46 protein-coding genes and 1 tRNA gene are annotated in these 57,340 nt (G+C 72.5%); 23 read left to right on the plus strand and 24 right to left on the minus strand.

The window, feature by feature from the left end:
- Positions 1–602: 602 nt before the first annotated feature.
- The 4 genes from IPZ69_RS27305 to IPZ69_RS27320 all read right to left on the minus strand — a co-directional run bounded on the left by IPZ69_RS27305 (position 603) and on the right by IPZ69_RS27320 (position 3,180).
- Positions 603–947, minus strand: coding sequence for an antibiotic biosynthesis monooxygenase family protein (locus tag IPZ69_RS27305; protein ID WP_235457195.1), 345 nt, complete (start codon positions 945–947; stop codon positions 603–605).
- Between the two features lie 31 nt (positions 948–978).
- A complete protein-coding gene (locus IPZ69_RS27310) occupies positions 979–1,995 on the minus strand; it encodes a hypothetical protein (protein WP_235457197.1) in 1,017 nt (338 codons plus the stop codon).
- A 36-nt stretch (positions 1,996–2,031) separates the two neighbouring features.
- On the minus strand, positions 2,032–2,646 hold the full coding sequence (locus IPZ69_RS27315; RefSeq protein WP_235457198.1) for a helix-turn-helix domain-containing protein: 615 nt from the start codon (positions 2,644–2,646) through the stop codon (positions 2,032–2,034).
- A 345-nt stretch (positions 2,647–2,991) separates the two neighbouring features.
- Positions 2,992–3,180 carry a hypothetical protein gene (locus IPZ69_RS27320; protein ID WP_235457199.1) on the minus strand — a complete coding sequence of 63 codons (189 nt, stop codon included), beginning with the start codon at positions 3,178–3,180 and terminating at the stop codon, positions 2,992–2,994.
- 2 nt (positions 3,181–3,182) lie between these two features.
- On the opposite strand from IPZ69_RS27320, the gene IPZ69_RS27325 reads away from it, so the two are divergent.
- The 5 genes from IPZ69_RS27325 to IPZ69_RS27345 all read left to right on the plus strand — a co-directional run bounded on the left by IPZ69_RS27325 (position 3,183) and on the right by IPZ69_RS27345 (position 7,735).
- Positions 3,183–3,329, plus strand: a complete 147-nt coding sequence (locus IPZ69_RS27325) for a hypothetical protein (protein WP_235457200.1) — start codon at positions 3,183–3,185, stop codon at positions 3,327–3,329.
- Positions 3,326–3,580, plus strand: a complete 255-nt coding sequence (locus IPZ69_RS27330) for a hypothetical protein (RefSeq protein WP_235457201.1) — start codon at positions 3,326–3,328, stop codon at positions 3,578–3,580. The genes IPZ69_RS27325 and IPZ69_RS27330 overlap by 4 nt, the downstream gene beginning before the upstream one ends.
- Positions 3,581–3,685: 105 nt before the next feature.
- Positions 3,686–4,993, plus strand: coding sequence for an FG-GAP repeat domain-containing protein (locus IPZ69_RS27335; protein WP_374293992.1), 1,308 nt, complete (start codon positions 3,686–3,688; stop codon positions 4,991–4,993).
- 180 nt (positions 4,994–5,173) lie between these two features.
- Positions 5,174–6,658, plus strand: coding sequence for an FG-GAP and VCBS repeat-containing protein (locus IPZ69_RS27340; RefSeq protein WP_235457203.1), 1,485 nt, complete (start codon positions 5,174–5,176; stop codon positions 6,656–6,658).
- A 39-nt stretch (positions 6,659–6,697) separates the two neighbouring features.
- A complete protein-coding gene (locus IPZ69_RS27345; RefSeq protein WP_235457204.1) occupies positions 6,698–7,735 on the plus strand; it encodes a Yip1 family protein in 1,038 nt (345 codons plus the stop codon).
- Positions 7,736–7,832: 97 nt separating this feature from the next.
- Here the strand turns inward: IPZ69_RS27345 and IPZ69_RS27350 are convergent, their stop codons facing one another.
- The 3 genes from IPZ69_RS27350 to dcd form a co-directional block, all read right to left on the minus strand.
- Entirely contained in the window at positions 7,833–9,395 is a 1,563-nt protein-coding gene (locus tag IPZ69_RS27350; RefSeq protein WP_235457205.1) for a protein kinase domain-containing protein, read from the minus strand.
- A gap of 113 nt (positions 9,396–9,508) precedes the next feature.
- Positions 9,509–10,018 (minus strand): phosphoribosyltransferase, encoded by a 510-nt coding sequence (locus tag IPZ69_RS27355; protein ID WP_235457207.1) that lies wholly within the window; start codon positions 10,016–10,018, stop codon positions 9,509–9,511.
- A 7-nt stretch (positions 10,019–10,025) separates the two neighbouring features.
- On the minus strand, positions 10,026–10,601 hold the full coding sequence (gene dcd, locus IPZ69_RS27360) for a dCTP deaminase (RefSeq protein WP_235457208.1): 576 nt from the start codon (positions 10,599–10,601) through the stop codon (positions 10,026–10,028).
- A gap of 523 nt (positions 10,602–11,124) precedes the next feature.
- Between dcd and IPZ69_RS27365 the strand changes: the two genes are divergently transcribed.
- Positions 11,125–11,198: transfer RNA gene (locus tag IPZ69_RS27365), tRNA-Gly, on the plus strand.
- 220 nt (positions 11,199–11,418) lie between these two features.
- Here IPZ69_RS27365 and IPZ69_RS27370 read toward each other — a convergent pair.
- Positions 11,419–13,716, minus strand: coding sequence for a hypothetical protein (locus IPZ69_RS27370; RefSeq protein ID WP_235457209.1), 2,298 nt, complete (start codon positions 13,714–13,716; stop codon positions 11,419–11,421).
- Between the two features lie 94 nt (positions 13,717–13,810).
- Here IPZ69_RS27370 and IPZ69_RS27375 point away from each other — a divergent pair, with 94 nt between their 5' ends.
- A complete protein-coding gene (locus tag IPZ69_RS27375; protein WP_235457210.1) occupies positions 13,811–14,203 on the plus strand; it encodes a DUF3883 domain-containing protein in 393 nt (130 codons plus the stop codon).
- Between the two features lie 101 nt (positions 14,204–14,304).
- On the opposite strand, the gene IPZ69_RS27380 is transcribed toward IPZ69_RS27375, so the two are convergent.
- The gene (locus IPZ69_RS27380; RefSeq protein ID WP_235457211.1) at positions 14,305–14,577 is read right to left on the minus strand and encodes a hypothetical protein; all 273 of its coding nucleotides are present in this window, start codon (positions 14,575–14,577) and stop codon (positions 14,305–14,307) included.
- A 617-nt stretch (positions 14,578–15,194) separates the two neighbouring features.
- Between IPZ69_RS27380 and IPZ69_RS27385 the strand changes: the two genes are divergently transcribed.
- Complete coding sequence (locus tag IPZ69_RS27385) at positions 15,195–15,404, plus strand: hypothetical protein (protein WP_235457212.1); 210 nt, start codon at positions 15,195–15,197, stop codon at positions 15,402–15,404.
- A 126-nt stretch (positions 15,405–15,530) separates the two neighbouring features.
- Here IPZ69_RS27385 and IPZ69_RS27390 read toward each other — a convergent pair whose 3' ends face one another.
- Positions 15,531–16,568, minus strand: a complete 1,038-nt coding sequence (locus IPZ69_RS27390) for an endonuclease/exonuclease/phosphatase family protein (RefSeq protein ID WP_235457213.1) — start codon at positions 16,566–16,568, stop codon at positions 15,531–15,533.
- A gap of 238 nt (positions 16,569–16,806) precedes the next feature.
- A complete protein-coding gene (locus IPZ69_RS27395) occupies positions 16,807–17,355 on the minus strand; it encodes a DUF4232 domain-containing protein (protein WP_235457214.1) in 549 nt (182 codons plus the stop codon).
- Between the two features lie 349 nt (positions 17,356–17,704).
- Between IPZ69_RS27395 and IPZ69_RS27400 the strand changes: the two genes are divergently transcribed.
- On the plus strand, positions 17,705–19,870 hold the full coding sequence (locus IPZ69_RS27400; RefSeq protein ID WP_235457216.1) for a protein kinase domain-containing protein: 2,166 nt from the start codon (positions 17,705–17,707) through the stop codon (positions 19,868–19,870).
- Here the strand turns inward: IPZ69_RS27400 and IPZ69_RS27405 are convergent.
- The 3 genes from IPZ69_RS27405 to IPZ69_RS27415 form a co-directional block, all read right to left on the minus strand.
- Positions 19,863–21,017 carry a hypothetical protein gene (locus IPZ69_RS27405; protein WP_235457218.1) on the minus strand — a complete coding sequence of 385 codons (1,155 nt, stop codon included), beginning with the start codon at positions 21,015–21,017 and terminating at the stop codon, positions 19,863–19,865. The two genes, IPZ69_RS27400 and IPZ69_RS27405, sit on opposite strands and share 8 nt — an antisense overlap.
- Before the next feature lie 254 nt (positions 21,018–21,271).
- Complete coding sequence (locus tag IPZ69_RS27410) at positions 21,272–23,227, minus strand: YncE family protein (RefSeq protein ID WP_235457219.1); 1,956 nt, start codon at positions 23,225–23,227, stop codon at positions 21,272–21,274.
- 214 nt (positions 23,228–23,441) lie between these two features.
- Positions 23,442–24,467: an FUSC family protein gene (locus IPZ69_RS27415; RefSeq protein ID WP_235457220.1), complete on the minus strand. Its 1,026-nt coding sequence runs from the start codon at positions 24,465–24,467 to the stop codon at positions 23,442–23,444.
- Positions 24,468–24,698: 231 nt separating this feature from the next.
- Here IPZ69_RS27415 and IPZ69_RS27420 point away from each other — a divergent pair, with 231 nt between their 5' ends.
- A complete protein-coding gene (locus IPZ69_RS27420) occupies positions 24,699–25,193 on the plus strand; it encodes a hypothetical protein (protein WP_235457221.1) in 495 nt (164 codons plus the stop codon).
- Here IPZ69_RS27420 and IPZ69_RS27425 read toward each other — a convergent pair.
- Positions 25,186–27,468, minus strand: a complete 2,283-nt coding sequence (locus tag IPZ69_RS27425) for an N-acetylmuramoyl-L-alanine amidase (protein WP_374293998.1) — start codon at positions 27,466–27,468, stop codon at positions 25,186–25,188. The genes IPZ69_RS27420 and IPZ69_RS27425 overlap by 8 nt on opposite strands.
- Before the next feature lie 261 nt (positions 27,469–27,729).
- The gene (locus IPZ69_RS27430) at positions 27,730–28,503 is read right to left on the minus strand and encodes a VOC family protein (protein WP_235457222.1); all 774 of its coding nucleotides are present in this window, start codon (positions 28,501–28,503) and stop codon (positions 27,730–27,732) included.
- Positions 28,504–28,766: 263 nt separating this feature from the next.
- Between IPZ69_RS27430 and IPZ69_RS27435 the strand changes: the two genes are divergently transcribed.
- Entirely contained in the window at positions 28,767–30,407 is a 1,641-nt protein-coding gene (locus IPZ69_RS27435; RefSeq protein ID WP_235457223.1) for an MFS transporter, read from the plus strand.
- 108 nt (positions 30,408–30,515) lie between these two features.
- Here the strand turns inward: IPZ69_RS27435 and IPZ69_RS47505 are convergent, their stop codons facing one another.
- Positions 30,516–31,376 (minus strand): chaplin, encoded by an 861-nt coding sequence (locus IPZ69_RS47505; protein WP_235457224.1) that lies wholly within the window; start codon positions 31,374–31,376, stop codon positions 30,516–30,518.
- A gap of 376 nt (positions 31,377–31,752) precedes the next feature.
- On the opposite strand from IPZ69_RS47505, the gene IPZ69_RS27445 reads away from it, so the two are divergent.
- Positions 31,753–32,790: an NAD-dependent epimerase/dehydratase family protein gene (locus tag IPZ69_RS27445; protein ID WP_235457225.1), complete on the plus strand. Its 1,038-nt coding sequence runs from the start codon at positions 31,753–31,755 to the stop codon at positions 32,788–32,790.
- A 292-nt stretch (positions 32,791–33,082) separates the two neighbouring features.
- Here the strand turns inward: IPZ69_RS27445 and IPZ69_RS27450 are convergent, their stop codons facing one another.
- Both IPZ69_RS27450 and IPZ69_RS27455 read right to left on the minus strand, forming a co-directional pair.
- Positions 33,083–34,192, minus strand: coding sequence for a sensor histidine kinase (locus IPZ69_RS27450; RefSeq protein ID WP_235457227.1), 1,110 nt, complete (start codon positions 34,190–34,192; stop codon positions 33,083–33,085).
- 2 nt (positions 34,193–34,194) lie between these two features.
- On the minus strand, positions 34,195–35,007 hold the full coding sequence (locus tag IPZ69_RS27455; protein WP_235457228.1) for a response regulator transcription factor: 813 nt from the start codon (positions 35,005–35,007) through the stop codon (positions 34,195–34,197).
- A gap of 115 nt (positions 35,008–35,122) precedes the next feature.
- Between IPZ69_RS27455 and IPZ69_RS27460 the strand changes: the two genes are divergently transcribed.
- The 3 genes from IPZ69_RS27460 to IPZ69_RS27470 are packed head-to-tail and all read left to right on the plus strand — an operon-like array spanning position 35,123 to position 37,241.
- Positions 35,123–35,857, plus strand: a complete 735-nt coding sequence (locus tag IPZ69_RS27460) for a glycosyltransferase family 2 protein (RefSeq protein ID WP_308407548.1) — start codon at positions 35,123–35,125, stop codon at positions 35,855–35,857.
- Complete coding sequence (locus IPZ69_RS27465; RefSeq protein ID WP_235457230.1) at positions 35,854–36,471, plus strand: TIGR04282 family arsenosugar biosynthesis glycosyltransferase; 618 nt, start codon at positions 35,854–35,856, stop codon at positions 36,469–36,471. Before IPZ69_RS27460 ends, IPZ69_RS27465 begins: the two co-directional genes overlap by 4 nt.
- A complete protein-coding gene (locus tag IPZ69_RS27470; protein ID WP_235457232.1) occupies positions 36,468–37,241 on the plus strand; it encodes a class I SAM-dependent methyltransferase in 774 nt (257 codons plus the stop codon). The genes IPZ69_RS27465 and IPZ69_RS27470 overlap by 4 nt, the downstream gene beginning before the upstream one ends.
- Positions 37,242–37,554: 313 nt before the next feature.
- Here IPZ69_RS27470 and IPZ69_RS27475 read toward each other — a convergent pair whose 3' ends face one another.
- Positions 37,555–38,781, minus strand: coding sequence for a molybdopterin-dependent oxidoreductase (locus tag IPZ69_RS27475; protein WP_235457233.1), 1,227 nt, complete (start codon positions 38,779–38,781; stop codon positions 37,555–37,557).
- Between the two features lie 124 nt (positions 38,782–38,905).
- Between IPZ69_RS27475 and IPZ69_RS27480 the strand changes: the two genes are divergently transcribed.
- Positions 38,906–40,246, plus strand: coding sequence for a hypothetical protein (locus IPZ69_RS27480; protein ID WP_235457234.1), 1,341 nt, complete (start codon positions 38,906–38,908; stop codon positions 40,244–40,246).
- Positions 40,247–40,298: 52 nt separating this feature from the next.
- On the opposite strand, the gene IPZ69_RS27485 is transcribed toward IPZ69_RS27480, so the two are convergent.
- A complete protein-coding gene (locus IPZ69_RS27485) occupies positions 40,299–43,115 on the minus strand; it encodes an AAA family ATPase (protein WP_235457235.1) in 2,817 nt (938 codons plus the stop codon).
- Positions 43,116–43,472: 357 nt separating this feature from the next.
- Here IPZ69_RS27485 and IPZ69_RS27490 point away from each other — a divergent pair, with 357 nt between their 5' ends.
- The 3 genes from IPZ69_RS27490 (at position 43,473) to IPZ69_RS27500 (ending at position 47,005) form a co-directional block, all read left to right on the plus strand.
- Positions 43,473–44,135, plus strand: coding sequence for a helix-turn-helix transcriptional regulator (locus IPZ69_RS27490; RefSeq protein ID WP_235457247.1), 663 nt, complete (start codon positions 43,473–43,475; stop codon positions 44,133–44,135).
- Positions 44,136–44,285: 150 nt separating this feature from the next.
- Positions 44,286–44,960 (plus strand): DUF4255 domain-containing protein, encoded by a 675-nt coding sequence (locus IPZ69_RS27495; RefSeq protein WP_235457236.1) that lies wholly within the window; start codon positions 44,286–44,288, stop codon positions 44,958–44,960.
- Positions 44,957–47,005, plus strand: coding sequence for an ATP-binding protein (locus IPZ69_RS27500; protein WP_235457237.1), 2,049 nt, complete (start codon positions 44,957–44,959; stop codon positions 47,003–47,005). Before IPZ69_RS27495 ends, IPZ69_RS27500 begins: the two co-directional genes overlap by 4 nt.
- A gap of 19 nt (positions 47,006–47,024) precedes the next feature.
- Here IPZ69_RS27500 and IPZ69_RS27505 read toward each other — a convergent pair whose 3' ends face one another.
- From IPZ69_RS27505 to IPZ69_RS27515, 3 genes are all read right to left on the minus strand, one after another.
- Positions 47,025–48,422, minus strand: a complete 1,398-nt coding sequence (locus IPZ69_RS27505) for a ricin-type beta-trefoil lectin domain protein (RefSeq protein WP_235457238.1) — start codon at positions 48,420–48,422, stop codon at positions 47,025–47,027.
- Between the two features lie 127 nt (positions 48,423–48,549).
- A complete protein-coding gene (locus IPZ69_RS27510; protein ID WP_235457239.1) occupies positions 48,550–49,947 on the minus strand; it encodes a hydrolase in 1,398 nt (465 codons plus the stop codon).
- An 81-nt stretch (positions 49,948–50,028) separates the two neighbouring features.
- The gene (locus IPZ69_RS27515) at positions 50,029–51,768 is read right to left on the minus strand and encodes an eCIS core domain-containing protein (RefSeq protein ID WP_235457240.1); all 1,740 of its coding nucleotides are present in this window, start codon (positions 51,766–51,768) and stop codon (positions 50,029–50,031) included.
- 225 nt (positions 51,769–51,993) lie between these two features.
- On the opposite strand from IPZ69_RS27515, the gene IPZ69_RS27520 reads away from it, so the two are divergent.
- The 4 genes from IPZ69_RS27520 to IPZ69_RS27535 are packed head-to-tail and all read left to right on the plus strand — an operon-like array spanning position 51,994 to position 54,738.
- Entirely contained in the window at positions 51,994–53,577 is a 1,584-nt protein-coding gene (locus IPZ69_RS27520; protein ID WP_235457241.1) for a phage tail sheath subtilisin-like domain-containing protein, read from the plus strand.
- A gap of 59 nt (positions 53,578–53,636) precedes the next feature.
- Entirely contained in the window at positions 53,637–54,080 is a 444-nt protein-coding gene (locus tag IPZ69_RS27525; protein ID WP_235457242.1) for a phage tail protein, read from the plus strand.
- Positions 54,080–54,583 (plus strand): hypothetical protein, encoded by a 504-nt coding sequence (locus IPZ69_RS27530; protein WP_235457243.1) that lies wholly within the window; start codon positions 54,080–54,082, stop codon positions 54,581–54,583. Before IPZ69_RS27525 ends, IPZ69_RS27530 begins: the two co-directional genes overlap by 1 nt.
- Complete coding sequence (locus IPZ69_RS27535) at positions 54,580–54,738, plus strand: DUF6760 family protein (RefSeq protein ID WP_235457244.1); 159 nt, start codon at positions 54,580–54,582, stop codon at positions 54,736–54,738. Before IPZ69_RS27530 ends, IPZ69_RS27535 begins: the two co-directional genes overlap by 4 nt.
- Positions 54,739–57,340 lie beyond the last annotated feature (2,602 nt).

Here is a 57,340-nt window from a genome sequence, read left to right on the forward strand (position 1 = left end):
GCCGACTGTTGGGCCGCTCGCTTCCTCTCAGTGTCGTGCTTCCGCGGCCCGCCTCAAGGGCGCTCCGCGTCGCCTACGGCGATGGCCCTACGGGCCACCCTTGACCCGGCCCACTCCAGCCCGGCCAAGAAGCGAGCGAGCGGCCCTGAGGAACGGTGGCCCAGCCCGGCGTCGGCCCTGGGGTGGACTGAGCGGCAACGTGGGTGGAGGGGGCGCGTGTGCACCTCGCATGCACGCCGGGTGGGCTTGGCGGCGACCGGTCGGGGTGGGGGCGCGTCACCACCCCCAACCGATCGCCGCCAAGCCAACCCGGCGTGCAGGCGAGGCGCGGCTGCGGCCCCTGGCGGACGGCGCGTTCGTAGTGTGGGCGAAGGGGTGTTACCGGCAAGGCGGCCAGTTTCCTCGGCTGTCCGTTCGCTTCTTCCCCGTGGTGGAGCGAGGGGTGTCAAGGGTGGCCCGTAGGGCCATCGGCGTCAGCCGACGCGGAGCGCCCTTGACTCGCCTCGCGGAGGCACGACACTGGCCGAGAAGCGGGCGGCCCCACGGCCACTGAACAGCTCCGCTCAGGTCAGCCACCTTCCCCGCCGACCTCGCCTCTTCGGCTACGCCCCCTTCGGCCCCGCCTGCTGCACCACCTCGAAGGACCACAGCGTGGACGCGGAGGCAGCCGGACGGGGCCGCTCACCGCCCCCGGCGCCCTCGCCGGCCCCGCCGGCACCCTGGTGCGCCGTCTTCATCGGGCCCTCCATCCACGCCTGGAACGACTCCTCGTCACGCCAGCGCGTGTACACGAGGTAGGTGTCCGTCCCCTCGACGGGGCGCAGCAGCTCGAACCACTCGAAGCCGTCGGAGTTCTCCACGGCGTGGGCCCGCGAAGCGAACCGCTTCTCCAGCGTCTCCCGCTGCTCGGCGGGAACGGTCAGCACGTTGATCTTCACTACGCTCATGGACCCATCCTGGCCCACACCACCGCCGTTCTCAGAAGCCGGTCGTGAAGGCGTACACCAACAGGATGAGTACGAAGCCGCCCCCGGCGAACAAGTACGACGCCACGCTCGCCTCCTGGCCGAGCAGGATCGGGCGCCAGGCCAGGTACAGCCCGACGACGAACAGGCCGCGGACCGTCTGTGCCGGCACCGACCAGGCCCGCTCCTGGAGGGAGTCCGCATCCGGGGCCAGGGAGAAGACCGAGGCCAGGACGGCGCCGAAGACTCCCGCGACGAGGACGAACGCCGTCAGCGCCGCCCCGCCCAACTCGTCGTCCGGGAACGCCTTCCAGCGGCCGGCGGCCAGGGTCGGCAGGTCCTTCGACTCGTTGACGTATCCGCCCAGTTCGGGTGCCGACCGGGCCCACAGCACCTCGACCCGGGTGCCCGCACGGGGCTTGTCGTAGGTGTAGGCCCCTTTCACCAGGAGGCGCTCGGGACCGCCGTCGACGGCGAGCGCCAGCCGTGAGGCGTAGCCCTTCGCCCGGTCCTCGTCGCCCAGTTCGGCCCGTATCCGCAGCGGCTTGCCCACCACGCGTGCCGTACCCACCTCGGCACCCGCGTCCCGCAGCCGCTCGACCCGATCGCTGGTCGACATGCTCATCAGGCAGGCGAACATGGCACCGGAGGTGAACGCCACCAGCAGCCAGACGACGGCGGTACGGCCCTTCACCCACAGCTCGGAGTCACTGAGGGCGAAGTCGTCGCTGAGGCGGCTCAGCGGCAGCCGACCGTCGCCCCGGCGCCGGCGCCTCCCCAGCGCCGCCCCACCCTTGCGCAGCGACACCCGTGGCACGGGCATCCGCTCCCGCCGGGTCACCAGTGCCAGCGCCCACAGCGCCACCACCCGCACCGCCACACCCCCGGCGGCCACGCCACCCCACACCAAGGGCCCGTCCCACGGATGCGACATCGGCGCGACCCCCAGCAGCCACGCACACGCGACCACCCCCGCGCCCCACCCCACCAGCCCACCCAGCCGCACGAGCCACGCCCGTACTGGCGTCATCAATCCCCCTTGACGCAGTTACGGCCCAGCACGGTGTCAGGACCGCGCCTGCTCGTCCACCCCTGTCTCGCCCGACACTCCCGGGGCCCCCCACCCGCAGTTGCTCGGTGATCTGGACGAACGCCGCCCGGAGGTGTTCCGGGATACCCAGGGCCGCCGCCGCCTGCTCGGCGGAAAGCGCGGAGCCCCCGGCGGCCGTCGGTACGGTCGCGGGGGCGCCGGCGCCTGGGGCAGGTCCTCCTCCGTCAGCTTGCCGGACCGTATGAGGACGTCCCGGACGGGAACGCCGAGGGCACGCGCGAGCCCCCGCATGGTGTCCAGGTCGGGCATGCTCTGCCGTTGCAACAGGCGGGTGATGGCCGCCCGGTGCACGCCCGCGTCCTCGGCCAGCTTGGTCTTGCCCCCCCCACGGGCTGTCGATGTCGTAGCCGCGCGCGCATCGCGTCCTCGACCCAGCCGGCGAATTCCTCGATGTGCTCGGCATCGCTCTTCATACGTGGGTGCTCCCCTGCTGTGTGCTTCCCCGCGACCACTGCAGCGCTCGGGCGCACGCGAAATATGTGGGTGCGCGCACGCACTCGTAAGGATTGAGTGAAGCCGGACAACCCCTGGAACGGCGTCCGACCCGGTCGACCGCCACGCACATGCCATTGCGTGGGCCCCGCCGGTAACCGTTGCCGGTCCGGAAAGGGAATGACGGCGCCACCGTCCAGCAGGGTCAGTGCCGACCGCCGCAGCTGCGGCGACCGGGAGGCGAGGGCGCCTTTCCAGCCATTGGCATACGCGGCGAACTCCCGTCGTTCTACCTCGACTTTTGTGTGCAGGGCGGCTCCGTGGTCACCCAACTCGCGCATCACGCGCTGCAGTTCGATCAGAAGCCCGGCAAGTTCGGCCTTACGACGGAGGTTTCCGCTCGTGTCCACCCTAGGCCCTCACCGGTCGACCGCACCCCGACGGCCGGCTTCGCAGCGCCGGCATCACGGCGAAGTCCGGGACTCAGCCGAGGAGGTCGATGACGACCGCCAGCACGCACAGGACAAACAGCACAGAGGACCCCATGGTGAGCGGCAGAGCCGTTCTGCCGGTCGTCATCTCATCGGGCGTCAGGACATTGCCCAGGTCCCGCGGGTCATAGATCACCTCGATGGTGCCGCCGAACCGACCGGAACGAGAACGGAGCTGCACAGATGAAGGACTCGACCCGCCGGGCCGTCCGTACGGCGTTCCAGACCCTGTTGGCGGTGGCGGCGGCGATCAGCCGCCTGATGTCGACGCCCGCCGTGGAGAACGCGCTTCCGGACTGGCTGCGCAAGGACAAGGAAGAGGCACCGTGACCACGCGGGAATCGGAGGGAGTCGCCGTGGAACTCGAACGCCTCCGCCGCTCGGTCGACGTCGGCTTCGCCACCACCCGCGGTGACCTGGCCCTCCTCCTCCAGCGCGCCGACCAGACCGACAAGACCCTGGGCGACCACGAGGAACGGCTCGACGCCCTCGAACGCACCCGCTGGCCCCTGCCGTCCCTGGCGGCACTGACCTCGTGCGCCGCGCTGGCGCTGACCCTGTGGGAGGCATCCCACCGCTGACGCGCCCGGGACGCCCCTGTGCCCCCACGTGCTCAGGGGTGTCGCCGTCTCTCGAACGCGTGCATCATTGCCGGGGCGTTGCCGAGGGGGTCTGTGGAAGGGACGGTGCGGGTGCGCAGGGGTGGAACAGCCGGGACGGTGGCGGCGGTGATCGGCGGTCTGGGGCTGTTGCTGGCCGCCTGCGGGCCCACGGCGGACACCGGAACCTCCGGGCGCACCCCCGTGAACATCGCGAACGCCCCCGCCATGCTCCCCGTCCCCCACGGCAAAGGCAGCGAGATCCCCGACGACTTCAACGGCGACGGTCACCGTGACCTGGTGCTCAACGATCTGGTGAAGGCGCAGAGTCATGCCGACGACGCCGGTGTCGGCATCGTGTACGGCAGTCCGCGCGGACTCGTGCCCGGCGCGCGGCAGTTGCTCAGTCCTCGGAAGCAGGCGGCGCGTACGAAGGGGCAACTCCCCGCCGTTTTCGACGCGGAGGAGAGCTGCGACCTGAACGGCGACGGCTTCACCGATCTCGTCGTGTCGTCGGATCCGCCGTACGACGGGCAGGGGCAGCCCCCGGTGCCCCTCCAGATCCTCTTCGGCTCCCCGTCCGGGCTGACCGGCCGGGCGGTGAAACTGGCCGTCCCGGCCCGCGCCCGCTTCGGCAACGACTGGCCGGACCAGCCGGTGTGCGGCGACTTCGACGGGGACGGCGCGAACGACCTGGTGGTGCACGCGTCGGCGGGCCATCTGTCCTATCTGCGCGGCCCGTTCAACCCGCGTACGGGCCTCCCGCACGCGGCCGGCGCCCCCGTACCGGCACCGGGCGAGGTGCCGTCCGGCCCGTCCGCCGACGTCGACCGGGACGGATACGACGACCTGGTGGTCCGTACGGCGCAAGGCTCGACCAAGTCCGCGGTGGTCCTCGGCGGCCCGAAGGGCCCGACCCGTACCGGCGCCGTCCTCCCGGCCGGCCTCGACGTCGCCCTCGGCCGCTTCGGCGGGGGCAAGGCGCTGGACGCGGCGGTCGGCGGCATGGACGAAACGTCCCTGCGCTATGACCTGCCGACGGCGCGGCGGGGCACGCTCGACTCCCCCGGTTCCCTGCTGGACGCCGGCGACTTCGACGGGGACGGCCGCGACGAACTGGTCTCCAGCGGCTCCCGGTTGCGGATCTTCCGTGCCGGTACGGCGGCAGCGGGCCCGTCGGCGTCGGGCATGGTCACGATCGAACCGCCGGCCCACGGTACGACCCGCGTCCTGGCGGTCGCCGACTTCGACGGCGACGGCAAGGCGGACCTGGCGGTGCGCACGTACCGGGGTGAGACGAAGGACACCGTGGCCGTGTACCGGGGGGCAGGGAAGGGGCTCCTCGCGCGGAAACCGGCGGTGGTCTTCTCCAGTTCGGAGTTCCTCGCGTCGTAGCGTGTCCCAACAACCTTCAAAATTCCCTCACTTCACATACAACCCTCGTGCCTCACCGCGGGTCTTCTGTGAGCCGGCCTTCGCGCGCGCCCGAGGACAACCCAGGGCGAACACGGACGGTCGGCACACCACCGACTGCGGATGCCCCCCAGGCATCCCCCATGCCGCAGGAGATCCCGCGTGCACACGCATCTGCGACTCGCCCTCGCGACGGCCACCGCGGCCGCGCTGACGGGCGGTCTGCTCACGTTCGCCGCCTCGCCCGCCACCGCCGCCGACTCCGTCAAGGTCGCCAAGGCCGACTTCAACGGCGACGGCATCGGCGACATCGCCACCTCGGCGGCCACCGCCTACGTCAGCGGCCACAAGAACGCCGGCCAGGTCGTCGTCCTGTACGGCACGAAGACCGGCGTCTCCTCCGCCAAGCGCACCACCCTCAGCCAGAACAGCGCCGGCGTCCCGGGCACCGCCGAGACCGGCGACCAGTTCGGCTACGACCTCGCGTACGCCGACTTCAACGGCGACGGCTACGACGACCTCGCCGTCGGCACCCCGCACGAGAAGACCGGTTCCGACACCAACGCCGGCGCCGTCACCCTCCTGTGGGGTTCCCCGAGCGGCCTGACCGGCAAGGGCGTCGACGTGCCCGACCCGGCCGCCGGCTCGCACGACTACTGGGGCCAGGAACTGGCCGCCGGCGACTTCGACGGCGACGGCAAGGCCGACCTGGTCGTCTCCGCCTCCACCTCCACCCTCTACCTCTACAAGGGCGGTTTCGCCGGCAACGGCACGGCGGGCAGCCGGACCACCTTCAAGCCGCCGATCCAGTCGGGCAACGACTCGTCCCCGTACGGCCCGATGAACCTGACCGCCGGCGACGTGAACGGCGACGGCCGCACCGACCTCGTCGTCGACGGCTACGAGACGCACACGTCGTCCCACTGGAACACCAACTACTGGCTGCCCGGCACCGCGAGCGGTCTGCGCGGCGCCACCGCCAAGGCCCTCAAGCCCGGCATCATCACCGCGATCGGCGACATCAACGGCGACGGCTTCGGCGACATCGTCACCGGTGCCGCCTGGGACGACCGGACCAGCGACGGCCGGCCCGTCCCGAACGCCGCCAAGGGCGGCAAGGTGAGCGTCACCTACGGCTCGGCCTCCGGCCCCGCCGCCACCGCCACCGGCATCACCCAGAACACCGGCAAGGTGCCCGGCGACTCGGAGAAGGGCGACGGCTTCGGCTGGGACCTCGACCTCGGCGACATCAACGGCGACGGCTACCAGGACCTGGTCGTCAGCGCCCCGAACGAGGACCTCGGCGGCGCCACCAACACCGGCACGGTCACCGTCCTGTACGGCTCGGCACACGGCGTGAACACCGCCTCCGGCGCCCAGTCCTTCGCCCAGAGCACCGCGGGCGTCCCCGACAAGGACGAGAAGAACGACCTCTTCGGCGCCGACGTCAAGCTCGACGACGTCACCGGCGACGGCAAGGCCGACCTGGTCGTGGGCTCGTACGAGAACGGCGGCGACGGCGCGGTCACCTACCTGCCGTCCACCGGCCGGAAGATCACCACGACCGGTTCCCGGGCCCTCTCCGCGAGCTCCGTCGGCGTGTCCACGACGGACATCCCGCAGTTCGGCGCGGTCTTCGCCGACTGAGCGAATCCCCTAGGAGTGCCGCCGGATTCCCCTTAGGGGATGTCACAGCTCGGCAGCAAAGCCGGGCCCGGACCGCCGGGCCCGGCACGTCACTCTCGGGGACCAGGTACGTTCGATAACGTGGCTGGATTCAGGATCGGACGCGGCGGCCGGAACAACCGCGCCCCGCAAGGACAGCAGGCGCCGCAGGGACCGTCGTACGGTCGGCAGGGGCCGGGGCCGTCGTACGGTCGGCAGGGGCAGGGACAGGGGCCGTCGCACGGCTATCCGTCGGCTCCGCAGCCGTACCCGCAGTACGGCGGTGGCGGCGGCGGTTCGTGGCCGCAGGCGAACGGCGGCCACCAGGGCGGCAGAGCCGGCGACGGACCGGAGTACTTCGGCGACGACTACGGCGGCTACCCGGGCCAGGGCGGCGCGCCGGACCCGTACGCGGCCAACAACCCGGGCCACACCCAGGCGTTCTCCGTCGGCGAGGACCCGTACAGCCAGGGCGGAACCTACCGGGCCGGGGCTGCCGCCGCGGCCGCCCCGATCGGCCCGCGCCTGCACTGGAAGGACCTGCTGCGGGGCATCGTGTTCGCCCCGAACCAGACCTTCCTGCAGATGCGCGACTACACGATGTGGGGCCCGGCCCTCGTCGTGACCTTCCTGTACGGCCTGCTCGCGGTCTTCGGCTTCGACGGCGCCCGCAAGGACGCGATCGACGCGACCCTCGCCAACGCGGTCCCGATCGTCCTGACGACCGCCGTCGCGATGGTGATCAGCGCCTTCATCCTGGGCGTGGTGACCCACACCCTGGCCCGCCAGCTCGGCGGCGACGGCGCCTGGCAGCCCACGGTGGGCCTGTCGATGCTGATCACGTCCCTCACGGACGCGCCCCGCCTGGTCGTCGCCATGTTCTTCGGCGGCGACGCGACCCTCGTACAGGCGCTGGGCTGGGCCACCTGGGTCGCCGCGGGCGCCCTGCTGACCCTGATGGTCAGCCGCTCGCACGACCTGCCGTGGCAGAAGGCACTGGGCGCGTCGGCGATCCAGCTGATCGCGCTGCTGTCGATCGTGAAACTGGGCACGTTCTAGCGGGTCACGTTCCGCAGATCACGGAGACGACGAAGGCTCCCGGATCCGCCCGGCAGCCGGGGGCCTTTGCGATCACGGTCCGCGAGCCAGGACCGACTCAGCGGGCGGCCGACCCCGGGGCCGGGACGGCGGGGCCGGGGGAATCGGCGAGACGGGTCTTGAGGGTCTGGGCGCCGAGGGCGAGGCAGACGCCGAGCAGCAGGACGTAGAACACGCCGATCTTGTGCAGGTCGTCGAGGAAGTACCACACCGACGTCAGCCCCGTGAACCAGAACGCCATGAGTGCGAACCCGCCCGTGCGCTCGTCCCGGTAGCCGGCGGTCAGGCACACCCCGGCGACGAGCCCCAGCAGCAGGGCGATGACGACGTACCTCGTCTCCCAGCCCAGATTGGCGCGGGAGAACTCCGACCACACCGCCACGGCCTCCGCCACCGGAGCCCAGGCCACGGCACACGCCAGGCGGGCCGACCACAGCAGCAGCAGACACCCCGCGAGGCCGCTGAGCAGCGCGACCAGGGGGAAGCGCTCGGTGTCGATCATGTCGGTCCGCGACACCGTCACCGCGAGAGTGCTCCCGAGGAGTGCGACCATCCCCTCCGGCGTGGGCTGGAACACCACCCGGCCCAGGGACCTGATCCCGCCCGATCGCTTCGCGGGCCGGTCGTCCCGCGGAGCCTGCGCCAGCTCGGGCCGGTCCGCCTGGGCACGGGGATCCAGGGCGGTCGGGGTCGGTATCGCGGGCGCCGCGGGTATCCGCGCGGCCCGCTCCAGCTCCGCCTTCATCTCCGCCGCGTCGGTGAACCGGTCCTCCCGGCGCTTGTGCAGCGCCCGCAGCACGACCGCGTCCAGAGCCGGCGGCAGTCCCGGGCGCAGCCGCGACGGCGGCACGGGTTCCTGCACCAGGTGCTGGTGCATCACCGAGAACGGCGACTCACCGGTGTACGGAGGGCGGCCGGTCAGCAACTCGTACAGCAGGCACCCCACCGCGTACAGGTCCGTCCGGTGGTCCGTGTCGCGGCCTTCGATCTGCTCCGGCGCCAGATAGGCGGGCGTACCGACCGCCACGCCCGTCCCGGTCAGTCGGGTCGCCATCTCGCTGAGCGCCTTCGCGATACCGAAGTCGAGGACCTTGGCCGTCCCGGCCCGGGTGAACATGACGTTCGCCGGCTTGATGTCCCGGTGCACTATGCCGTGGCCGTGGCTGTGCCACAGGGCCTCGAGCACCTGCCCCGCCGCGTCCACCGCCTGCTCGGCCGGCAGCGGTCCGTCCACCAGTTCCTCGGCGAGGGTCCGGCCCTCGACGTACTCCATGACCAGGTACGGCACGGCGACGCCGTCCACCGCGTCCTCGCCCACGTCGTACACGGTCGCCACGCCGGGGTGGTTGAGCGCGGCGGCCGCGTGCGCCTCGCGCTGGAACCGGGCGAGGAACTGCGGCTGCCGCACCAGCTCGGCGGAGAGCGTCTTGACCGCGACGGTACGGCGCAGGCGGCGATCGACGGCCCGGTACACCGTGCCCATCCCACCGTGGCCGAGCTGCTCCACCAGCTCGTACCGCTGCCCCAGCGTCCTGTGCTCCACCGCGTTCCCCCAACGGCCGTCCAGGTCCTCGAACGTGTCGACGCGGACACTCCGCGGTTCGCGGATCGCGTGCGACACACGGAAGGAGACGGCGGACGCCGGGTACCGTTCCCATCCGATGACGTGATCAGAGCCTCATACGCGGGCGAGCACGAGGCACAGGCCTTTTCCAGCGCGTCTTGCAGCGCGTCCTACAGCGCGTCTTTCGACGGTGTGATCGGTGTGCCGGACTTGCGGCACGGAGGCAGCACGGACCACGGGAAGTTGATCCACTCCTCGGTGCGCTTCCACACGTACTCGCACTTCACGAGCGAGTGGGACTTCTCGTAGATCACCGCGGACCGCACCTCGGCGACGGTGTCGAGACAGAAGTCGCGGACCAGCTTCAGCGTCTTGCCGGTGTCGGCGACGTCGTCGGCGATCAGGACCTTCTTGTCGGAGAAGTCGATGGCGTTCGGGACGGGGGCGAGCATGACGGGCATGTCGAGGGTCGTCCCCACACCGGTGTAGAACTCGACGTTCACCAGGTGGATGTTCTTGCAGTCCAGGGCGTACGCGAGGCCGCCCGCCACGAACACCCCGCCGCGCGCGATGGAGAGCACTATGTCGGGCTCGTAGCCGTCGTCGGCGATGGTCTGGGCCAGCTCGCGGATGGCGTCGCCGAACCGCTCGTAGGTCAGATTCTCACGCACGTCGCTCATGCCGGGCTCACACCTGCGTCCGATGGAAGTTGAGGAAGGAACGCGAGGCCGTGGGCCCACGCTGGCCCTGGTAGCGGGAGCCGTAGCGCTCGCTGCCGTAGGGGTGCTCGGCCGGCGAGCTGAGCCGGAACATGCACAGCTGGCCGATCTTCATGCCGGGCCAGAGCTTGATGGGCAGGGTGGCGAGGTTCGACAGCTCCAGGGTCACGTGCCCGGAGAAGCCCGGGTCGATGAACCCGGCGGTGGAGTGCGTGACGAGCCCGAGGCGGCCCAGGCTGCTCTTGCCCTCCAGGCGCGAGGCGAGATCGTCGGGCAGGGAGATGACCTCGTACGTCGAGGCGAGCACGAACTCCCCGGGGTGCAGGATGAACGGCTCGTCGCCCTCCGGCTCGACGAGCCGGGTCAGGTCGGCCTGCTCGATGGAGGGGTCGATGTGCGGGTACCGGTGGTTCTCGAACACCCGGAAGTAGCGGTCCAGCCGCACGTCGATGCTCGACGGCTGCACCATGGATTCGTCATACGGATCGATCCGTACCCGCCCGGCATCGATCTCGGCCCGGATGTCCTTGTCTGAGAGAAGCACGACCCGAGGATACGCAAGGGGCGCGGAGCCGTGACAATCGTGACGACTCCGCGCGCCGGTACTGCTGCCGCTGTGTCCCGCTATCGCCTCTCGAGCGTCACCGGCACCGCGCTGCGGAGCCGGGCACACTGTGGACACCGGACGAGCCGGCCGGGGCCGAGTCGCTCGGCCTGCTGCATCGGGAACGAAGCGGTGCTGAAGACGTGCCCATCGGCACAGCGGACGAGGGTGCGTTCCATCAAGTCCTAGAGTCCCTTCCCCAAGAGCCGCGTCTGGCTTGATGCCCTGACGACAAAAGCCACATTACGGGATCAAAGAGACGACCCTCCAGGCGGCGCTCCGGCGTCCACATCGCCCCGCCGGGCCCCTCTCCCACACCCCTACCGTACGCCCCAACTCCGGTCGCCCGCAGCCGGATCCCTCCCCTGAAACACACTCAGACCCCATGGCCTGAGCGTCGGGGGTTCACGATGAGGTACAGTGAGCGAGCGTTCGGACACCGATTGATCGGATCCGTAATTACGCGGGTGTAGTTTAATGGTAGAACATCAGCTTCCCAAGCTGAGAGCGCGAGTTCGATTCTCGTCACCCGCTCCATGAAGAAGGCCCAGGTCAGAGACCCGGGCCTTTTTGCTGTTCACAGTGATCAGTCGCCGCGTGCCAGATTCGCGCCAAAAGGCTTGTCGGCCCCTTTTCGGGGCCTCCGCCCGAGCCCTCCGAACAGTGGCGTCGAGGCCGCGGCGGCGACCTCTTCCTGCCGCTCGTCGTCGGAGTGCTGATAGATCAGCGCGGCCTTTTCTCGGAGGACTGCCCGGCCTCATGAGGGGCTGCCGGGGCGGACGGTGAGGTAGGTCCACCGGCTCCACACGCTGCCGGTCTGTGCGCCCTTGGCCGGCGGCGTGTAGTGGCCGCGGATGCGGTAGTGGTCGTTGCTCGCGAAGAGCTTCAGAGCCCGGCCGTAGCCGTACCAGTCGTCGGAGTACAAGGGCACGCAACTCTGCGAGGTGACCTGGTGCCAGGCCTCCGAGTAGTAGTGCTCGACGTACACCGACGTACAGCCGCCGGACTGATGGGGAGTGATCTTCAGGTCGAAGCCCATGTTGACTTCGGACTTGTAGAAGACCTGGTAGGTGGTGGATCCGATGCGAGTGGTCGAGAGCGGCCACTGCATCTCCGTCCGGACCGTCGGCGTGAGGCCTGCGCTGGTGGTCACCGTGCGCGGGGCGTAACGGTAGTCCCCCGCGAAGGCCGCGCTGAGGACGGTGTTGCGGGTGATCTTGTAATACGCGACGAGGTTCCCGTGCGCGTCGACCTTGCCGCTCTTGAGCGGCGTCCGCGACTTGCCCGCGGGCTGGTCGTACAGCGTCACGGAGCGGGAGTTGTAGGTGCTCCCCAGATGCGCGGTGACCTTGACGGTCGCGCCGGAGTGGTACGACTTCGCGTCAGTCCCCACACTCAGGGCCGGCGTGGCTCGGGATACCTGCACCTTCGCCGACGCCGTGACCGGGAGGTAGGAGGTACCACCGTCGTAGGTGAAGGCGTACGTGTTCGCGCCGCCGACCTGCGGGGTGTCGTGGAGGGCGAAGCTGCCGTCAGCGGCGACGGGCACGGTGCCCACCGAGTAGCCGGAGGGGTGCTTCAGGTCGGTCTTGACGACGTGGACCGCGCCGGTCGTCACATGCGCATGCGGCCAGGTGAGGTGACCGGTGACGGTGACCGGTGCGGCACGATCGGCGGAGGAGGGAGCGGTCAGCGCCATGGTGGGTGCGTACTTGGCGACCGGGATGTCGAAGGACCGTCCGGCCGGTCCGTAGTGGCCGCTGCCGGAGTAGTCGACGCGGAAGCTCAGTTGACCGGTGAGGGGTGCCGTGCCGTCGACGCGGTAGGAGCCGAAGAAGCCGACCGGGCTCGCCGGGGTGGCTGTCGGGTCCGGGACGAGCACGCCGTCCGGATCGACGTCGTCGTAGCGCGTGATGCGTACGGTGCCGGGAATCATGGATTCCCGGGGGCTGAGGCCGAGGGTCGAATCGGGCGACACCACGAACGAGTAGGCCTCGCCGGGGGCGAGCGGAGCGGTCCAGCTTCCGTGGAGCGTGACCGGTGCGATTTCCGGGTTACGAGAGATGTGGAGCGTCGGTGTTCCCCCGGAGGCGTCGACGGCCACGCCGTAGGCCCGGCTCTCGTCCGGTGCCCAGGCGAGGCCGTGCGCGGCGGAGTTCAGCTCCCGGGCGTAGAAGTACTCGGTGTAGTTGCCCTCGCCCGTTTCCGGAAACGTCACGACCCCGCGGTCGCCACTGGCCATGGTCCCGTCCGGGGCCACGGCGACAGCCCGGCCGTACACCCCCGTGGCGAACTGCCCGTCGACCGCCAGATCCGAAGTGCGGTACCGATTGGCGGTCGCGCCTTGAAATGACGGGACCGCCAGATGCAGCCCGTCCGCCGTGACCGCGAAGTCACTCAGGTCGGGGATGGGCAGCGCCTTCGCGGCCTGCCGGGTCAGCGCACCGCCCTGGGCCCGGTATGTGACGAAGGCGGCGGTGTCGCCCGTCTGCACGGCGGCCGCGAGTACGCCGGACGGCGTCGGGGTCGTCGCCAGCGTGGGCGCTGCTGCCCAACTGCCGGAATCCTGCCGCAAAGTGACCGTACCGGCGCCGTCGACGGATCCGATGCCGCCGACGCCTGCTGTGCCGTAGCCGAACCAGAGGGTGCCCCCGGCGACGGCCAGCGAGTCCGGATGGGTACCCACACCCGTGCCGTAACGAGCCGACTCGGTCAGCTTCTCCGTACTGATCGCCGCGATCGCGTCCTGGCCCGGGAGAGCCGCGTACAGCGCGGATCCGTCGTCCGAGAGGGCCAGACCGGTGGCACCTGGCTCACCACTGATCACCGTCGGGTTCCCGCCGTCGAGGTCGGTGACGAGAATGCCGTCGGTGCCGGGGCCGCCGCTGATGAACAGGTGTGCGTGCGGCTCGTCCACGACCATGTGCGAGAAGTGCGCGATCGGCAGCGGTATGTCCGACGCCGCGTACGAGTCGACCGCGCCGGGACCGATGACAGTCGTCAGTCCCACGAGCAGCGCTGCGGCGGTTGGCGACGAGAATCGCGCCAGCTTCATGAAAGGCCCCCACATAACCTTCACGATCAAGGGGCGCAACCTAGCATGGGGAAGGTCGGGCCACGACAGTGGGTGGGGCGGATCAGGGGGTGTCATGGGTAACAAAGAGACGGAACAGGGGGCGATCTCACGTGTGTTGGACTTGGAGCGAGCCGCCGGCCGCGATCCCGAGGACGTCCGCAGCTCGGGCCTCCCGTACGACGTCGAGAGTTCACCCCGCATGATCGAGGTGAAGGCCTTCAGTCGCTCGGCGCGCAGTGAAGCGCTGCCGCTGGAACACCGGCAAGTGTTGGCCGCCAGGGCGAACCCCGAGCACTACTACCTCTATGTGGTCGACAACCTCGCGGGTCTCGACGGGGCAGAGATCGGAGTGCGTATTTTGCACGGAGAGGCGCTGCTGGCAATGATCGAGCGATCCCAGCCCCAGATCACGTACTGGCCCACCTTCAGGGCAACCGAGTACGACCAGGCGGAGCGGCTGCAGTGAGACGTGCTGTACAGCAGTGAAGTACAGCGACCGCCGCCGCACGAAGCTGTGCCGGAGTTCCCGGGCGTCCATTCGTCAGCATTGATGGCCGGGGCGGTCCTCTAACGCGGTTCGTGGGCCGCCGCCCGGCAGGCGCCGGTCGCGGCGCCGCCCGCCACTCCGGCCCCGGTCAGCCCGGTCACACAACCCTGAAGGTCTCCGACCACGCCACGGCCGCAGGCCGCTGTGACGGAGTCGGAAGCGGTCGCACCGGCCAGTTCGGCCATCCGTGTGCAGGCGGGGATGTCCGCCCGGGCGGGAGCGGCGAGGACCGCGCCGCCGAGGGTGAGGGTCAGGCCGGTGAGGGCACCGGCGATACGGGTCGACGTGCGCATGGGACGCACCTGCCTTCCGAGTTGGTCGCGCGGTCCCGGTCCCGGCGGGCCGGATCCACGCGGTAAGGCCGCCTGGCGACGCTCGGTGAGTGGTGCCCCGGCCGGCGGGCTCACAGACTGACCGCACGAATCGCGTCGCATCCATTGAGCCGCACCGGGACATGGTCGCGTCGCCAGGCCGAAGGAGAAGGCTCCGGACCGGATGAGACGCACTCGGACCTCCACTCGCGGGCCCCTCACTCCAGCGTCGCACCCTCTCCCCCGCCCGTCCTGGGCAGCCAGGGGCGGCCGCGCTGAGTAACTGCGATTGCGCGAAGCGCGGTAGCCGGCCCGTCCTGCCGACCAGGTGGATCGGACGGCCCAGCGTCCCGCCCGGCCTGCCCCCCGGCACACCGCCGGGCGCGCCTCGGCCGGGGAGGCGGCAGGCCTTCGCTTCCCCGCGAGGTGCAGGGCCGCCACTGGGGTGGCACTTCACGGCGAGCGTCGATGGGAGGCCAAGGTGTCGCCTGCCACGACTCGCGTGTCTGCTCGCCGTCACCCATTCTGAGTAATAGGCCGTTCCTGGCAGCCCGGTCATCCCGAAGCACCGGACCAGGGACACGCGAGAGGAGAAGGCCATGCGCACACGACGACTGCTTGGGCTCGCCCTCGCCACTGCAACCCTCGCCGGCATGAGCGCCGTCGGCGCCGCCACCGCTCGGGCAGCGACGTATCCGTCCATCTCGGCCGAAGAGTGCACGGCCCAGGGTGGAACGGTCAACCAGGGCGGCCCTTACCTCCCCCCCACGTGCAAGTTCCCCGACGGGCACTCGGAACGCATTACCTGAGCGTGTCTTCGGCGGCAACGTCAGCACGATGAAGCGGTCTTGACCGCTTGCTGGAGCACGTACTGCGCCTCGCCGTCAGCTCGGCAGGCCGCTGCCGAGAAGGCCCGTGGCCAAGTTGGCCGGGCCCTACCGGAGGTGCAGCCCCACCACCAGGCCCGCGTGATCGGACGGCCACAGGCCCTTGGGAGTCCGGTCCCTCACCTTGTCTCCGATCAGGTGGGCGGAGGCGGCCGAAAGGTGTGCGGGCTGGTAGAAGACGTAGTCGATGCGCGCACTGAGTTTGGACGGCAGGTTGCGCAGATCGGGGTCCTGAACGGCGGTGAATCCGCCGCCGGGGCCGTGGACGGTCCGCCAGGCGTCGTCGTAGCCGCCGTTGGTGAACGTGGCGTACGGTCCGGTCGCTTCGGTGGGCAGGGTGTTGAAGTCGCCAAGAGCGGTGACGGGATACGGCGACTGTGCCAGCGCGGCGTACAGCTCCCGCCCCTGGGCGTTGCGAATGGCCGGCACCCCTGGCTGTAGGTGTGTGGTGGCCACCCGCACCCGTGTCGACTTGCCCTTGAGGGCGACGTCCACCGCGGACCAGCCCCTCAGGGTGGTGAAGGTGAATCCGAACGGGGTGGTGATGACGAGCTTCGCGGCATAGAGGTGCGCCTGCGCGTTCGTCACCGAGACTCCGTCCTGTACCAGGATCGCGTCCCGGTTCGTGAAACTCGCCTGTTCGGTGGCACTGATCGGCAGGGTGGTGGTGCCGGTGTCGTCGACCGCGACGGCCCGGTAGTGGAGACCTGCCCTGCGCAGCTCGCGGAGCAGGATGTCCAGGAAGTCGTAAGTGGTGTGGAGGCGACCGCCGAGCCGGCCCTTCTTCCACAGAGCCACCTCTTGCAGGCCGATGGCCTCGGGGCGCTCGCTCCTGAGCAGGCGCGAGATGGCCCGGGCGCGGGAGGGGAAGTCGGTGGCGACCACCTGGTCGTAGGCGATCCCGGCTCGCGCGACGAGCTCCTGCGGAGTCTGCGCAAGGGCCAGAGGGGCGAGGTCGGCGCCCAGATAGATGTTGTACGTGGCGACCTTGAGCTGCCGCGTTCCGGCCTGAGCCGGCGCGGCCAGGCCCAGTGTCGCGGCAACCAGCCCCACGACGGCCAGAAGTGCCGCCCATCTGCGTGCCATGCGCTTCTCCTCTCACCGCCCAGGTCAGATCACGCCGGCCCGGATCCGCTCACACTGTCCTAAGAAGTCCAATAACGTCCCGTACTCGTATGATTACGCGGACGTGAGTGCGAGAGCCCGTGGGGGAGACGGCGCCGCTCAAAATCACCCGTAAGCGCCGCAGCTGGTGGAGCGAGCGGCCCCAGGGCAGTACCTCACCCCCGCCGCCCTCCCGAAGCGGCGGCGGGGGCCAAGGCGGTTACCAGGACAGCGCGTCCTGGGCGTTGTCCTGCCAGTAGGTGACGGTGGCGGCGCTGTTGAAGAAGATTCCGTGCTTCGGCAGCTTCAGGGTCTTCTCCTTGTTGATCGCGTTGCCCTTCCTGTCGGTGAAGAACACGCCCAGGGTCTTCTCCTTGGCTCCGCCTTCGCCTTCGGGGGTGGACGTCGTGATGCCCGCGTACGCCGACTGGCCGGGCTTGAGCGTCACCACGGCCTGCGGGGTGGTCTCCTCGGCCCACGGCAGCGGGGCCTGGGCGTCGGCGCCGGCCCTCAGGAAGGGGGCGGTGTAGGCGTAGCAGGGCTTGGTGCCGGTGTTGGTGGCCTTGAGCAGCAGGTGGTTGATCGGGCGGGACACCTCGGTGACGGTCAGCTTGGTGTTCGCCGTGGTGCAGGTGACGACCGAGGGGGCCGCCTTGGTGGCGGCGGAGGCGGTCTGCCCGGTGGCCTGGAGGCCGACGAGCGCGAGGGCGGCGGCGACGACCATGGAGGAGGCGGCCGAGCGGGAGACGAAGCGAGTGGCGATACGCATGAGTGGACTGCTTTCTCTGAATATCGGGAAGATGATCTCGTGCTTGTGAACTGCGCGGTTCGGGCTTGCGCCGGAAGTGCGGCCCGGGAACGCGGAGTTGAGCGGGTCCGATCACCGTGTCCGGCGAGGCGCCGCGTTCGGATGACCCAAGCCTGTGCCGTGCGGCGTTCCGCCCGCCATTCCCGCCGGGAGTTCCGGGACGCTGGAATGCTCGTACCGGCTCTGAACTGCAGAGACGTGGCCTTCATGGGATACCGAATGGGATGGATGACCCGTCGCACGGCCTCCAGGGCGGCAGGCCCTACGCTGACCCCGTGAGGCAGACAGGCGCTGGGAAGGACGATCGGCGATGACGCCCCTGAGCACCGGGGACCCGGAGTCCATAGGCGGGTACACCCTTCTCGGTCGGCTCGGGACGGGCGGCATGGGAGTCGTGTACCTGGGGGTCTCCGCCTCGGGACGGCAGGTCGCGGTCAAGCTCGTGCACGAGCCGTATGCCCAGGAGGAGGAGTTCCGGACGCGCTTTAGGCAGGAGATCGCGGCAGCGCGCAGAGTCAGCGGCGCCTTCACCGCGCCCGTCGTGGACGCCGACCCGGACGCCGAGCGGCCGTGGATGGCGACGCTCTACGTGCCGGGGCTCAACCTCGCCGAGGTCGTGGAGCAGGACGGCCCGCTGAGTCAGCGGGAACTGCGCGCGCTGGGGCTGGGGCTCACCGAGGCGCTGCGCGACATCCACCGGGCGGGCCTGGTGCACCGGGACCTCAAACCGGGCAACGTCCTGATGACCGGGGACGGTCCGCGCGTCATCGACTTCGGCATATCGCGCGCTTCCGACAACCAGAGTCTCACCACGACCGGGCGGATGATCGGCACTCCGCCCTTCATGTCGCCGGAGCAACTGGCCTCGCCCCGGGACGTCACCCCGGCCTCGGACGTGTTCTCGCTGGGGTCGCTGCTGGTGTTCGCGGCCGTCGGCACGGGACCGTTCGACGCCGACAGCCCGTACATCACCGGCTATCAGGTGGTGTTCGGGACCCCGGACCTCGACGGGGTGCCCGAGGCGCTCCTGGGCATCGTCGAGCGCTGCCTGGACAAGGACCCGGCCGCGCGGCCGGAACTGACGGACGTACACCGCATGCTCCAGGCCCTGCCGGAATCCGACGCCACCGCCGCGCCGAAGACCGGGCGGTCCGCGAAACCCCGGCGCCACCCCACTTCTCGGAGCGCGGCCACCACCTCCACGGGCGCCGCGACCGACACCGGCACCGGCACCGGCACCGGCAAGCGACGCCGAGCCCGGCTGCTGCTCACCGGCCTCGGCGCGGCGCTGGCCGTGACGGGGCTGGGTATCGGGGTGGGTGTCTTCGTGTCCGATCCGGCCCCCGCCCCCGCCTCCGACACCACCGCCACGGCCGCCGCCCGTACCGCGTCACTGCCCGGCGGCTGGCGGCCGTGGCAGAAGGAGCTGCGGTACGACGTGAAAGGTATTCCTCTCGACTACGACAGCCCCGGATGCGTAACGGAGGCAAACGCCCTGTTCTGCGGCGGTACGGGCTTCACGGCCGCCAGGATCGACGCGGCCTCCGGCCGCACCCTGTGGCGGACCGGCACCCGCCCGCAGGGGGTGCAGCCGATCGGCGTTCGCGACGGGCTGGTCTACATGTACGAGGAACCGGACGACCGGACCAGGCGCCTAGTGGCCCTCGACGTCGACAACGGGCACCGGCGGTGGCAGCGCGACATCAGCCCGTCCGAGGACGCGGTCCTGTACGCCGGCGGACTGCTGACCCTGTCTCCCGACGACTCGTCGTTCGTGGCCTACGGGTCTTCCGGCAAGGAACTGTGGCGGGCGGCCTCGCTGGACGAGTACTGCACTCCGTCGGCGCCGGGAGGCGTCCCCTACGCCCTGTGCTCGAAGGCCACCGAGCCCGGCCAGGCCCCGGTCGAGCTGATGAGGCTCGGTCCCGGCAGCCTGACCGAGACCGCCACACTGCCCAAGAAGGCGGTAGCGCTCGGCGCGGTCGGCGGGCAACCCCTGTTCCTCGCCCCCCAGACGGCGAAGGACGTGTACGACGCCGGGTACGAACGGCCGTACAGCGCACTGCTGCGGGTGGCCTCGGAAACCGGGCAGGTCAGACGGATACCGCTGGCACATCCGCTGACCGGCGCGGCCACCCTGGTGGACGGCGTCGTCTACTTCGTCCGCTCCGACGGGTCGGTCACCGCGGTGTCGGCGGACAGCGGCAGACAGCTCTGGCAGCGGGTGACGGACATGGAGAGCCTGTCCGCGCCCGCGGTGTCGGCGACGTACAAGCGGGTCTATTTCTCCAACCGCTTCGGCCGTCTGCTGGCACTGGACAGCCGCACCGGAGCGGAGGTCTGGCGCACGTCCGCACTGGACGACCCCGGGGACAAGACGCAGGCCTACCCGCCGCGCATCCTGCTCGTCAAGGACGCGATCATGGCGATGGCCGGCGACACGGCCTTCTCCCGGAGCCCGGACGGGCCTAGCTGACACCGGTGACCGGATCGGTTCCCACCCGCCCGCCGCGGGAACGGGGGGTCCGCCGACGCCGGTCCCGTACCGGCCAGAGCAGGACGTACGCGGTGGAGGCGATGACGAAGCCCAAGCGGATCAGGCCGCGGGCCGCGTCGCCGGGAACGACGAAGACCGTGCCGTACAGGGTGATCAGGCCGATCCAGCTCCACCAGGGCACCAGGCGCCGCTGTCCGATCACGTCCCACAACAGTGTGCCCAGCAGGACGGAGGCGGTGTAGTACGTGTAGACGCTGGGGTCCAGGGCGATCCGGGCGTTGGCGCCGAGCAGGACGACGGCGGGCCAGCGGCCTCGCCAGACCGCGACGCAACCCAGCGCCAGCCCCAGCGCGGCCTGTGCGGGCCGGTCCCAGGGAGGGGTTCGCGGATCGTCGACGCCGAGCCAGTGCAGCGCGGACGCGGGCTGGTTGGGGATGGTGAACTGGGCCGCGGTCAACGACTGCGGGGCGCTGAGGAGGAACGGCAGCCAGGCGAGCGCGACCAGGGCCGCGCACCACAGACCCGCGCGCGGCCACTGCTTCCTCGGCAGTGCGAGCAGCAGCGGCAGGAAGGCCAGCGCGGTCGGTTTGGAGTCCATGGCCAGGGCCAGGAAGACGCCCGTCATAGCGGGGTTGCCGCGGGTGAGAGCGCATACGGCAAGGGCGGTGAAGAAGAGTGCCAGTACGTCGTCGAGGTGGCCGAAACGGACGGCGACCTCGATCCACATCGGGATGAAGGCCAGGCCCGCGATCAGCACCCGCTGCCGCAGTCGCTGGTGATTGGTGCCCGTGCCCAGGAGATGCCAGGCGGCGCTGCGTCCGGCCACCACCAGGATCAGCAGACCGAGCAGGGACATCACAGCGGCGGCCAGGAACTGCCCGACGGACTCGGGAAGAGGGTTGAACAGGCCCGCCGCCAGGAAGCTGACGGGACCCATCTGGAGTTCGGGGTGGTGGGCGTACAGATTCAGACCGCCGTCCGCCCTGCCCGAGCCCGCGTAGAGCAACTCCCCACCCGTACGCAGGTAGTGCCAGGAGAACCCACCGTGCGGCTGGACCACGGCGAACCAGAGGGCTGTCCAGGCGGTGAGCAGCACCAGGTGTAACCGCTGGCTGATGGCCGACACGCTTTCTCACTTTCGGTTCTCGTCGCCTCGCTCGGTTCCCCCCACGTCATGCGCCCCTCTTTGAGATGGCCGGAAAGCAGGGCAGGTTCTCGGTGTGAGGTAAGAAGCGGCCGCCCGGTCCGCGGAGCCGACAGGCTGGGTGGCGCGAGAATGCGGCCAAAAACAGCGGGAGTTGCTGCGGAGCGACGAAGAACCCCCAGGCCAGAGGCCCAGGGGTTCTTCGTCGTCCAGCCCGGCGATGCGGAGGCGGGGCCTCAGCTCGTGAAGGTGAAGTACTTCCAAGTGCCGTACGTCGTCGTGTTCACGCTGTCGCCCGAGCCGCTGATGTACGAGTCGCGGACCCGGAAGCGGTAGCCGGTGGGCGGGGTGCCCGTGAGCGTGACGACGGACTTGCCCGCGGAGTCGAGCGCGAAGTACTGCTTCGCCGTGGTCTGCCAGATGCCGTCGGCGTAGACCTGGATCTGCAGCAGCTGCTTGCGGCCCGGGTACGGCGTCATCGTGGTCGTGACGACCGGGTCCTTGGACTGGTGGAAGTAGTAATAGGTGTGGCTCCACGCGTACTTGGTCTTGTAGGCGCCGCCGAGCGCCGTGGAGGTCTTCACCCGCGCGCCGACCGTGCTCGTCGTCGTCTTCGGCGCGTAGCGCGCGTCGCCCGCGAACTTCGCCGTGAGCACGGTCTTCCGCTTCAGGGTGAGGGTGACCGAGAGGTTGCCGCTGGAGTTGACCGTGCCGGACTTCACCAGGGTGTTGGGCTTGTCACCGCCGTACGGGTTGGCCCAGATCTCGACCGTGCGGTTCTTGTAGGTCGTGCCGAGGTGCGCCGTGAACGTGACGGACTTGGCGTAGTCGTACACCTTGCCGTTGTTGTTCAGCGTCAGCGTGGGCGTGGCGCGCGAGACGTCGACGGTGTCCGAGGCCGTCGCCGCGGTGTGTGTGGTGTCACCGGCGTACGTCACCGTGTACTTCACCTTGCCGCCGGCCGGCGGGGTGTCCGTGAAGGAGTACGCGCCGCCCGTGCCGAGGGGCTTGGTGCCGAGGGACTTGCCGTTCGGCGAGTCCAGGTCGGTGCGGGTGACCTGCAACGGGGTGCCCGCGGGCAGCGCCAGGTTCGCGGTCAGCTTGCCCTTGACGGTGAGGGACTCGGCGCGGGTGGCCTTCGACGGGGCGTCGGCCGTCAGGGTGGGGGCGTACTTGCGGGGCGCGTCGACGGTCTGGAACCGCATGGAATCGCTGGACCCGGTCAGCACGAACAACTGTGAGCCGTCGGGCGACCAGGTGGTGGAGTGTCCGCCCCCGGGCATCCAGGTGTGGGACAGGTTGCGGACGCTGGCCGGCTGGGCGGGGTCGGTGCCGAAGACATAGGTGTCGCCGATGTCGTCGGTGTCGAGGACGGTGGCCGCGACCGTGCCGTCCGGGGCGACGCTGACCGTCTCCGGATCCGAAACGGTCGGGAAGGTGCGCACCTCGGACAGGTCGGAGAGGCGGTACTCGGTGAGTGCCCGCGTCCCGGGGCCGGCGACGACGACGTTCTGGCCGTCCGGAGTGAGGGCGGCGTCGCGGTAGGAACCGCCCTTCTCGGCGGAGACGCGGATCGCCGGGGTGCCGGAGGAGATGTCGTAGACGACGATCGGGCCGGAGCTGATGTGCGCGTCGAGCGCGAGCAGCGTGCCCGGGTTGTCGGGGTCGGCGTAGAGCTCGGGCGGGCTGGAGAAGTCGTGGCCGGCCGCCAGGTCGAGGGTGACCGTGGGCGTCTCGGCGGTCAGGTCGACCTCGCCGAGCCCGGAGTCCCACTGGTCGCCGTAGCCGAACCACAGCCTGCCGTCGGCGTAGGCGAGCCGGGAGGGGATCGTCTGGTCGCCCGTCGGGTACTCGGCGCTCTGCGTGAGCTGCGCGGTGTCGATGGCGACGATCTTGTCGGCGCCCTGGACCGCGGCCCACAGCGTGCCGGAGTCCGGGCTCAGCTCCAGGTCGCGGACCTGGGACAGGCCGGTGAGCTTGGTGACGACCCTGCCGGTGAAGTCGGTGACGACGATCTGGCTGTCGTAGCTGTCGCTGATGAAGACCCGCTGGTGGACGCCGTCCACCACGGTGTCGTCCGCGCCCCAGACCGGTATGGACGTGCTGGAGTCGGCGGACGCCGGTGCGGCGAGCACCACCGAGCTGAACAGGGCCGCCAGGGCAGCGGCGGCCGGAAGAGTGCGCAGGCGCACGGTGTCGAACCCCCAGGAACGAAGGTGAGCGCAAGTGGGTGCCACCCGTGCGTCCGGTGTGTACGAACCCGTGGGCCGTGTGTGGCGAGTGAGCGAAGACTAGGTGATGTTGCGGATAACCACGGCACGGGGGTCTCTTTCCGCCATCCCCGGTCTGACGACTACGCCATCCCCGGTCTTCCGACTCCACCGCTCCCGGTATTCCGACTCGCCCTCAGGTCCTGCGGGCCGCGTCACAGAGGTCGAGGATCTTGGTGAACGGCCGGCGGAGCACCACGGGCACAGGCCCTGTGTCGTCCTTGGCGTACCGGGCCAGTTCGGCGCGGGCGGCGTCCGTGTCGTCTTGGGGATCCCGCCCCGCGAGAAGAGCCTCCAGGGCGCGTCCGGTGGCCTCGGCGACCGGGAGGAGACGTGTCCGGGCCCGGGAGAGAACCGGGGTGGGCCCGTCGCGTACGGAGTAGAACTCGACCTCGACGGCCAGGGCCACGAGATGGGTCGCCGCGTGGACGGCGCAGCCGATCCTGTCGCCCAGTTCGGTCACCTCGTTCCGGTGGCGCCGCCGCAGCGGATTGAACCGCATGGCCTTCTCCGCCTCCTGGGCCTCCGCCCCGTGGCGGCGCAGCCCGTCCACCTCTGTCTGCGTCAACGTCCGGTTCGCGCGCGCCGCGTCCGGTGACCCGATCGCGCGGGTGCTGCGTACGAGGCCCTCCGCCAGATCGTCCGCACACTCCCGCGCGAGCGTCGCCGCTTCCCGAAGGGGGTTCCGCGGCCAGAGCACCGGACCGAGGACGGCGGTGATCGCGCCTCCCAGCGCGTTCTCCCACAACCGGGCAAAACCGTACGACTCCGGCGATGGATTGGCGAAGACGAGCAGCGAGGTCACCGCGACCTGCACGTTCAGCGTCGTCCCGGAACTGATGACGGTCCCGCACAGCAGGGCCAGCCCCAGCACGACGGCAAGGACGAACGTGGTCGGCCGGAAGAGATTGACCACGGTGACGCTCAGGGCCACTCCGGCCATCACACCGAGGATCCTCAGCAGCAGTGCTGTCAGGGAGGCGGCGGAATCACTGCGCAGGCACAAGAGCGGAACGATGGCGGCGAACACCGGTGGCTGATCGGCACCGGCCCACAGCGCGGCCTGCCAGCAGAGCACCGCGATCACCAGAATCCGGGCCGCTGTCGGCCCCTGCGCCCGGAGCCTGCGACGCACCTGCGTCCACGGGGAAACGCCCGTCACCTGCCCACCGTAGGCACACTGCGCGGCCTACCTTCCGGTGACTCGGCTGTCCGAGGTGTTCCCTTGCGCCGGCCGGGCGACCCGCCCGTGCCACCTCGCTTCTTCGTTCGTACTGCGCGTATTGACGGCCCCGTGCCGCGCTACGGGGATCCGTGCGATGCAGCCCTTTCGCGGCGGTCACACATGCCCGCGTATCCGGGGCCGGGCGGCACCGGAAGAGAAGGGATTCGGATGCACGCACTGCGACGTCTCCTCTGGAGCGCACTTGCGTCGTCGCTCCTTCTGATCGGAGTAGCGCCGGCCCCCGTCCAGGCCGCGGAGGCCCACTCCCGAGGCGGCTCCTACGACTGCCCGAGCAGCAATCGGACGGCCAGCACGACCCCGGCACCGCAGACGGGGCTGCAGGAGTACTACCACGGCGACTGGCGGCTCGACCCCAGCTACCTCACGGCGACGGGCGTCATCGGGCGGATGCTCCGGGGCTACCACCCGCAGGACGACACCTCGCGGTTCTGGTTCCTCGGCTGCTACTGGCAGACCGACCAGCAGGTTGAACAAGCAACGAGGACGATAGCGCCCGCCCCCGACGCGGCGGTCGGCGCGGGTGCCGTTCGCGTCCGCCGGACGGCCCTCGGTCCGGGGAGGCAAGCAGGACGCCGGCCCTCCCGGTGGTTCACGGACCGGGGAGGCCGGCGTCCGGCTGGGGTGGGGCAGGCAGTTACTTGAGGTAGACGAGGCCGTCCGTGGTGACCGTGGGACGGCCCGCGGTGCCGACCACGACGATCTTGACGGTGTGCTTGGCGCTGGTGGACCAGGTCTTGGTCCACAGGGCCTGGCGGTACTGGGTGGTGGCGGACTTCAGGTCGACGGTGCTCACCTTGGTGCCGTCGACGTAGACATAGGCCTGGCCGGAGGTGGTGGCGCGGGAGACCACCCAGGCGGCGGAGCGGCCCGTGAAGGTCCAGGTGAGGCTGGCGCCCTTCGAGCCGCTGGAGTACGAGGCGCCGCCGAGGTAGCTGCTGGAGGAACGGCTGGTCCAGGTACCCGTCTTGGCGGCCGCGCTCTCCTGGAGGATCACCGGTGTGAAGGCGGGCGAGGACGTGCGGTAGTTGCCGGCGACGTCATAGGCGCGCAGCGACCAGGTCGTGGCCGCACCGGACTTGGCGGTGACGGCGGCGCTCGTGGCGGTGGGGCCGTACGTCGCCGTGGTCGGGGCCAGCAGCTTCACGGAGCCGAGCACCGTGTTGTCGGTGGCCTTCCAGCCGAGCGTGGCCGGGACGGCGGTGGTGTTGACGGTGCCGGTGCGCAGGGAGAGCGTCGGGGCGGTGGTGAAGGTCGGTGCGGTGGTCTCCGCCACGACGGTCAGCGCGGCGCTCGTCGCGGTCTTGCCGGACTGGTGTACGGCCCGGACGGCGACGGTGTGGCTGCCCAGCGGCAGGGTGGCGCCGGCGGACGTGGCGCTGCCCGGGGCGGTGGCCACGGACTTGCCGTCGACCAGCAGCTCGAACTTGGAGATCAGCGCGGCCGGCGTGGTGGCCGTCCAGTGCAGCGTGACGGCGCCCTTGGTGTAGTACGTCGAGCCCGACAGGCCCGCGCCGCCGACCGAGGTGGTCTTCAGGCCCTGGACCGGACCGGCCGCCCAGGAGCGGATGGTGGGCAGCTGGGCGTAGAGGGAGTCACCGGGGCACTGGGTGTTGTAGCCGTCGCGGTGGCCGGAGATCCGCTGGAAGGGGTAGCTGCTGCCGGAGGTGAAGCTGGTGCCGGCGTAGTTCTTCTGCGTGGCGCCCGCCGTGAGCTGGGTGGTCCCGGTGGGGGCGGCGCCGTACTGGCCGAGCTTCCAGGCGGCGACGCGGGCGATGGCGGCCAGCGTGGCGTTGGGGGCGCTGGTGGTGGTGTAGTCGCCGAGGACGGCGATACCGGCGGACTCCCGGTTCCAGCCGTAGGTGTGGGCGCCGAGCACCGGCAGGTCGACCCCGCCCTTGCGGCCCTCGAAGACGGTGCCGCACTTGTCGACGAGGAAGTTGTAGCCGATGTCCTTCCAGCCGTTGACCTGCACGTGGTACGCGTAGATGCCCCGGACGATCGACGCCGAGTCCGCGCACGCGTAGTCGTTGGCGCCGTCGGTGTGGTGGACGAAGACGGCCTTGACGTCCGCGTTGTACTCCGGCGCGTCGGGGCTGATCGACTCGTCGGCGCCCCAGCCGGCGCGCGAGGTGATGGGCGGTTCGGGCACGGTCGACGGCGGCGCGGTGGGCACGGTGGCCGAGGCGCTCGCCGACGGGGACGAGGACGCCGGCGCCGACTCCGACGCGGATGCCGTGTCGGAGGGGGTGGCCGCCGGTGTGCTGTCGGTCGGGGCCGGGGGCTCGGTGGTCTGGCCGTCCGTCGGCGCGACGGTGGTGCCGTCGGTCGGTGCGGCGGAGTCGGAGGGCGTGTCGGTCGCGGCGCCGGCGCTGGTCTCGACGGCGAAGGCGGCCGGTTCGGTGCCGCCGTCCGTGTGCGCGGCCTCGGCGTCGGTCACCACGCCCGGGTCGACCAGGTTGACCTCAAGGCCCTTGGGCAGCGGGCCGGTGCCGCCGTTCTTGCGGACGACCTGCACCTGGACGCCGTCGGAGGGGCCGACCCACAGCGGCTCGGAGGAACCGCGCACACCGGCGTCCGGGTGCTCCAGCGGGTCGACGTTCACTTCGAGGTCCCGCCAGTCGCCCCACGCGCCGGTGTCCAGGGCGCGGGTGCGCACCTGCGCCGTCCCGCCGAGCCGCTTGGTGGCGCCCGTCCAGGAGACGCCGAGCATCGAGAACTGCTCGGTGTCCGTGCGGGGCAGGTCCCGTCTGTCGCTAGCGGTGCCCTTCAGCGTGAGGTCGTAGACCTTCACCGGCCGCTTGGGCCGGCCCGCCGAGCCGGAGTCGTGGGAGGGGTCGGCGAGCGCGTAGCTCGCCAGTCCCCCACCGCCCAGGACCACCGCACCGAGCGTCAGCCACGCCCGGCGCTTGAGGCTCAACGGTCTGTACGCATGCGCCGTTCGACGACTCACGGCGTTTCCACCCCCACAGAGGGCCCGGTAAGGCCACGGAAGAAGTCACAGGAGGCGCACCCGTCACAGAGGTACGCCCTTGATCCCAGCGCAGGCCGTCCGAAGATCATCACAGGGAACGGGCGGGTGTGACGCAGGCCACTACCAGCGGGTAGGGGTGGAGCGTGGCCTCGGACGGGCGTGGATCGTGGCCTCGGGTGGGGGTGGAGCGCGGCCTCCGGCCGCCGTTCAGCCCTGGCGGGGGTTCGGCTTCAGCACCGCGAAGACCGCCTGGGCCGGGTCCGTCAGCCAGGCGATGCGCCCGACGTCCGGCACGTCCGCGGCCGGCATGAGCACCTGCCCGCCGTTGCCGCGGACCGCCTCCACGACGGCATCCGCGTCGGCCACGGCGAAGTACGGCACCCAGCGCGTCTCCTGCCCCTCGCTCTGCAGGGGAGCCACGCCCCCGAAGGAGCCCTCCTGCTGGTCGCCTTCCCCGACGCTGAGCACCCGGTACGTCATGCCCGGCGCCGGCATCTCCTCGAAGCGCCAGCCGAACAGCCCGTTGTAGAAGCGGATCGCCGCCACCGGGTCGGCGACGTGCAGTTCCACCCACACCAGCGTGTTGTCCTCGGACGCCTTCTCCAGGCCCCTGCCGGACTGCCACACGGCGAACTGCGCGCCCTGCGGGTCGGTGAACTGGGCCAGCATCCCCTCGCCCACGCTCATCGGCTCGACCCGCACACTGCCTCCGCCGGCGACCACGTCACGGGCGGTGGCCTCGATGTCGTCGGTACGGAAGTACGTCGTCCAGGCCGAGTCGGCGCCCTGCTCGGTCAGCGGTCCGAGGGCGGCCACGGTCTTCCCGTCCTGCTGGAACATCCCGTACCCGCCCGCCTCGGGCCCCGCGGAGACGAACTGCCAGCCGAAGACGGCACCGTAGAAGGCGGCGGCCGTGTCCGTGTCCGGGCTGCCGAGGTCGAGCCAGACGGGCGATCCGGTGCGGAAGTCGGTGCCGAGCATGCAGGTCCTTCCTCAGGTCCGGTACGGGCCCCGCCACTATGCCGCGCCCGCCCGGGCGCCCCGCCGCACCCGCCCCGACCGTCCGGGGGTTTCACCCGGGCTGGGGAACGAGAGCCGGGAGAGGCGGGGCGGGACGGTGGGGTTCGGATGACACCATGCACGGCAACGGCCCTGTCCGACACGGCATCCGGCGCGGCGTCAGCCCTGCCCGACGCGGCGTCGGACACGGCACCTGCCACGCCCTACGGCCCGGGAGTCCCAGCATGAGCGCCACCTCGCCGAGCGGGAGCCCCGAGCAGCCCACGAGTCCCGGTTCGGCCTGGGCTCCGCTCGCCTCGCCGGTCTTCCGGGCCCTGTGGATCGCGCAGTTCGTGTCCAACGTCGGCACCTGGATGCAGACCGTCGGCGCCCAGTGGCTGCTGCTCGGGCACGGGGCGACACTGGTCACCCTCGTCCAGACGGCCTCCAGCCTGCCCGTGGTCCTGCTGGCCCTGCCCTCCGGCGTGCTCGCGGACCGCTTCGACCGGCGCGGGCTGCTCATCGTCGCGCAGCTCACCATGGCCGGCGTGGCCGCGGTGCTGGCCGCGCTGGCCTTCGCCGGCGCGCTCTCCCCCGTGGTCCTGCTCGTGCTGACCTTCCTGCTGGGGTGCGGCACCGCGCTCATGGGCCCGGCCTGGCAGGCGATCCAGCCCGAACTCGTCGACCGCGCCCAGTTGGGAGAGGCCTCCGCCCTGGGCGCGGTCAACATGAACCTGGCCCGCGCCATCGGGCCGGCCATCGGCGGTGTGCTGGTCGCCGCGGCCGGCGCGGGCTGGACCTTCGCCTTCAACGCCGTCTCGTACGTGGGCATCGTGGTCGTCCTGCTGCTGTGGCGCCGTCCGCCGGTCGCGCCCGTGCCGGCCGCCGAGCGTGAGCGGTTCCTGACCGCGCTGCTCGCGGCCCGCCGCTACGTGTGGAACGCGCCCGGCATCCGCCGCGTCCTCCTGCGCACCGCGCTGTTCATACCGGGCGCCGCCGCCGTGTGGTCCCTGCTGCCGCTGGTCGCAGGTGACGCGCTCGGCCTCGGTTCCGGCGGATACGGCCTGCTGCTGGCCGCCGTCGGTCTCGGCGCGGTCAGCGGCGCCTTCCTGCTGCCGCGTCTTCGCGAACTCCTCGGGGCCAACGGCATCCTGGCGGCCGGCGCGGCCGCCTTCGCCGTGGTCCTCGTCGTCCTGGCCACGGTCCACGTCACCTGGGTCGTCGCGCTCGCGCTGCTGCCCGCCGGGCTTGCCTGGATCGGCGTCCTGTCCACGCTGAGCGCGGCGACCCAGACGCGGCTGCCGGGCTGGGTGCGGGCCCGCGGGCTGGCCGTCTATCTGCTGGTCTTCCAGGGCGGCCAGGCCCTCGCCGCACCGCTGTGGGGCGGGCTGGCGCAGTGGCTGGGTCTCACGGTCGCGCTGCTGATCGCCGCGGGGCTGCTCGTCCTCGCCGCCGCGAGCGTCCGGCCGTGGCCGCTGTACGACGCCGCCCGCATCGACCCCACACCGTCCGACCACTGGCCCGCCCCGCCGCTGGTCTTCGAACCGGGCCCGGCCGACGGCCCCGTGCTGGTCTCCGTCGTCTACCGGGTCGCCCCCGGCAACCGCTCGGCCTTCGCCTACGCCATGCGGCACGTCGCCCGCTCCCGGCGCCGTACCGGAGCCCTCACCTGGGGCATGTACGAGGACGGCAACGAACCCGGCCGCTACATCGAGAACTACCTGGTCGGCTCCTGGGCGGAGCACCTCGCGCAGCACCACACGCGATTGACCGCCACCGACCGCCTCTCCGAGGAGCGGGCCCGCGCCCTGCTCCTGCCCGGCACCGATGCCGAGGTCACGCACGCCTTCGACGTGTGCACCGGGCCCATGACCCACACCGGTTGAGGGCCGGACGGGCCCGGCGGTTCCCTGCTCGGGGAACCGCCGGGCCCGCGGGTTCGCCGTCTGCGCGCTCCATGCGGCAGACGGCGGGATTCCGGCTCCGGGCCCGTGTCAGGGCGCCATCCGTCCCCGGGCGCGCCGGTACAGGGCGGCACCGCCCACGAGCAGGACCGCGCTCAGAGCGGCGGCGGACAGGGCACCCTCCGCACCGGTGTGCGCCAGGGTGCTGGTCGTGGTCCGCGCCGGCGGGGTCACCGGGTTGGGCGCCTGAGGGGGCGTCACCGGCCGGGGCGCGTTGGGCGGCGTGACCTCGGTGGGCGGGGTGACCTCGGTGGGCAGCGTGACCTCGGTGGGCGGCGTGACCCCGGTGGGCGGCGTGACCCCGGTGGGCGGCGTGACCCCGGTGGGCGGCGTGACCTCAGTGGGCGGCGTCACCGTGGGGGGCGTCACCGGCGTGGGCGGCTTGGCCGGCGTGGGCGGCGTCACCGGCGTGGGCGGCTTGGCCGGCGTCGAGGGTTCGGTCCGGGTGGGCGGCTGGGGCACGACCGGGGTGGTGGGCACGCTCGGCGTGGTGACGGACCCGCTCGTGGACGAGTTGCCGAAGACCGGGTTGAGCACGCCGACCACATTGCCGGAGTTGCCGGTCGCGTTCACCGGGACGTCGACGGGCACCTGGGCCGTGTTGCCGGAGACCACCCCCGGCGAGCCCTGCGTCCCGCCCACGGCCGTGGCTCCCCCGGTCTGGCCCGAACCGGATCCCCGGTTGGCGCAGGAGTTGCCCATGGCGGGGTTGAGGAGCCCCACCACGTTCACCGTGTTTCCGCACACGTTGACCGGGACGTGCACCGGAACCTGGAGGTTGTTGCCGGAGATCACCCCCGGAGAGCCCTCCGCGGCACCCTCGGCCGCGGAGTCTGCGTACACCGGCCCCGCCACGGCCATCGCACCGGAGGCGGCGGCAATGGCGATCACAGTGTTTCGGGTGGCCCGTCTCATGGGTTCCCTGCCTTCCAGACATGTCGCGGGCACTCACCCGCACCGGATAAACGCGGACGAACCCACTTGGTCACCTGCGTCCCACGCGGAGGGTGACGCAATCACCCGAGAACCCCCAAAACCCGCTAAACCATATGAACAGCCTGTCCCACTCCGCGGGGGCCGCCCGACCGCTCCGGCTTCCGTGGCGAACACCGGCGTCGGCGAGCCGCCTCGCCAGGTCAGCGGCTCGTCGGCGGACGCGCTCCCCGATCCGTCGCCGATGCGCGGCCGCGCCCCACACGTCTTACGGAGTCGTGACGTGGCGGTGTGGTCGGCCGGTTCGGCGGGGGTACGGATCTAGCGTGGCCGTATGCGTGTTCTGGTCACCGGCGGTGCCGGGTTCATCGGGTCCCATGTCGTCGAGGCGCTCGCGGAGCGCGGGCACGAACCGCTCGTGTTCGACGTGCGGGCCGGACGAGGCGAACGAGCCGAACGAACCGAACGAGGTGGACACGGCGCGGACGTGCGCGATCCGTCCGCGGTCGCGCTCGCGCTGACCGGTGTGGACGCCGTGTGTCATCAGGCGGCGATGGTCGGCCTCGGGACCGGGTTCCAGGACGCGGCGGAGTACGTCTCGCGCAACGACCTCGGCACCGCCGTGCTGCTGACCGCGATGGCAGCGGCGGGCGTACGGCACCTCGTGCTGGCCGGGTCGATGGTCGTGTACGGGGAGGGGCGGTACGAGTGCCCCCGGCACGGGGTGGTGCGGCCGGGCCCGCGGGCCGCCGCCGATCTCGACGCGGGCCGGTTCGAGCCCCTGTGCCCGTACTGCGGGGCCGAGTTGGCTCCCGGTCTGGTCGGTGAGGACACCCCGGCCGATCCCCGGAACGTGTACGCCACGACCAAGCTGGCCCAGGAGCACCTGGCCGCCGCCTGGGCCCGGTCGACGGGCGGCTCGGCGGTGTCCCTGCGCTACCACAACGTGTACGGCCCCCGGATGCCCCGCGACACCCCGTACGCCGGGGTCGCCTCCTTCTTCCGTTCGGCGCTCGCCCGCGGCGAGTCCCCGCGCGTGTTCGAGGACGGGCGGCAGCGGCGGGACTTCGTGCACGTACGGGACGTGGCGGCGGCCAACGCGCTGGCCCTGGAGGCGGACGCGGCGCCGGGGGCGCTGACGGCGTACAACACCGGCAGCGGCGAGCCGCACACGGTCGGCGAGATGGCGCGGGCCCTGGCCGCCGCGTACGGCGGTCCCGAGCCCGTCGTCACCGGTGAGTACCGGCTCGGGGACGTCCGGCACATCACCGCCGACTCCTCACGACTGCGGGCCGCACTCGGCTGGAAGCCGGAGACCGGCTTCGAGGAAGGCATGCGCGACTTCGCCCGGGCCGGACTGCGCGGCGACTGAGCGCGCCTACATCGCCGCCGGAAACGTCACCTCGAAGCGGCAACCGCCCGGGGTGTCCCATACGGTGTCCCGCCCTTGGTGGCCCGCCACGATGCCCCGAAGGCACGCGCGACTTCGCCCCGGCCGGACTCCGCGGCGACTGAGCGCGCCTACATCGCCGCCGGAAGCGTCACCCCGCAACGGCAACCGCCCGCAGTGTTCCGGACGGTGGCCCGCCCTTGGTGGCCCGCCACGATGCCCCGAAGGCATGCGCGACTTCGCCCCGGCCGGACTCCGCGGCGACTGAGCGCGCCTACATCGCCGCCGGAAGCGTCACCTCGAAGCGACAGCCGCCCGGGATGTTCCGTACGGTGGCCCGGCCCTGGTGGGCCTCCACGATGCCCCGGACGATGGCGAGGCCCAGGCCCGCGCCCGCCGGTGGGGTCCGGGCGTCCGTGCCGCGCCAGCCGGTGTCGAAGACGCGGGCCAGGTCCTCCTCGGGGATGCCGCCGCAGCCGTCCGTCACCGACAGGACCACGCCGTCGGGCGAACGCTCGGCGGACACCGCGACCGTGCCGTCGGTGGGGGTGCGGCGGATCGCGTTCACCAGCAGGTTGCCCAGCACCCGGCTCATCTCCTTGCCGTCCACCTCGACCGGCAGCGGTTCGACGCCGTCGCCGACGAGCCGCACCCCGTACTCGCGGGCGAGCGGGTCCACCCCGGCGAGCGCGTCGCCGACCAGGTCGTACAGCGAGATCCGGGCGGGGCTGAGGGGAAGCGTGCCGGCGTGGATGCGGGAGAGCTCGAAGAGGTCGCCGACCATGCCGTTGAGGCGCTCGACCTCCGTGCGCATCTGCTTGAGATAGCGGTCCGGGTCGGCGGCGACGCCGTCCTCCAGGGCCTCCGACATGGCGCGCAGTCCGGCCAGCGGGGTGCGCAGGTCGTGCGAGATCCAGGCGACGAGTTCGCGCCGGGAGGACTCCAGGGCGCGTTCCCGCTCGCGGGATTCGGCGAGCCGGGCGCTGGTGGCGGCCAGCTCGCGGCTGAGCGCGTCCAGTTCGGCGGTGGCCGGGACGGCGGGCGCGGTGAAGTCGCCGCCGTCGCCGAAGGAGCGGGTGGCGACGGCGAGTTCGCGGCTGCGGGCGACGACCCAGCGGCCCAGCAGCAGGGCCGTGGCGAGGGAGACGACGGCCGCCATCGCGACGACCGTGGTCACCACGCTCAGGTCGTGCGAGGACAGGAACATCGCCTGGGCCACCGCCATGGTGCCCGCGAGCATCGCGAACACCCCGACCGCCGCGACGACGGCGAGCGAGATGGTGAGCGAGCGGCGCCGGCTCAGACGCAGCACGCCCGCGCCGACCAGGCCGGTGGCCGCGGCCCCGAGAAAGGCGTACAGGGCGATGAGGAGTGTGTCGTTCATGGTCAGGCCACCTCCTGGCCGCTGGGGTCGAAGCGGTAGCCGACGCCCCACACGGTCTGGATCAGGCGGGGCCGGGCGGGGTCGTCCTCGATCTTGCCGCGCAGTCGGCGGACGTGCACCGTGACGGTGGACAGGTCGCCGAAGTCCCAGCCCCACACCTCCTTCATCAGGTCCTCCCGGCCGAACGCCCGCCCCGGGTGCCGCAGGAAGAAGGAGAGCAGGTCGAACTCCCTGAGGGTGAGGGCGAGTTCGGTGCCGTCCTTGGTGGCCCGACGGGCGGCGGGATCGAGGCTCAGGCCGGCCGCCCCCAGCGGGGGCGCCGGGGCGGCGGGCCGGGTGCGGCGCAGCACCGACTCCACGCGCAGCACCAACTCGCGCGGGCTGAAGGGCTTGGTGACGTAGTCGTCGGCGCCGACCTCCAGGCCCAGGATGCGGTCGTCCTCGTCGCCGCGGGCAGTCAGCATGACCACCGGCACCGGTCCGCGGGCGCGCATCCGGCGGCAGACCTCCAGCCCGTCCATGCCGGGCAGCATCAGGTCCAGCACCACCAGGTCGGGCCAGTGTCCCGCGGCCTTGGCGAGCGCCGTCGGCCCGTCCTCCGCGCGGTCCACGACGTATCCGGCCCGCTCCAGATATCCGGCGACGACCTCGGCCACGGTCGGGTCGTCGTCGACGACCAGGACCCGGGCGGGCGTGACCGGTCCCGTGCGCGGTGGTGCGGGGCTCGGTTCCGGCTGCTGCGGCCCGGCGGAAGGGACCGTCCGCCGCGGCTCGGCGGTCGGTTCCGTTCCTGGGGGCTCGTACGGCTGCTGCATGTCCCCAGCCTCGCACCGCACCGCCCGCCGCTGCCCCCCGGGTGGGCCGCCCCGGCCCCGCCGTCCGCGTTTCGTAAGGAGCCGCAGCCCGATATGGGCGTTTCGCGTTCGTAGGGTGAAAGCCGTGACCACCTCGCCCCCATCGCAGGACGTCGACGTCGTGCTGCCGTGTCTGAACGAGGCCTCGGCCCTGCCCTGGGTGCTGGCCCGGGTGCCGGCCGGCTGGCGCGCGCTCGTCGTCGACAACGGTTCCACCGACGGCTCGGCGGAGGTCGCCCGCGCGCTCGGGGCGACCGTCGTGCACGAGCCGCGCCGCGGCTTCGGCGCCGCCTGCCACGCCGGACTGCGCGCCGCCACCGCCGACATCGTGTGCTTCTGCGACTGCGACGCCTCTCTCGACCCCTCGCTCCTCGTCCCCTTCGTACGGGAAGTACGGCTGGGCGAGGCCGACCTGGTGCTCGGCCGGCGCCGCCCGCGGTCCCGGGGCGCCTGGCCCGCGCACGCCCGCGCCGCCAACCTCGCGCTCGCCGGCCTGCTGCGCCGCCGCACCGGACTGCGCCTGCACGACCTCGGCCCGCTGCGCGCCGCCCGCCGGGAAGCGCTGCTGGAGCTCCGCCTCACCGACCGGCGCAGCGGCTACCCGCTGCAGATGGTGGTGCGCGCGGCCGACGCCGGCTGGCGCGTCACCGAGCACGACGTTCCGTACCTGCCCCGCACCGGCGCCTCCAAGGTGACCGGCACCTGGCGCGGCACCTGGCAGGCGGTGCGGGACATGAGCCGGGTGCTGTCCGCGCCCGCCGCCGTCCACGACGTCCAGGATACCCCGGCCCATGGAGGAAACCGCAGGTGACCACACTCCTCGTCATCGCCAAGGAGCCGCTGCCGGGCCGGGTCAAGACCCGGCTCACCCCGCCGTTCACGCCCCGGGAGGCGGCGGCCCTCGCCGAGGCGGCGCTCGCCGACACCCTGGACGCCGTGGCGGCCGCCCCCGCCGACCGGCGCGTCCTCGTCCTCGACGGCGCCCCCGGCCACTGGCTGCCGCCCGGCTTCGACGTCGTACCGCAGTGTCCGGGCGGTCTCGACGAGCGGCTCGCGGCCGCCTTCGCCGGGTGCGCGGGACCGGCCCTTCTGATCGGCATGGACACCCCGCAGGTGACGCCGGAGCTGCTCACCGTGGACTTCGCCGACTGCGACGCGTACTTCGGCCCGGCGGCGGACGGCGGCTTCTGGGCGCTCGGGTTCGCCCGGCCCGAACCGGCCCTGCTGCGGGGCGTGCCCATGTCGACGCCCGAGACGGGAGCCGTCCAGCGGGAGCGGCTGGCCGCCGCCGGGCTGCGGGTACGGGACCTGCCCCGGCTGCGTGACGTGGACACCGCCGCCGACGCGCGGGCCGTCGCCGCCCTGGCCCCGCACGGCCGGTTCGCCGCGCGGCTGGCCCGGTGCACCGCGGTACCGGGCCGATGAGCGCCGCCGCCCCCGGCCTCGCGGCCGTCTCGCCGCCCTGGGCCGCCTGCGACCCGTACGCCGCCGCCCTGCGGGCCGGCCGTGGACCGCTGTTCCTGCGCCGCGCCGACGGCTGGCTGCTGCCGCTGGAGGTGGAACGCTGGTGCGCGCGGGCCGACCCGGTCGACCGCGAGGTGCTGGACCGCTGCGAGGGCACCGTCCTCGACGTGGGGTGCGGGCCCGGCCGGCTGGTCGCGGAACTCGCCGCCCGGGGACGGACCGTGCTCGGCATAGACGTGAGCGAGGCCGCCGTCGGCCGCACCCGCCGGATCGGCGGGCCGGCGCTGCACCGCTCGGTCTTCGAGCCGCTGCCCGGCACCGGACGCTGGGGGACCGTGCTGCTCATGGACGGCAATGTCGGCATCGGCGGCGATCCCCGCGCTCTGCTGGACCGGGTGGCCGCCCTGCTCGCGCCCGGCGGGCTGCTGATCGCCGAGACCGTGCCCGTGGACATCGACGAACGCGCCGAGGTCGAGGTCGTCGACATCACCGGCGCTCTCGGCGGCGGCGGTCCGTTCCTCTGGGCGCGGCTCGGCACGCCGGCTCTGCTGCGGATCGCGCGGCGGGCGGGCTGGCGCACCGAGCGTCAGTGGGCGGCTGGCGGCCGGTGCTTCGCCGCCCTGCGCAGCCGCAGCGCCAGCAGCAGCGCCGAACCGCCGAAGAGGACGGCGGTGATCAGCAGCCAGCGGGCCAGGAAGCCGTCGGTGGACCGTCCGGTGGCCGACCGGTAGCGCTCGTCCACCAGGCCGGCGATCAGCGGGAACCAGATCAGCAGGAGCAGCCCGGACAGCATGGCCGGCACCCGCACGTACGGGGTCCATTCGCGGTGCCCGGCCGCGTCCAGCCCCCGTACGGCCGCGCGGTCGGCCGTCCCGTACAGCGGCAGCAGCACCAGGTCGTGCAGGACGGCCGCCCCCGCGAACCACAGGGCGACGCCGAGCCAGTCGCCCGCGAGCAGCCGCACCCCGGCGTATCCGGCGAGCGCGAACGAGCAGGCCAGCAGCAGCAGTTGCAGCGGGCTGCCGACCGGGACGCGGCGCGGCATCACAGGTCTCCGAACGTCATGCGGCCCACCCACTTGGTGTTGAGCACGCCGGGCGCGGCGGGCACGATGACGCGGGCCGGGTAGCCGTGATCGGGGGTCAGGTCCTCGCCGTTGGCGTGCAGGGCGAGCAGCGAGCGCGGGTCGGCCACCTGGTTGGCGCGCAGCGCGCCCCGGCGGAAGGCGCCGTGCCGCTGCAGCGACTCCACGAGGACGTCGGGCGGATCGTCGTACCCGACGAGCGCGGCGAGGTCCCGCAGCCGTACCCCGCGCCACCACTGGTCGGCGGTCGACCAGCCCTCCACGCAGGCGATGGGCAGCGCCGCGCTGTACAGGGGCATGCCCAGCAGGTCGGCGCGGCTGAGCCGGACGCTGCCCGTGCGCCCCGTCACCACCAGCCGCCAGGCCTGCTCGCTCGTCTCGGCCGGGTCGATTCCGGCGTAGGCGGCGGTCTTGTTGATCTGGAAGCCGCCGGGGCCGCTGCCCGGGTTGGCGCCCCCGTGCGGGGCGAGCAGGGCGGTGCGGCGCAGCGCGTCGGAGTTCTGGCCCACCGTGGTGGCGAACAGCAGAAGCGAGCTCCCGCCGACCGTCCACAGCGCCCCGCGCCGGGACACCGTCGGCGGGTCGGGGCGCGGGGACACCAGTTCCGTCGTGGTGTCGCGGCGGGCGCGTACGGTGCGCAGGGCCGTCGGTGTCTTGAGCACGGCGTGGGCGACGAACGCGGCGATGAATACCCAGGCGCCGTAGAAGTGCAGCGGGTAGAAGGAGCCGGGGAAGACGTAGTCGAGCTGGATGTTGAGGACGCCGGTGGTGAACTCGAACAGCGCGCCGCCGACCAGCAGCAGCAGCGAGACCCGTTCGAGGGCGTGGGCGAGCGAGCGCGCCGGGGGCAGCGCGAACAGCTTCGGCACCACCGACCACAGCTTGGCCAGGAGTACGGGGATCAGGGTGATGCCGAGGGTGACGTGCGTGCCCTGGGTGAGCCGGTACAGCCAGGGCGGGCCGGTCGGCCAGGAGAAGAGGTAGAAGCCGAGGATGCCCTTGTCCGGGGTCTGGTCGTTGACCGGCGCCAGGTTCGGGTTGTAGGCGGCGTACGAGACCAGGCCCGTCACGAAGAGCACGGTGATGCCGACGAGCAGGACGAGGCCGAGCACCGACGTGAACCAGGAGCCGCGCACGGGACTGCGCCAGAAGCCGGGCGAGGAGGGAAGCCGTGGATCGTCGCGCATGTGCCGACCGTAGGCCGGGACCGGGCCGGAAAAGAGGCCCGAACCATGATGAAACGCTGACATCGGTCTTGTACACCCCTTTGCCGCATGTCGGGCGGACCGGGGCCTGACCTAGCGTTCGGCTGTGAACCGCGCCTTCCTCCGCGACCTGTACGCCGCCGCGGCCGCCGCCCTGCTCGTGACGGCCGCCGTGCTGATCGGACGCCACATCCAGAAGTCCTACGGCACGTTGTTCGTGCACTGGCCGCCGGTGCTGGCCGAGTGGGACCCCCACGTGGGTCCGGGCACCGGGGCCGCCGTGCTGGTGGCGGTCGCCGTGGTGGCGTACGGGCCGGCGCTCGCCGTGCGGCTTTCGTGGCGGCCGCTGCTCGCGGCCGCCTGGGGCACGGCCCTGGCCTGGACGTGGTCGCTCGCGCTGGTCGACGGATGGCAGCGGGGCGTGGCCGGGCGGCTGACCACCCGCAACGAGTACCTCACGGTCATCGGCCGGTTCCACGACATCCCGGCCGCGCTGCGCGACTTCACCCACCACATCGTCGTCGGCACGCCCGCGCCCTGGCCCGCCCACATCGCCGGCCATCCCCCGGGCGCCACCCTCACCTTCGTCCTGCTGGACCGGATCGGACTGCGCGGCGGCGGCTGGGCGGCGGCCTGGTGCATCACCGTCGGCGCGACCGCCTGCGTGGCCGTGCTGGTCGCGGTGCGGGCGCTGGCGGACGAGGAACTGGCGCGGCGGGCGGCCCCGTTCCTGGCCCTGGCACCGGCGGCGGTGTGGATGGGGGTCTCGGCCGACGCGTACTTCGCGGCGGTCGCCGCCTGGGCCGTCGCGCTGCTGGCGCTCGCGGTCACCGGGCGGTCGGTGCTGTGGGCGGCGGCCGCCGGGCTGCTGTTCGGCCTGACCTGCTATCTGTCGTACGGGCTCACGCTCTTCGCGCTGATCGGGGCGGCGGTGCTGATCCTCGGCCGGCGGCGGATCCGTGAACGCCCCGTCCTCCCGGTGCTGCTGCTCGCCGGCCTCGCCGTCGTGCCGACGGTGTTCACGCTCGCGGGATTCGACTGGTGGGAGGCCTACCACCTGCTGGTGCGGCGCTACTACCAGGGCGTGGGCGGGATCCGCCCCTACGGCTACTGGGTCTGGGCGAACCTCGCCTGCACGGTGCTCATCACGGGCCTGGCGACCGCGGCGGGCCTGCGCCGCACCGGCGCCGTCCTGCTCGGACCGCGACACGACGGGGAACCCGCGCCCGCGCGAACCCGCCTGGCCGTCCTGGTGACGGCCGCTCTGCTGGCCCTGCTGGTCGCCGACCTGTCCGGCATGAGCAAGGCCGAGACGGAGCGGATCTGGCTCCCGTTCGCGTTGTGGCTCCTGCCGGCCTGCACCTTCCTGACCCGCCCCCGCTTCTGGCTCACCGCCCAGGCCCTGCTTGCCCTGCTCCTCAACCACCTGCTGCTGACGGGGTGGTGAGTACCGGTGCGAGATGGCCGGGCGGGGTTCGCGGGTGTGACCCCGGCGGGGGTCAGGCGGGCACGCCCTGCTCGCCCTCGTCCACCACCCCGAGCGCGCCCCGCAGTTCGCCCCGGCGGCGGATGCCGAGCTTGCGGTAGGTGCTGGTCAGGTGGGTCTCCACGGTGCGGCGCGCGACATGGAGGAGGTCGGCTATCTCGGTGTTCGTCCGCCCGTCGGCGGCGAGTTCGGCGATCCGGCGCTCGCTGCCGGTCAGCGCGCCCGAGCCGGTGTGCGCGGTCCCGGAGCGACGGGCGCCGCCCGCGCGCAGCGCCTCCTCGGCGTCCGTCCGCAGCCGTACGGCACCGAGCCGTTCGGCGCGCTCGGCCGCCTCGCGCAGACACTCGCGCCCGCGCGCCCGCTCCCCGGCGGCGGTCAGCTGCCGCCCCTGCGCGATCAGCGCGGTCACCAGTTCCACCCCGTCCGGCGCCGTGCGCAGAACGCCCACGGCCGCCTCCGCGAGCTCCAGTCCGCGCCGCCCGCCGGTCGCCAGGCCCAGCACCCGCAGCGCCCGGCCCACCGCGCGCGGGGTGTTCCAGACCCGGGCCAGCCGCAACTCCTCCCCGGCCAGCGCCAGCGCCTCCCGGGGGCTGCCCAGCGCCAGCCGGCACTCGGCGGCGGCCGTGCGCCACGGGGTGACGACCGGGCTGATCACGTCCCGGGCCGACTGGCGCCGCCCGCACTCCAGGAAGTCGTGCAGGGCGCCGGTGGTGTCGCCCTCGGCGGACCGCAGCACCCCCCGCGCGTACAGCAGGCGGTTCAACTCCCAGGAGTCCGGAGCGTTCCGCAGGTCGAAGCCGTCCGCGAGCCGCCGCGCCTCGTCGGTGCGGCCGGTCTCGACGAGGGCGATCAGGGCGTGCGCGTCGATGTTGGACGGGCCGGTGCGGTCGGCCGGGACGGTCCGCTCCGCGTGGTCGGCGAGCAGCCGGCCGTACTCGGCGCGGGCGGCGGCGATGTCGGCCCAGGTGTCCAGCAGGGCCTCGTCCATCGGGTGCAGCAGTTCGGGCCGCTGCCCGGCCAGGGCGCGCTCCGCCAGCCGTTCGGCCTCGTCCAGTTCGTCGGCCCACTGGGCCACGGCGGCGGCGGTGCCCAGCAGGAACGGCTCGGCGAGGGGGTCGCCTGGCTCGGTCAGCAGCTCCCGCATCCGGGTCATCGCCGCCCGCGCCGACGTCGTCCCGGCCGTGGCCGCGTACCGCACGAGCAGGGCCCGGCTGGTGGCGTCGACGAGTTCCGGGGAGCGTTCGGCGGTGTCGTGCAGCCGCGCGTACGCCTCGCGGCGCACCGTCTGGTCCCGGTCGGACAGCAGGACGGCGGCCGCCCGCAGCGTGGCCGCCGGTTCGGGGTGCTCGCCGAGCCGGTCCTCCACCCGGCGCAGCAGGTCCACGGCGGCGCGGACCTCGCCGCGGCCGGCCAGGGCGGCGCCCAGGGCGAGGGCCGTGCGCACCTGGTCGCGGGGTTCGGCGGGCAGGCACATCGCCTCGGCGAGGCGCGGGATGCCCGCCGGGGCGTCCGCGGTGGCGTACTCCAGGGAGCCCAGCACGGTCAGCGTCCGTTGCTTGAGGTCGTCGCGCAGCGGCTCCTGCAGCGCCCGGCGCAGCAGGCCGACGGCGTCTTCGGTGCGGGACTCGCGAACGGCGACGGCCGCGGCGTCGCGCAGCACGCGCAGCGCCCAGGGCAGGCCGACGGTCCCGCTGCCCAGCAGTTGCCGGGCCACGGCCGCCACGCCGTCGCCGCGGCGCAGCATCGCCGCCGCGAGCGCCCGGTGCGCGGCCTGCCGCCGCACGGCCGACCACCCGGTGAGCACCGCGTCCCGCAGCAGCGGATGAGCGTAGGCGGGGCGGCCCTCGGCGTCCGGCCGCAGCACACCGATCCGGGTCATCGCGGTGAGCCAGCCGGAGACCCGCGCGGCATCGGCCCCGGACGCCTCGGCGAGCAGCCCGGCCAGGGAGTCCTCCGCCCAGGCCTGTTGCCGGGCCTGTTCCCGGGCCTGTTGCCGCTCGTCCTCCCGGTCCTGCTCCCCGGCCTGTTCCAGGACCGCGAGCATCCGGGCCACCTGCGCCGTCGCCGGGCCGGTGCCGTCCAGCCACCAGGAGACGGCCGCCGGGTACGACCCCGGGTACAGCGCGGCGCAGGTCCGCGGCACCGCGCCCGCCGGGGCTCCGGCCAGGTCGTCGAGCAGGGCGCGCAGCAGCAGCGGGTTGCCCGCGCCCGCCCGGACGCAGTCCGCCGTCCACGACGGCGAGGCGGCGGGGAAGGCGGCCCGGACCAGATCCGCGGACGCCTCGTCGGTGAGCGGGGCGAGGGTGTGCGCGCGGACGAGGGACGGCGACAGGGCATGCGTGAGACCCGCCGGGCGGGGATCGATGTCGTACTGTCTGCGCTCGGTGGCCACCGCCAGGACCGGTAACGGGTCGACGCGGCGCACCGCCTCGACCAGCCAGCGGCGCGACGGCTCGTCGGCCAGGTGCACGTCGTCCACGGCCAGCATCAGCGGTCCCTCGGCCGCGTACGAGCGCAGCAGCCGCCACAGCCGGGCCGCGCTGCCCCGGTCGTCGCCGCCGGGCGCCATGTCGGCGAACTCGGGGACCGGGCCGAGGAGATGGAGGATCGTGGAGAAGGGCACCGCGGTGTCCTCGGGGGAACAGCGCACCCGCAGCACCCGCAGTCCGCGGTGCGCCGCGTGCGCGGCGGCCGCCTCCAGTACGGCGGAGCGGCCGGTGCCGGTGGCCCCGCGCAGCAGGACGAGGCCGCCGTGACCGGAGCGGGCGCGTTCCGTCTCGGCCACGAGCAGCGCGTGTACGTCGCCGCGTTCCCACAGCGGTCCGGTCATCCCTGCCTCCTGTGCCGCGTGCGGCGCTGTGGCCCGCGGTTCCCCACGACCCCTGTGGCAATGCTCACGACGGGGCGCGAACTGCCCGGCCGGCCCTGCCCGTTGCCCCTCAACCCCCCGTTGACCTGCTGCGACGCGCGCTCCGGCGGCAGCTCGTGGTGGTCGGTCCGCTGGTCTCGTGGTCCGCCTCGTGGTCCTCCACGATTGCGCACGCCACAGGCACCACAGAAGTGTGGATCGAGCCCTTCCGTCGCCGGTCCGTACCGGGTGGCGGATCCGAGACCAGGGGAGAATCGGTTGCTCAGCTCACCCGGCACAGCAGACGGCGGCACCGACACCATCACCGGTATCACCGGCATCACCACCGGCACCGGCAGCGGCATCACCGCCGGCACCCGCACCGGCCGCCGGATACCCGTGGCGGTGACCGCCCCGGACCCGATCTCCCGCGAAGGTGCCGTCAGCCAGCTGCGCAGACGCCCGGAGATCGAGATCCGCACGGAGTCCGGCCCCGGCACGGTGGCCGTGCTGATCGAGGACACCCTCGACGAGGCGGCGCTCACCCGGGTGCGCCGGCTGGTGCGCAGCGAGGGCGCCCGCGCCGTGCTGGTCGTGGGCACGATCCGGGAGAACGAACTGCTGGACGTCATCGAGTGCGGGATCGGCGCCATCGTCTGGCGCCGCGAGGCCACCGCGAACCGGCTGGTGCAGGCGGTCGTCGCCGCCGCGCGCGGGGACGGCGACCTGCCCTCCGACCTGTTGGGCAGGCTCATCAGCCAGGTGGGCACGCTGCACCGGGGTGCGGCGGGCCGGCCCGGCGCCCCCTCCCTGGGTCTCGCGCAACGGGAGGTGGACGTCCTGCGACTGGTGGCCGAGGGTCTGGACACCGGAGAGATCGCCAGCAAGCTGTCCTACTCCGAACGTACTGTCAAGAACGTCATGCACGGCCTCACCACACGCCTGCACCTGCGCAATCGGGCCCACGCCGTGGCGTATGCCCTCCGGGAAGGCTACATCTGACCGAACGGGCAATCGAAGGAGGACACGCGGGCAGCACCGCCTGCCCGGCCGTCGGCCCCGGCGCGCCTGCGGCCGCGGCGGCGGGCGCGGCACGATCGGTGGACAGGGCCCCCAACAGGGCGAACGGCAGGGCGAATCGGGAGCGCGACGGTGATCCACGAGGTGGACGAGGTCCTCAAGGGCCTCCTCGGCGGCGGCGCGCTGGCCGGTTCCGGCATCGACGTCTCCTTCGAGGCCCCCACCCGCGACTGGGCCGCCCGGCGCAACGCCCCGGTGATCAACGCCTACTTGTACGACATCCGGGAGGACGTGCACCGGCGCCAGCGCGGGCAGGTGTCCGTGCGCGACGAGCGGGACGTGGTGGTACGGCGCCGCCAACCGCCCCGCTGGTTCCGGCTGTCGTACCTGGTGACCGCCTGGACGAAGACACCGCAGGACGAACACCGGCTGCTGTCGGCCGTATTGGCGACACTCCTGCCCCGCGAGCTGCTGTCCGCCGACGAACTGCCCGGATCGCTGGGAGCGTTGGGTCTGGCGGTGCCGCTGACCGTCGCGGGTGTGCAGACCGAGTCCCGCTCCATGGCCGACATCTGGTCCGCCCTGGGCGGCGAGCTCAAGCCCTCCCTGGACCTGGTGGTGACCGCGCCCTTCCCGGCCTTCCCCGAGTACGACGCCGGTCCGCCGGTCACCGAGGGCGCGGCGGTCCGGGTGCGCGGCCTGGACGGCAACCCGCCCCAGTCCGGGGAACGCGCCCACCGGCCCCGGCAGGTGGCGGCCGCCCGCGCCGCCCGCGAGGCCGCCGCACCGCACCCGGACAAGCGGTGACCGCCCCGTACACGCAGGCGCGACCGGCCGGGACCGTCGATCCGGCCGCCGTGCTGCTCGCCCGTCTCACCGCCCTGCGCGAGCGGGTGGCCGCCCTGGTCGACGAGCGCGCCGCCGGCGACCCCACGGCCGACGATCCGCTGCGCGGCCTCTACCTGCCCCAGGAGGCGGTCCAGCACCTCCTGCGGACGCAGCCGGCCGGCGCCCCCGTCGGCCTGGTGGACCTCGCGGCGCCGGCCGGACTCGCGGGCACCGACCCCGCCGCTCCCGTTGCCCCCGCGGCCCACGCCGACCGACTGATCGGCCTGTCCTCCCGGATGGGCCTGTCCGAGCTGGACACCGCCATCCTGCTCGTCGCCCTCGCGCCCGACCTCGACCGTGCCTTCGAGCCGCTGTACGGCTACCTCAACGACGACGTGAGCAGGCGGCGCGCCACCACGGGGCTCGCCCTCGACCTGTGCGGGATGCCCGCGCACCTGGCGGCGGCCCGGGCCCGCTTCCACTCCTCGGCGCCGCTGCGCGCGCTCGGGCTGCTGGAGGTCGAGGAGCCCGAACGGCCCTTCCTGGGGCGCTCGCTGCGGGTGCCCGACCGGCTGGTCGCCCATCTGATCGGCGACGACACCCCGGACGACGTGCTCCACGGACATCTGCTCGCGATGCCGGAGCATCTGCCCGCCGCCGCCGACGACGCCTTCGCCCTCCGGCTGGCCGGCCGGCTGACCGCGGGACCGGTCACCGCCTATCTGCGCGAGCTGCGCGAGGGCGACGGCCCGGCCGCCATCGCGGGCGCCCTGCGCGCGGCCGGCCTCGGGGCGCTGCGCTTCTCCGGTCCCGAGGACCGCGTCCCGGCCCTGCTGCGCGAGGCGCGGCTCGGCGGCCGGGCGGTCGTCCTGTCGGGTCTGCCGGAACAACCGGGTTCGCTGGTCCAGGCGTTGGCCGCGGCGACGGACGTCACCGTGCTGCTGACCGACCCGCGCCCCTACGACCCGCACTGGAGCGCCCGCGACCCGCTCGTCCTGGACGCCCCCCGGCGCCGGGCCGGCGGCACGGCCGCCTGGTCGGCGGCGCTGGGCCCCGACGGCGTCGGATTCGACCTGGCCACGGCAGTGGCGCCGTACCGGCTGGGCGGCGACCGGGTGGAGCGCGCCGCGCACGCCGCCCACGCACTGGCCGCCTTCGACGGCACCCCGCTCACCGCCGCCCATGTGCGGCTCGCCGCCCGACAGCAGTCGGCCTCCGGCCTGGAGCGGCACGCCCGCCGGATCCGGCCCGCCGTCACCTGGAACGACCTGGTCCTGCCCGACCGTCCGCTGACCCAGCTGCGCGAACTGGCGCTGCGCGCCCGCCACCGCGACCGGGTCCTCGGCGACTGGCGGCTCAGCGCGGGCGGCGGCCGGGGCCGGGGCGTGCTCGGGCTGTTCGCCGGCGAGTCCGGCACCGGCAAGACGCTCTCCGCCGAGGTCGTCGCCGCCGAACTCGGCCTGGACCTGTACGTCGTGCAGCTGTCCTCGGTCGTCGACAAGTACGTCGGCGAGACCGAGAAGAACCTGGAACGCATCTTCACCGAGGCCGACCGCACCGACGCCGTCCTGCTCTTCGACGAGGCCGACGCGGTCTTCGGCAAGCGCTCGGCGGTCAAGGACTCCCACGACCGCTACGCCAACATGGAGAGCGCCTATCTGCTCCAGCGGCTGGAGTCCTTCGACGGCATCGCGCTGCTGACCACCAACCTGCGCGCCAACATCGACGAGGCGTTCACCCGGCGCCTCGACCTGGTGGTCGACTTCCCGTTCCCGGACGCGGAGCAGCGCCTGGCCCTGTGGCGGCACGGGCTGTCGTCCGTCCCGTGCGCCGAGGGCGTCGATCCGCGGCCGCCGGCACGGGACTTCGAGCTGGCCGGCGGTTCGATCCGCAGCGCGGTGGTCACCGCCGCCTATCTGGCCGCCGGACGGGACGGGCCGGTCGGCGACGGCGACCTGCTGGAGGGGGCCCGACGCGAGTACCGCAAGGCGGGCCGCCTGGTCCCGGGCGAGGCCACCTGGTAGTCCCGCCCGGTCACCGGCCCTACTGCACCCGCCACTTCTGGTTGGGGGTTCCGGAGCACTGCCACAGCTGGAGCTTCGTGCCGTTCCCGGTGCCGTTGTCCTTGGCGTCCACGCACTTGTTCGCCTGCGGGTTGACCAGGTCCCCGGCGGGGCTCATCACGAACTGCTGGGCGGGGTTGCCGCTGCACCGGGCCAGCTGGATGGCGGCGCCGTCGTCCCGGGATCCGTAGGCCACGTCCATGCACAGGCCGAGGGAGCGGACGGTGCCGTCGCCCCGGAAGTCCCACTTCTGGTTGGCCGATCCGGCGCAGTCCCACAGCTGGAGCTTCGTGCCGTCGCGGCCCCGGCCGTCCTGCGCGTTGGTGACGTCGATGCACCGGTTCGAGCCCTGGCCGATGATCAGTTGGCCGGGTACCGGCTTCTTCGTGGGCGCCGGACCCGATCCGCCGGGTTTGCTGCCGCCGGAGCCCGACGACCCCGAGGAGCCGGAGGAACCGGACGAACCGCCGGAACCAGAACCGGAGCCGCCCGTGTCGTGCCGCGGCGGCGCGGAGGAGGGCTGGGACGGGGGCAGCGGGTCGGCGGAGGCGTCGGTCCTCGGTGCGGACGGCGCGGACGCGACCGGGCTGGGCAGCGCGGTGCTGCCGGCCTCCGCGAGCTTCTCCGAGGCGCCGCTGCCGACCGACGGCTTGTAGGCGATCCAGAACATCACGAACGCGATCGCCAGCGCCGTCACGACGCTCAGCGTGGTCGCCAGCCAGCGCGGCAGGAACCCGCGCTGCACGAACGTACCGTCGACGCCGAGCGGCACCACCCCCGACCGCTGCACGGTCAGCGAGAACGGCCGCTGCTCCTTCGACCCGAACCAGATCACCTGCCGGGGCCGCAGCGTGGTGTCGACGAACTCCGCCCGCCCCGGCTCGATCTGCACACTGGCCGGACGGAACTCGTACGACAGGTTGTCGCCCGTGTCGTTGCCGGCCACCGAGGCGGTGACCTTGGTGTTGCCCAGGTTGTCGATCGCCAGACGCGGCCGGCCCCGAAAACGCCCCTTCACCGTAGGCGGCACCAACTCCGCCCGCACCTCCGTGAACGGAGTGATCGTCAGATTCCCCTCCGGCACGGTCACCGCGTCCGGATGCTCGGTCGGCGTGATCCGCACCGCGTACGGATTGGGACCGGCCACCGCGTCCGACGTACGCGGCGGCGAGAACGTCAGCTCCACCGTCCCCGTCGTCCCCGGATACAACCGCAACGTCTGCGGCTCCACGGTCGTCCACGGCGCGATCGCACCAACAGGCTCGAAACGGTACTCGTCGACGACATCACCGGTGTTGCGCACCCGCAGCCGCACCACCGTGCTGCCGCCCGGGTCCACCGTCGCTGCCGCCGGCTCCAGAGAAGTCCACAGAGTCACCTGTCGACGCTAAGACCCGGGCGGGGGCGCCGTCAGGAGGCCTCGGGGCAGCCTCGCTGCCCGAAGGGGTGCTTCCCCGTGCCCCGGCGGACAGGTGCCCGGCACACGTACCGGTCACGGCCGCCGGTCACACCGTGAACCGGACCGCCTCCAGCTGGAGGTTCTGCTCCATGGGGCTGCCGCCGTAGATCCAGTCGCCGGGCTTGGTGCAGCCCAGGCCCATCCAGCCCCGTTCCTCCACATGGGCGTTCTGGCAGACCGAGCCGTCGGTGGTCTTGATGGTGAAGCCCTGCAGGGGCAGCTCGGACTCCTTCGTGCTGCCGAGGTACATGTCGACGCCGTCGGCGGCGCTCGACCAGGGGGTCTTCCAGCCGTCGCTCTTGTAGGCGCCGTTGCCCGCGGTGCCGCCGGTTCCCGAGACCGCGATGTTCAGCGCCTTGATCGGCAGCTCCTTGCCCGTGGTCCCGGCCTCCGCGCCGTCGCAGACCGGGTCCTGCCAGCCGTGGTCCGCCACGTAGGCGCGGTAGCAGATGTGGCGTCCGCTGCTGCGGGCGGCGAGCTTCTGCACCGCGTCGGCCGCGGTCTCCTGCTTCGGCTTCGTCGGCTTCTTGGTCGCGCCGCCACCGCCTCCGCCGCCGCCTCCGGCAGGGATCTGGCTCGGGGCCGCCGCCGGGGGCGCGGCGGGCTCCTGGCTGGGTGCCTGGGACGGGGTGGTCGCCTTGGGCGTGGGGCTGGGCGGGGCGAGGGTGCTGCCGGCCTGCTCGATCTGCTCCGTCGCCGAGGTGCGCACCTGCGGCTTGTAGGCGATCCAGATCATCACGAAGGCGATCGTCAGCGCCAAGACCGTCCCGAGGGCGGTGGCCAGCCAGCGCGGCAGGAACCCGCGCTGCACATAGGTGCCCTCGACCTCCAGGGCCGGTGCCCCCGACCGGCGGACCGCCAGGGTGTACGGCTGCTCCTGCTTGGCCCCGAACCAGATGATCCGGCGCGGCCGCAGCGTGGTGTCCGCGAACACCGCCCGTCCCGGATCGATCTGCACGCTGCCCGGCTGGATCTCGTACGAGAGCTGGTCACCGTTGTCGTTGCCGCTCAGCGAGGCGGTGACCTTGGTGTTGCCCAGGTTGTCGATCGCCAGCCGCGGCCGGCCCCGAAAACGCCCCTTCACCGTAGGCGGCACCAACTCCGCCCGCACCTCCGTGAACGGAGTGATCGTCAGATTCCCCTCCGGCACGGTCACCGCGTCCGGATGCTCGGTCGGCGTGATCCGCACCGCGTACGGATTGGGACCGGCCACCGCGTCCGACGTACGCGGCGGCGAGAACGTCAGCTCCACCGTCCCCGTCGTCCCCGGATACAACCGCAACGTCTGCGGCTCCACGGTCGTCCACGGCGCGATCGCACCAACAGGCTCGAAACGGTACTCGTCGACGACATCACCGGTGTTGCGCACCCGCAGCCGCACGCGGGTACTGGCACCGGGGTCCACGGTCGCGGAGGCGGGTTCGAGGGAGGTCCACAGGCTCACCCCCGCGACGCTACGTCCGGCCCCCGCCGGACGTCATGAGGCGCAGGGGCAGGGGGTGTGCCCGAAGGGGCAGGCCTCCCGTCACAGGTCCCGGTGGTAGCGGTCGGCCGTGTCCTCGATGAAGTGGTCGAAGGACATGGCCGCGAAGCCCGGCCACTGGTCGATGGCGAGGATCGGGACGCGTCGCAGCTCGACCAGGACCTGCTTGCGGTCGCCCGTCGGCTCGCCGCCCTCTTCCTCCGGGGCTCCGATGTCGACCGGCCTCGCCGGGCCTGCCCAGACGGGGTCCCGTCCGTTCATGACCGACCTGACGATGTTCGTGCAGATATTGGCTTCGTCGGCGAGGTCCTCGTTCAGCGAGCCCATCAGCGCCACCACATCGCGCAGGCCGACCCGGTCGCCGATCACACCGTCCTCGCGCAGGCTCATCCACAGTGCGCCCATGTGGGTCTTGAGCAGGAGCGGCTGGTCCTTGGGCAGATTGGTGTGGAACAGCACCTCGTGCACGGCGGCCGACGCCATGACCTGGAGCATGCCGCGCACGCTGCCGAGCTGTTCGGCCGACGGGTCGTCCTGCATGTCGAAGGTCCTGACGAGGTTCCTGGTGCGGATGTGGCGGATCGCCGAGGCGAGCTGGGCGTTCTCGGTCACCTCCTCCCGGGTCCTCTCGGCCCGCCAGAACATCCGGTTGACGCCGTAGAAGTCCTGGAAGTGCCCCGCGTCGGTGGCCGCCCGTTCATGCATGCGGGGCAGGGAGTCCAGCGGCACATCGGGGTTCACCTGCGGCTGACCGGTGCCGTCGGGCTTGTACACGGTCACGTAGACGTTGCCGATCTCGAACTCGGGGGCTTCGTCGGTGCCGTCCTTCTGCAGCTTCCGGGTCCCCGAGTCCAGCGCCTTCGCCACCCGCTCGATCTCGCCCATGGCCCGGGTCAGATCCTGCCTGCTGGCGAAGGGTTTGGTGACGAACTCCAGGTTCTCGCCGTCCTGGACGACGTACCAGAGGCCGGTCTGCTGGCCGTAGTACCGGGCGCCCAGGTCGTACACCTCGGCGTCCGAATCGGATTCCGCGTCGCTCGCCGTGACGGCGACCTCGCTGCGCAGCTGCTGGAACTCGAAGCCGATCCTGGCCGGTGTCTCGGCCCGCCGCTGCACGAACGCGCCCGCGTCGCCGGCGTGCGTCAGGTCGGCGGAGGCGTGGTCGTGCTCGGTGTCGTGCGGCGCGACCGCCCGCTGCACCGGCGCCGGACCGGCCATCACCCGGGCGGCGTTGGCCTCGGCGGCGCGCTCGTAGCTGTCGCCCGGGTCGCTGACCCGCAGCCCACCGCCGTTGTCGGCGCCGGCGACCGGACCCTGGCTCTGCTGGATCACATGGGTGAGCTCGTGGGCCAGGGTGTGCTTGTCCCGGCCGTCCCACACGACGTGGTTGCGGGAGGTGTACGCGCTCGCGCCGATCTCGGCGGCCGACCGCTGGGCCACGGCGTCCGTGTGCACCCGTACGGAACTGAAGTCGACGCCGCCGAACCGCGCCGACATCTCGCTCCCCAGCCCCGTGTCCAGAGGCCGGCCGGACGAGCCGAGCACCTGGTGCACCAGGGAGCTCCGCTGTACGGCGGGCTGCTGCTCGTGTCCGCAGCCGGCGGAGTGCTGGTGCCGCTCCGCCGTGACGGCGCGCGAGACGGCCGCGTTGCCCGCGAGCCGCTGCAGACCGAGCACCCCGGCCGCCCAGCCGGGCCCTTGGGGCGCGCGGCCCGTCCATCCGGCGGGCCGGGTCCCCTGGGCCCGGTCGTTCGGTGCGGTGCCCTTGTCCTGCGCGCGCACGGGCGCTCCCCTCGACGGTCGGCGGATACACGTCAGCGCACCAGCGTGACCGAGGGCGCCGGGCCGGGGGAAGGAACTTGGGGGCAGACCTGAGGGCACGTCCGGGTCGTTGCCCTTCGGGGCAACAGGCCTGCCCCCGCCACGGCACCGCAGGTCGTTCCGGCCGTCGCGCTGCGCGCGTGACGGTGAGAGGCGTCCTGACTCGTGTCCCGAGGAGAGCAGAGCATGCCGTCGTACCTGTCGCCCGGCGTATACGTCGAGGAGGTGGCCAGCGGCTCCCGTCCGATCGAGGGAGTGGGCACCTCGGTGGCGGCCTTCGTCGGGCTCGCCCCGACCGGCCCGCTGAACGAGCCGACCCTGGTGACCAACTGGACGCAGTACGTGGCGGCCTTCGGTGACTTCACCGATGGCTACTACCTCGCGCACTCCGTCTACGGCTTCTTCAACAACGGCGGCTCGGCGGCCTACGTCGTCCGCGTCGGCGGCTCCGCGGCGGGCGCCTCCGGCGACGCCGCCGCCCCCCACGCGGTGACCGGTGCGGCAGCACCGGCCGCGCTGACCGCCGGCGAGCCCAAGCAGCTCGGCACGTTCACCGTCACGGCGACCTCGGCCGGGCAGCACGGCCCGCTGAGCGTGGAGGTCGCCGACGCGGAGGGCGAGGGTCCCGCCGAGCGCTTCAAGCTGATCGTCAAGGACGGCGACAAGGCCGTCGAGTCGTTCGACGTGACCGCCAAGAAGGGCGGCCGCACCTACGTCGTCACCCAGGTCAAGGAGCGCTCCAAGCTCATCACCGTGGCCGAGGCCGCGCCGTCCGCGCAGCTGGCCCGCCCGGAGAACCAGACGGTGGCCCTGGCCGCGCCGCCCGCCGCGCCCGCCGCGCCGGCGGAGCAGGACGCGGTCGTCGGCCCGGCCCAGTACCTGGGCGACAGCGCCGACCGCACCGGCTTCGGCGGCCTGGAGGCCGTCGACGAGGTGTCGATGGTGGCCGTGCCCGACCTGATGGCCGCCTACCAGCGTGGCGCGATCGACCTGGAGGCCGTCAAGGCGGTCCAGCTCGGCCTGATCGCGCACTGCGAGCTGATGGGCGACCGCGTCGCGGTCATCGACCCGCCGCCCGGCCTGAACGCCCGCCAGATCCGCGTGTGGCGGCAGGAGACGGCCGGCTACGACTCCAAGTACGCCGCCCTGTACTACCCGTGGATCAAGTCCTTCGACCCGGCCTCCGGCCAGTCCCGGCTGATCCCGCCGAGCGGTCACGTGGCCGGCGTGTGGGCCCGCAACGACTCCGAGCGCGGTGTGCACAAGGCGCCGGCCAACGAGGTCGTACGCGGTGCCGTGGACCTGGAGATCCAGATCACCCGGGGCGAGCAGGACCTGCTCAACCCGATCGGCGTCAACTGCATCCGCGCGTTCCCCGGCCGGGGCATCCGGATCTGGGGCGCGCGGACGCTGTCCTCGGACCCGGCGTGGCGCTACCTCAACGTCCGCCGGTACTTCAACTACCTGGAGGAGTCGATCCTGATCGGCACCCAGTGGGTGGTGTTCGAGCCGAACGACCACGCGCTGTGGGCCCGGATCCGGCGCAACGTCTCGGCGTTCCTGGTCAACGAGTGGCGCAGCGGCGCCCTCTTCGGCGCCCGGCCCGAAGAGGCGTACTACGTCAAGTGCGACGAGGAGACCAACCCGCCGGAGTCGGTCGACGTCGGCCGGGTGGTGTGCGAGATCGGCATCGCACCGGTGAAGCCGGCCGAGTTCGTGATCTTCCGACTGGCTCAGTTCTCCAGCGGGAGCGGGGAGCTGGAGGAGTAGGTCCGCCAGCCGACTCCTCCAGCTCCCATCGACGTCAACACCCCTAGAAGGAAAGCGACATGAGTCTCCAGCCGGGCGATGCCCTTACTTCACACAATTTCGGCCTGCAGATCGACGGCGTGATGGTCGAGTACCTCGCCGAGGTCAGCGGCCTCAGCGTGGAGCAGGACGTCATCGAGTACCAGCAGGTCTCCGCGCAGGGCAAGCCGGTCACCAAGAAGCTGCCGGGCGTGAAGAAGGCGGGCACCTGCACGGTCGTGCGCGGTATGACGCAGTCCGCCGCGTTCAACCAGTGGATCACCGAGTCGGTCAGCGGCGCGATGGGCACGGCCCGCAAGAACGCCACGATCATGGTGATGGACTACCAGAACAATCCGGTCAAGCGGTACAACATGCGCAACGCCTGGTGCAGCAAGATCGACACCAGCACCGTGAAGGCCGGTGAGGCCTCGGCGCTGACCGAGACGGTGACCATCACGTTCGAAGAACTGGTCATCGAGTAATGCGGCGTACGGCTGTCCGGTCGGGGACGGGGACGGCACCGGGTGAACCGGTTCCGTCGCCGTCTCCGTCCGCGCCGGGGTCCGGGGCCGGGGCCGCGGAGCAGGCCCCGGCCGCCGCGGCACCGGCGCTCCGCCTGCAGACGGAGTTCCCCTTCGAACTGCCCCGCGGTTACGTCGACGAGGCGGGCACCGTCCACCGCGACGGCGTGATGCGGCTGGCCACGGCCCGCGACGAACTGGTGCCGCTGCGGGACATCCGGGTCCAGGAGAACCCCGCCTACCTGTCGGTGGTGCTGCTCGGCCGGGTCATCACCCGCCTGGGCACACTGCCGCTCGTGCACGACGGGGTCGTGGAGAACATGTTCGCCTCCGACCTGGCGTTCCTCCAGGACTTCTACCGCCAGATCAACGCCGAGGGGCACACCCGCGCCGCGGTGGAGTGCCCGCACTGCGCGGAGCCCTTCGAGGTGGAACTCGGCGGGAGCCGCCTGGGGGAATCGTGACGTACGCGACCGACCGGCTGCACGAGGAGATCGCGTACGTCGCCTACCACTTCCACTGGAGCCTGGAGGAGATCCTGGACCTGGAACACCACGACCGCCGGCGCTTCACGAACCAGATCGCGTCCCTGGTGACCCGGGCCGGGGTGGAGGGCTGAGCCGTGGGTTTCCTGGACCGCTTCAGGGGTGGGCGTGGTGGCTCGACGACGGGCGGGGCGAGCGAGCCGTCGCCGTCGACGACCACCGCAGCGACCGACACCGGCGCCGTCACCGACCCGGGCACCGGCGCCGCGGCGACGCATGCCCGTCCGGCCGCCGCCTGGCCCGCGCTGCCACCCATCCAGCGGGCGGTGACCGGGGGGACGTCGGGTGTCGCCGACGCCGGCTTCGGAAACCGGCTGGCCACCTGGCAGAACCCGTCCTTCACCGGCACGCTGTCGCACGCGGTACTGAACCGCACGTCGGTCGACCGGATGGGCCCTTTGCTGACCCCTCCGACGGCACCGACGCCGACGCGCTCCGCCGAACAGCCGCCCGCGGCACCGCCGGTGCCCGGGCCGGCGGCGGGAGCGGCAACTGGTCCCGCACCGAGGTGGGCTGCCGCTGCCACGCCCTCGCGGGCGGGGGCCGCGGCGCCGGTGCAGCGTGCTGTTGCCACGCCGGTGAGTGTTGCCGCGCCGGGGCGTCAGGCCGCTTCTGCGGGTGGGGGACGGGCTGTGCCTACGTCCGCGCCCGCGCCCGCGCCGGTACAGCGGGCTGCTTCCGTGCCGGGGGCTGTGGCTGGTGCCGTGCCGGTGCAGCGGGCCGTGCCCCTTCCGCCGGCGGGGCACGCCCCGGTACAGCGGGCAACTGCTCCGCCGGTGAGGGTTGTTCCGCCAGCTGGGCAGGAGACGTCCACGCCAGTGCGGCGGGCAGCTTCCACGCCAGGGCAAACGTCCCCGGCCCCGGCCCCGGCAACGAAACCCCCCGGCGCGAGGCCAGTTCAGCGCACCGCGGCCACATCAGCGAGCCCCGCCGGGCCAGTTGGGCCGATGCCCACCGCGCCGGTGCAGAAGATGGCGTCCCCGTCAGCGCAGTCGGACGTTCCCGCGCCCGTGCAGCGTGCCGTTGCCACGCCGGGGGAGAAGGCCGTGCCCGCGCCCGTACCGAAGTCCGCTGCCGCGCCCTCGCGGCCGCATGGCGCAGAGGCGGTGCGGCAGGCCGCCCCGACTCCGGTACAGCGAGCCGCCTCCACGCCGGTGCCGCGAGTTGCCTCCGCACCCGTACGACAGCCCACTCCCGCGCCCTCCCAGCCAGACGCCGCCGAAGCCGCGCAGCAGCCCGCGCCGGTGCAGCGTGCCGTAGCCAAATCCCCTCAGCCGGGCGCTCCCGCAGCCCAGGTGCCGGATGTTCCTCAGCCCCCTCGGCTCGGTGGTTCCGTCTCCCCGCGGGGGGACGTTCCCGTGCCCCCGGCGCGAGGCATTCCCGTGGGACCAGTGCGGCCGCGCCCGGCGGTGGCCCCGCTGACCAAGTCGGCTCCCGCTCCGGTGCAGCGTCGTACGTTGCCTGCCCGGATACCGCCGGCTGCCCCGGCCCCCGCACATCCCGGTACTGACGAGGGCAGCACCGCGGCGCCGGAACCCGTCGCTGCCCCGGCCCCCGCTCCGGTGCAGCGGGCCGTGACGCGACCGGCCGATGACATCCGCACCCCGCACACGAGCGAAACGGAAACGGCGTCCCCCGCCTCCGCGAGCGCACCCGCACCCACGGGCCCCGCCCTCAACGTGCAGCGTGCCGCGGCGCCGACACCGAGCGGCACTCCCACCGGTCCCACAGCGGCACCGGCCACCGCCGCCCGCAAGCAGGCATCGACGGAACCGACCGTCCAGCGTGCGCGCGTCGGGCTCGGTGCACCCACCTCGCGCGTGCCCTCCCCCGCCGAACGCCCCGTGGAGCAACCGCGTCCGGCGACGACCCCTCCCGCGGGTTCCGCGCCGGTCGACAACACCCCTCCCGGTGGCGGGAGTTCGCAGCCCCAGCCGCCGCTCCCCCCGATCCAGCGCAGCACACCGCACGGCGGCAGCCCGGCGGCCCGCCCGCGCCCCCAGCTCGGCGTCCCTCTCACCACGCGCCCCGCCGATGCCACGCCCGTCGCCACGCCGCTCCCCGGCATGCCCAGCGTGAGCCGATCGGTCTCCCCGGCCCCATCGACGCCTGCCCCGGTCACGGGCCGCCCGCCGATGCCCACCCCTGTGCCCCAGCCGACCACCCCGGCCGTGCACAACCCGCTGCCGCGACCAACCACGTCAGCCGTGCACAACCCCCCGGCGCAGCAGCACACTTCGGCCGTACAACGCCGGGCCACTCAGGCCGCCGCACCCCTGCCGCAACCGGCCACGCCGACCATGCCGACCTCCACGCCGCAGCCAACCACGCCGACCACGCACAACCCCCTGACGCAACCGACCACGTCAGCCGTGCACAACCCCCCGCCACAGCAGCACACTTCGGCCGTACAACGCCGGGCCACTCAGGCCGCCGCACCCCTGCCGCAACCGGCCGCCCCGGCCCCCATGCCGCAGCCGCCCACCCCGGTCATGCACACCCCCGTGCCGCAGCCGACCGCCCCAGCCGTACAGCGCCGGACCACCCCGGCTGCCGCACCGCTGCCGCAGCCGACCACGTCGGGCGCGCACACGCCCCTCCCACGGCCGCACACTCCACCCGTACAACGCCGAACCACACCGGCTGCCGTACCCCTTCGCCGCACCACCCCCGGCA

Origin of the sequence: Streptomyces olivochromogenes, assembly GCF_021538895.1 — a bacterium.
GTDB classification, from domain to species: domain Bacteria; phylum Actinomycetota; class Actinomycetes; order Streptomycetales; family Streptomycetaceae; genus Streptomyces; species Streptomyces olivochromogenes_A.

What these genes read in the sequence shown, in the direction of transcription:
- IPZ69_RS27435 (WP_235457223.1), top strand. Translation starts at nt 28,767, where the DNA reads ATGAGCGCCACCTCGCCGAGCGGGAGCCCCGAGCAGCCCACGAGTCCC.
- IPZ69_RS27520 (WP_235457241.1), top strand. Translation starts at nt 51,994, where the DNA reads ATGCCGTCGTACCTGTCGCCCGGCGTATACGTCGAGGAGGTGGCCAGC.
- IPZ69_RS27525 (WP_235457242.1), top strand. Translation starts at nt 53,637, where the DNA reads ATGAGTCTCCAGCCGGGCGATGCCCTTACTTCACACAATTTCGGCCTG.
- IPZ69_RS27305 (WP_235457195.1), bottom strand. Translation starts at nt 947, where the DNA reads ATGAGCGTAGTGAAGATCAACGTGCTGACCGTTCCCGCCGAGCAGCGG.
- IPZ69_RS27345 (WP_235457204.1), top strand. Translation starts at nt 6,698, where the DNA reads ATGTCACAGCTCGGCAGCAAAGCCGGGCCCGGACCGCCGGGCCCGGCA.
- IPZ69_RS27530 (WP_235457243.1), top strand. Translation starts at nt 54,080, where the DNA reads ATGCGGCGTACGGCTGTCCGGTCGGGGACGGGGACGGCACCGGGTGAA.
- IPZ69_RS27370 (WP_235457209.1), bottom strand. Translation starts at nt 13,716, where the DNA reads ATGAAGCTGGCGCGATTCTCGTCGCCAACCGCCGCAGCGCTGCTCGTG.
- IPZ69_RS27390 (WP_235457213.1), bottom strand. Translation starts at nt 16,568, where the DNA reads ATGGCACGCAGATGGGCGGCACTTCTGGCCGTCGTGGGGCTGGTTGCC.
- IPZ69_RS27430 (WP_235457222.1), bottom strand. Translation starts at nt 28,503, where the DNA reads ATGCTCGGCACCGACTTCCGCACCGGATCGCCCGTCTGGCTCGACCTC.
- IPZ69_RS27470 (WP_235457232.1), top strand. Translation starts at nt 36,468, where the DNA reads ATGAGCGCCGCCGCCCCCGGCCTCGCGGCCGTCTCGCCGCCCTGGGCC.
- IPZ69_RS27445 (WP_235457225.1), top strand. Translation starts at nt 31,753, where the DNA reads ATGCGTGTTCTGGTCACCGGCGGTGCCGGGTTCATCGGGTCCCATGTC.
- IPZ69_RS27385 (WP_235457212.1), top strand. Translation starts at nt 15,195, where the DNA reads ATGCGCACACGACGACTGCTTGGGCTCGCCCTCGCCACTGCAACCCTC.
- IPZ69_RS27315 (WP_235457198.1), bottom strand. Translation starts at nt 2,646, where the DNA reads ATGGCATGTGCGTGGCGGTCGACCGGGTCGGACGCCGTTCCAGGGGTT.
- IPZ69_RS27355 (WP_235457207.1), bottom strand. Translation starts at nt 10,018, where the DNA reads ATGAGCGACGTGCGTGAGAATCTGACCTACGAGCGGTTCGGCGACGCC.
- IPZ69_RS27325 (WP_235457200.1), top strand. Translation starts at nt 3,183, where the DNA reads ATGAAGGACTCGACCCGCCGGGCCGTCCGTACGGCGTTCCAGACCCTG.
- IPZ69_RS27455 (WP_235457228.1), bottom strand. Translation starts at nt 35,007, where the DNA reads ATGCAGCAGCCGTACGAGCCCCCAGGAACGGAACCGACCGCCGAGCCG.
- IPZ69_RS27485 (WP_235457235.1), bottom strand. Translation starts at nt 43,115, where the DNA reads ATGACCGGACCGCTGTGGGAACGCGGCGACGTACACGCGCTGCTCGTG.
- IPZ69_RS27400 (WP_235457216.1), top strand. Translation starts at nt 17,705, where the DNA reads ATGACGCCCCTGAGCACCGGGGACCCGGAGTCCATAGGCGGGTACACC.
- IPZ69_RS27395 (WP_235457214.1), bottom strand. Translation starts at nt 17,355, where the DNA reads ATGCGTATCGCCACTCGCTTCGTCTCCCGCTCGGCCGCCTCCTCCATG.
- IPZ69_RS27475 (WP_235457233.1), bottom strand. Translation starts at nt 38,781, where the DNA reads ATGCGCGACGATCCACGGCTTCCCTCCTCGCCCGGCTTCTGGCGCAGT.
- IPZ69_RS27450 (WP_235457227.1), bottom strand. Translation starts at nt 34,192, where the DNA reads ATGAACGACACACTCCTCATCGCCCTGTACGCCTTTCTCGGGGCCGCG.
- IPZ69_RS27310 (WP_235457197.1), bottom strand. Translation starts at nt 1,995, where the DNA reads ATGACGCCAGTACGGGCGTGGCTCGTGCGGCTGGGTGGGCTGGTGGGG.
- IPZ69_RS27380 (WP_235457211.1), bottom strand. Translation starts at nt 14,577, where the DNA reads ATGCGCACGTCGACCCGTATCGCCGGTGCCCTCACCGGCCTGACCCTC.
- IPZ69_RS27375 (WP_235457210.1), top strand. Translation starts at nt 13,811, where the DNA reads ATGGGTAACAAAGAGACGGAACAGGGGGCGATCTCACGTGTGTTGGAC.
- IPZ69_RS27420 (WP_235457221.1), top strand. Translation starts at nt 24,699, where the DNA reads ATGCACGCACTGCGACGTCTCCTCTGGAGCGCACTTGCGTCGTCGCTC.